Source organism: Rhizobium sp. 16-488-2b (assembly GCF_017741815.1).
GTDB lineage: Bacteria > Pseudomonadota > Alphaproteobacteria > Rhizobiales > Rhizobiaceae > Rhizobium.
Window position 1 is genome coordinate 1 of record NZ_JAGHMF010000016.1, and the last position, 55,771, is coordinate 55,771.

Genomic DNA, 55,771 nt, shown 5'->3' on the forward strand with positions numbered 1-55,771 from the left:
TCGCCGCCCGGTCGACCGCCTGCAGGATAAGCTCGAGATTGAACGACATCTTCAATTCACAGACGACCACGACCGGCGGCTCGCTTTCGCTCAAGCCCACGACATCGCAGGTCGCGACCTCCCCCTTCACGACATACCCCGCCGCCTCCAGAAAGGCCTTCACCGGCAGATAGAGCGAGGTCTCCATCGCAACGCTTACGGATTGAGATCGGCGATCTCGCCGAACTGCGCCAAGAGCCGTGGCGACAGCATGTCGCCGGTCTCTTCGTCGACCGTGATGGCATAGGCCGCGACGCCCGCGAAGCGTTCCGCCATGGCGGACGCGATCTTCTCCGCGCTGATCGGGTTCGACGCCTGCCGCATCTCGCCCGGCACCAGCTTGCCGCGATTGCTGCGGTAGGGGATCACGATAAACTTCTCACCAGTGGACACGCGCAGGATTCCCGATTGATCGTTCCTGAAACGTTCTGATTTGGGGGCGGATGTCAAGTGGCCGGCCCCTCGGCTTCGCCGCCACCCCCGCCGACATTTGCGGCAGAGGCAGCATCGCGCCCGCCACGACACGCGCACCGGCATGCCGAATATGCTATATGCCGCCGATAAGATGAGCCGGCGAACCGGGAGGAGACCACCAGTGACCCACAGCCTCGACCGCCCTGCCTGGAACGCGCTTCTGACCGTGCATGCCGATCTCGCCGAAGGCGGCCCGCTCGCGATGCGCTACCCCACCTCCATCGTCCCCTTCGCCGCCCCGCGCGACGACACGCCGGCGAGTCTGGCAGCGCTGGCCGCCCTTTCCGCGCCCGGTGAGATCATGGCGCTGGTCGAGGCCGGCCCGATCATCGTGCCTGATGGCCACGATGTGCTGATCGAAAGCACGCTCGTCCAGATGATCGGCGACCGTCCCTACGAACGCATCGACGACATGAGTATCGTGCCGCTGACACCTGACGATGCCGAGGAGATGCTGGCGCTAGCGCTGCTGACCAAACCCGGCCCCTTCACGCTCGGCGCCCAGCGCCTCGGCACCTTCTGGGGCGTCAGGATCGACGGCCGTCTGGCGGCCATGGCCGGCCAGCGCATGCGCCATCCCGGCCTCTCCGAATTGAGCGGCCTCTGCACCCACCCCGATTTCCAGAAACGCGGCCTCGGCACCCTCCTCTTCCGCTTCGTCGCCGGCGAGATCACGGCGCGCGGTGAAGAGGTATTTCTGCACGCCTATGCCAGCAATACGGGGGCGATCGCGCTCTACGAGCAGCTGGGTTTCAGGCTGCGTAGCCGGATGAATGTGACGATCGTGCGGCGGCGGGGGTGAGGTTTCTGCGGGTGGAGTTAGGTGATCCGCTGGCGTTAGCGCCAGCATTACCCCCCTCTGCCCTGCCGGGCATCTCCCCCACAAGGGGGGGGAGATCGACTCGTTGTGACGGCATCCCTAGACAATGAGGATGGAGCGAGCGGCCGCTCCCAGCCGATCTCCCCACCTGTGGGCGAGATGGCCGGCAGGCCAGAGGGGGGTATCACACCCACCAACCTCGCAAACAACTAGCGGCCGACCTCAAGCAGCCCGCGTCGCGCGCTTGCGCGACAGATGCGCCACCACGTTCTCGATCATCCGCATGCCGGCATCGCCGCCGAGCGTCATGATCGATTCCGGATGGAACTGCACGGCCGCGATCGGTTCCTTGGCGTGCTCGATGCCCATGATCGTGCCATCCTCGCTCTCCGCGGTGATGATGAAATCGCGCGGCAGGGTCGAGGGGTCGGCGAAGATCGAGTGGTAGCGGCCGACGGTCACTTCCTTGCCGAGGCCGGAGAATACCAGGCCCGGCTCCAGCACGCGGATGCGCGACGGCTTGCCGTGCATCGGCAATGCAAGATGGCGGAGTTCGCCGCCATAAGCCTCGGCGATCGCCTGCAGCCCCAGGCAGACGCCGAAGATCGGCAGGTTGCGGGCCCGCGCCTTCTTGATCGTCGCCTTGCAGTCGAAATCCTTGGGGTTGCCAGGACCGGGCGAAAGTACGACGAGATCGGGATCGAGCCGGTCGAAAATCTCTTCCGGCACCGGCGAGCGCACGGTCGAAACCTCGGCACCCGTCTGGCGGAAATAATTGGCCAGCGTATGCACGAAGCTGTCTTCGTGGTCGACGAGCAGGATCTTGACGCCCTTGCCCACAGTGGCGACGTCGCGGCTGGCCTTGGCCGTATTGCCGGCCTTGGCATCGCGGATGGCGGAGAGCATGGCGGACGCCTTCAGTTCGGTTTCGGCTTCTTCTTCGTGCGGGTCGGAATCGTTGAGCAAGGTCGCCCCTGCCCTGACTTCGGCAATCCCGTCCTTGATGCGCACGGTGCGCAGCGTCAACCCCGTATTCATGTCGCCATTGAACCCGACCATGCCGATCGCCCCGCCATACCAGGCGCGCGGGCTCTTCTCATGGCTCTCGATGAAGCGCATGGCCCACAGCTTCGGCGCGCCGGTGACGGTGACCGCCCAGGCGTGAGACAGGAAGCCGTCGAACGCGTCCATGTCGTCGCGCAGGCGTCCCTCGATATGGTCGACGGTGTGGATGAGGCGCGAATACATCTCGATCTGCCGGCGGCCGATGACCTTGACCGAACCCGGCTCGCAGACGCGGCTCTTGTCGTTGCGGTCGACATCCGAGCACATGGTGAGCTCGCTCTCGTCCTTCTTGGAGTTCAAGAGCTTCAGGATCTGCTCGCTATCGGCGATCGGATCGTCACCGCGCTTGATCGTTCCCGAGATCGGGCATGTCTCGATGCGGCGGCCGGAAACGCGCACGAACATCTCCGGCGAAGCGCCGACCAGATATTCCTGGTTTCCGAGATTGATGAAGAAGGAATAGGGCGATGGATTGATCGCCTTCAGGCGCTTGGAAATATCCGAAGGCTTGCTGTCGCAGCGCTCCATGAACTTCTGCCCGGGCACGACCTCGAACAGGTCGCCCTTGCGGAAGCTCTCCTTCGCCTTGGTCACCAGCTCGGAATATTCGCCGGGGCGGTGATCGCTCTTCGGCGGAATGGTGTCGGTGCGCTGGAACGGCTCGACCGGAATATCGCCGGCCTTGCCCTCGGTCGACAACCCGCCCTTTTCGAAATCGTAGCGGTCGATCCAGGCCTTGGCCGAGTAATTGTCGACGACGAGGATTTCATCAGGGAGATAGAGCACCATGTCGCGCTGGTCGGAGGGACGCGTCAGCTTCAGGTTGATGGCGTCGAACTGGAAGGCGAGATCGTAGCCGAAGGCGCCATAGAGCCCGAGGCTGGCATCGGCCTGCGAATAGAAGAGATCGGTAACGGCGCGCAGCACGGTGAAAACAGTCGGGATCTTCGAGCGCTCTTCCTCGGTAAACGCCCGGTCCGGCGCCTTCACGGTGAGGTCGAGCCGCCGCTTGGTCGAAGCGCCGAGCTCGAGCTCTGAGATCGTCTTCAGCCGCTCGGTGACGAAGCCGAGGATGACCTCGCCGCGCTCGTTATAGGCGTCGATCCAGACCTCGCGGCCGTTGCAGGAGATGCCGAGCGGCGGATCGACCACGGCGGTATCCCAGCGCGTATAGCGGCCCGGATATTCGTAGTTCGACGAGAACACCGCCCCACGGCGCTCGTCGAGCTTGTCGATATAGGAGGAGACCGCATCGGCATAAGGGATCGCCCGGCGCTGCCGCGTGACCGTGATGCCACCCTTGGTCTCGTAAATCTCCGCTCCGTCATCCCTGATGATCGTTACCATTGCTTCACTCCGTTATCGGCCCGGATGACAGGCGGCCTTAAAAACAAAAAAGCCGCCTGGTGTTTTCCGGGCGGCTCATCGTCGTCTTTGGACACGATTGGTCGAGGCCGCCTTAGCGAGCCCACCACCAGATTGCGATGTTCAAGGACATGTTCATGGGCGGAATTGTTAGCGTGAGATGAGAGCCAGCGCAAGAGGCGAATGCGGCCAAGAAAAAGGGCGCCCCGGAGGCCGCCCTTTCGATTGGTTTAGAAGCGCTGGGTCAGCGAGATTTTGAAGGTGCGGCCCGGCTCGGAATAGTATTCGCGAGGCTGCGAGCCGCCGGTGCGGACCGAGGCGTAGTCGTAGTAGGTCTTGTCGAAGACATTGTAGATGCCGGCGTTGATCTTCAGACCCTTGATCTGCTCGGGCTCCCACCATGCCGTCAGGTCGACGATGCCGTAGCCCGGCGTGCTGAAGTAGCTCGTCGAGGTCGCGGTTCCGATTGTCTGGCCGCGCGCATGCTTGACGCCCGTCCAGTCGAGGCCAACACCCCAAGTCTCGGTGTCGTATCCGACGCTGACAACGGCCTTGAGTGGCGTGACCGACTGCAGGAAGGTCTTCGTATCGAGGTTGTTGCCTTCCGCATAGGCCAAGCCGGCCAAAGCGCGGAAGCCGTTCGAGAAGCGCTTGTGAACGGAGATTTCCGTACCGAAGATCTCCGCGTTCGCCACGTTGTTATAGGTGGTGATACCACCCTGCGGATATTGCGACAGTGTATAGCCACGGGCGGCAGCCTGCGCGGCGTTCAGGCTCGTCGTGTCGATGAAGTTGCGGTAGCGGTTGTAGAACAGGTTCACGCGACCACCGAAATCATCGTCACCCAGCTTGGCGCCGACTTCGAAACCGTTGCTGGTTTCAGACTCCAGATTGGGATTGCCGAGGCGCAGGTAAGTGCCAGGCCCGCCGAAGTTTGCGAACAATTCGCCAGCGGTCGGTGCACGGAAGCCCATGGCCCACTGACCATAGAGCAAGACCTGATCGTTGACTTCCTGTTCCAAGCGGAGCTTTGGCGAAACGGCTGTGTCGCTGAAGCTGTTCGGCAGCGACGGGTTGCTGGCGTTACGATCGAAGGCATCGGTCATCTTCGGATCATGGCTGATCCAATCGAAGCGGATACCCGGTGTAGCAGAGAACCCGGTGTCGCCGAACGAAATCTTGTCGTCGAGATAGAGGCCGATACGGCCGGTCTCAACCTTCGGCGTGTCGGCCTGATTGGTGTGCAGGTTGGAGCACGCCGAGAAGCCGGTCGGATAAGCGCCGCTCGGCAGCGGTGCCGGGCAATTGTCGTAACCGGACGAATACTGCTCGGTCGTCGCGTGGGCCAGATCGAAGCCGAAGACGATGTTGTGATCGAGGTAACCGGTATCAACGTTCTTTTCCAGGGCACCGACGAGACCGATCGTGCGTTCGTCATACTCGTTCAAACGACCGATCGGGCCGATAACCGACGTAGACCGATAGCCGTTATATCCTGTACCGCGCGTCTGATCCTGCCAGTAAAGCGACGCCCAAGCAGAATCCACGAGGCTGTCGTCGCTCTCTGACTGGAACTTGTAGTCCAGCGAGACGCGGTCGCGAGCCGACGCGTCGTTGGTGAAGTAGTTCCCGGGCAGATACTGATCGCGCGACGTCAGAACCCTCAGCTGGTTGGTCTTGGCGTCGGTATCACGATCTTTGCGATAGCTTTCCGCCGTCAGGCCGATCGTGTGGCCGCCTTCGAGCTGCTGGCGCAGCTTGAACAGCAGGTTGTGCTGATCATAGTCGGAAGGGTTCGGCGCCGTGCGGGTCGGACCGTATGTATCAACGGTTCCCTGGCTGTCGGTCTGCTTGCCGGTCTTGTAGCCGCCCTGGAACATGATCGAGGTATTTTCGATACGCTTGGCGATGGCGGCGGACGGCGAGGAGCTCTTGTCGGAGCTGTCATAGGTGTACTTGACGATGCCGCCCCAATCGCGACCTTCCTCGATCAGGTCTTCCGGCTCAAGCGTGCGTACGGCCAAGACACCGCCGAGCGCTCCACCGCCGGCGCGGCTCGAATCGGCGCCGCGCAGGACGTCGACGGCCGAGAGCGACGAGAAGTCGAAGGTATCGACACCACCGGTCGCGCTGCGTGTCGCGTCCGAAAGGAAGGTCAGCGGAATGCCGTCCACGGTGGTCAGCACGCGGCTGCCTTCGAGACCGCGAATGTTTACGCCACCCGTGTTGCGGTTGAAATTGACGCCCGGCTCGGCAATGCGGCCAAGATCGCTGATGCTGGTGATCTGCTTGTTTTCGATCTGAGCGGCCGTCGTCTCGGTCGCCAGCGGCGTGTCGGTGGCGCTGCCCGGCGCCGGCGCGGACACCCGCTTGCCCTTCACAACAATCTTCTGCAGCGTCGTTTCGCCGTCGCTCGTGGCAGCCGGCGTCGTCGTCTGCGCGCTCTGCGCCAGCGCCTGCGAGACCGGACCAGCGCAGACAAACGCCGCGCTCACCAAAAGCGCCGAGCGCCAATGTCGGATAACCATAATCAACCCCTCAATGAAAAAAGTACCGGGCTGGCTGGTCGTCGCGCATCCGCGCTTGGAGGGGCTGGCTAGGTGTTGAGGCGAATAATTCCGCCTTCTTCTTGCCGCATAAAAAACATGAGTATAGTTGTCAATATATGTCGCCGAGATATCATGATCTAAATGGTCATGTTTTAACGATGCCGATCAACGTTGCGAAATTGCAACGAAATCCGCCCTCATACGTTGTTATTTCGCTGGGAATAAAACGATGGATGGATGCGTGAAGAAGACAGGCCAGATCGCGACAGCACTCCTCTGCCTCATCATGTTGACCGGCGCCGGCCTGCCCGAGACCGGCCCCAAACCGGAAGTAAAACCCGGCGACAAACACGTCGAACAGCAGGCCGACGACCCCGCGAATGTGGATGTCGCACCCAAGCCGCAGCCCAAACCGGGCTCCAAGCCAGACGTGACGGAACCCGATGCGCCCAGCTCCGATGTTCCAAAGCCGGACACAAAACCCGGCGAGAAGACCACCGAAGGCGACCAACCCACCCCCTCCTCCGACACGTCAGCGAAGGACGCAGCCGCGCCCAAGCGCGAGGTGCAAGGCCCCAACCTCCCCGACAAGAACCCTCCCGATAAGCAGACGCTCGAGGCCCAGCATCTGACGATCGAGCCGGAAAGCGATGCCGACCACTCCGAATGCGTCAAGGAGCTGCAATCACTCGGCGTCGTCTTCACCGATCTTGGCCGTATCGACGACGGCAACGGCTGCGGCATCGACAAGCCGATCAAGGTGACCGAAGCCCTGCCCGGCATCAAGCTCAAGCCGGATGGCGTCTTCCGCTGCCCGGTGGCGCTGGCGCTTGCCCGCTGGATGAAGGGAACGGTCATCCCGGCCGCTGCCATTGCCGCCGCCGATCAGGGCCGCATCACCACCGTCAACCAGGCCTCCTCCTATATCTGCCGCCTGCGCAACAGCGCCGAGACCGGCAAGATCTCCGAACACGCGCGCGGCAATGCGGTCGATATCGCAAGCTTCAGCTTCGAAAAGGGCGAGGATATCGCGGTCAAGCCGAGGCGCGAGGATTCGACCCTGATCGGCGCCTTCCAGCGCACCGTCAGCGCCGCCGGCTGCCTCTATTTCACGACGGTCCTCGATCCCGAAAGCGACGCCGCCCACGAGACCCACTTCCATCTCGACGTCCTGCAGAGGAAGGGCGGATATCGCTATTGCCATTGATTTTCAAAGGCCTGGCGCCGGATCAGGAATCAGGATGCGAAGCCGCTCACTCAATCCGTCAACACGCGCTCCGCCTCGACGAACGCCGAGAACGAACGCTTGAGATCGCCGAGATCGCCATCAGTGATCAACACCAGCACGCTGCCGCTCACCCCTTCCGGCCACGCATCGAGATGGATCGGCTTGTGGATGATATGCTGCACGCCATGAATGACGACGGGCGTCGGATAACCCTCGATGTCGAGAATGCCCTTTACGCGCAGCAGCCGGTTACCGTGCCGGTTGACCAGCATCGACAGCCACGTCGAGAACCGCGGCCATGAGAGCGGCCTGTCGGCGGTGATCGAAACCGAGCGCACCGAGCCATGCGAGTTGACATCACCGGTCGGCGGATGCGCGTGGTCGTGATAGCGCTCGGCGGCGATCCAGCGGCGCACCTCGCCCGACCGCGCGCCGAGATCGTGAATATCCTCGGTGATGAGAAGCGCACTCGGCATCTGGTCAAGTGAGCCGATCTCGGTCCGCGCCGCCGGGTTCATCTCGGTTAGCAACGCCAGCAGGTCGTCCATCGCGCCGGTCTCGGCGATATCGCTTTTGGTCACGACGATCCGGTCGGCGACAGCCACCTGCCGGGCGCTCTCGTTATAGGTCGCAAGGTTGTGGCGCCCGTTCGGCGCGTCCACCACGGCAATGATGTTGCCCATCGAGAAATGGTATTTCAGCATCAGGTCGGCCGTCAGCGTCGCCACGATCGGCGCCGGATCGGCCAGCCCCGTGGTCTCGATCACCAGCCTTTTGAACGGCGCGATACGCCCCTCTTGCCGCTTTTCGAACAGCGACAGGATCGCCTGCTTGAGATCGCCACGGATCGTGCAGCAGATGCAGCCGCTCTGCAGAAGCACCGTCTCGTCGTCGATCGTCTCCACCAGAAGATGGTCGATCCCGACACTGCCGAACTCGTTGATGATGACGGCGACATCGGAAAGATCGGGCTCGCGCAACAGCCGGTTGAGCAGCGTCGTCTTGCCCGCGCCGAGAAAGCCGGTGAGAACGTTGACGGTAATCGGGCCGGCGGGCGAAGAACTCACCGGCCGCTCTCCATCTTGAGCATCACCGAGGCATCGAGCGGATCGATCGCGCGGCCTGCAAGCGTTTCGGCGAGCGGCCAGAGCTCGCCCATATGGCCGACAACAACGCTGCGACCGGTGCGGCCGTGCAGCGTGTAGCGATCGTTCCAGACCTTCAGCCTCAGGCCGTAAAGCCCGAGCGCCCGGTTGGCCGCCTCCGCCTGCCGGTAGCGCTCGGCGGCGGGCGCCAGAAGCGTGGCACTTCCCGCGCCGTTACTCCAGTGATCGCCGGCGCCCAGCGCGCCGCAAAGACCGCACATGACGTGCTCCTTAGGGCTGCGGCCGCGCCGTGCCGCTACGCGGATAGCGCTTGGCGAAATCGGCCGCGATCTCTTCCATGGTCACGAACTTCACGCCATCGAACTTGCGGATATGCTCGAAGATGCGCTCATGCATCTTCAACACATGCGGCTTGCCGGAAACATCAGGATGGATCGTCAGCGGATAGACCGCGTAGTCGTAATTCTCGTAGATCCACTCGAACTGGTCGATCCACATCTGCTCAATGTCGCGCGGGTTGACGAAGCCGTGGCTGTTCGGCGACGCCTTGATGAACATCATCGGCGGCAGGTCGTCGAGATACCAGGAGGCCGGGATCTCGATCAGATCGGTCTCTGGACCCTGCACATAGGGCTTCATCCAGTGCGAGGGATGCTTGGAATAGTCGATCTTCGTCCACTCGTCGCCGACGGTCACGTAGTAGGGATGGTGGTCGTTGTGCATCAGCGAGTGGTCGTAGAGCACGCCCTTCTTCTTCAGAAGCTCGTTGGTCTTGGAGCCGAACTCCCACCATGGCGCGACGTAGCCGCGCGGCGGCTTGCCGGAAAGCTTGGTGATCAGGTCGACGCACTTGTCGAAGATCGCCTCTTCCTGCTCCGGCGTCATGGCGATCGGATTCTCGTGGCTGTAGCCGTGCATGCCGATCTCGTGGCCGGCATCGGCCACCTGCTTCATCTCGTCCCAGAAGGTCTCGATCGAATGGCCGGGAATGAACCAGGTGGTCTTGATGCCCCACTTCTCGAACATCCGCAGCAGGCGCACGCTGCCCACCTTGCCGGCGAACACGCCGCGAGAGATATCGCAAGGGCTGTCTTCCCCGCCGTAGGAGCCGAGCCAGCCAGCCACGGCGTCAACGTCGATCCCGTAAGAAACCAGTATTTCCTTCGCCATTCTCTCTTCCTTCTGTCAGGTCAATGTGCGCAGCAGAGACGCCAACTGAAGACGTGGCATCGCGGCTCTGATCTGCCGCGCAAGCCAAGCAGTTGGAATCCTTGGGCATCAACCTAGACCGAGAATCGCGTGCATCGCAAACGGTTTTGTCGCGATGCAGCAGGCGCTAGAACAACCCCTCGACCGCGCCGTCTTCATTCAGATGAATGCACTCGGCGGCCGGCGATTTCGGCAGGCCGGGCATGGTCATGATCTCGCCGGTGATGACGACGACGAAGCCGGCGCCGGCGGATAGTCGCACCTCGCGCACCGAAACAACATGCCCCTCCGGCGCGCCGCGCAGGTTGGGATCGGTCGAGAAGGAATATTGGGTCTTGGCGATGCAGACGGGCAGATCGCCATAGCCCTGCTCTTCCCAGACCTTCAGCTGGTCGCGCACCGTCTTCGGCACGCTCACCTCGCTGGCGTGGTATATCTGAGCGGCGACTTCCTCGATCTTTTCGATGAGCGGCATGGAGTCGGGATAGATCGGCGCGAAGTTGGCAGCGCCGGATTCCGCCATCTCGACAACCTTCCAGGCCAGCTCCTCGATGCCAGCCGAGCCTTCCGCCCAGTGGCGGCAGACGATGGCTTCTGCGCCGAGGTGCGCGACATACGCCTTCACCGCCTGCACTTCGGCATCCGTGTCGGAAACGAAGTGGTTGATCGCGACCACGACGGGAACGCCGAACTTGCGCACATTGGCCACGTGACGGCCGAGATTGGAGCAGCCGCGCGTCACGGCAGCGACATCCTCGCGCCCGAGATCACCCTTGCCAACGCCGCCATTCATCTTCAGCGCCCGCACGGTCGCGACAATCACCGCCGCATCCGGCTTCAGCCCGGCCTTGCGGCACTTGATGTCGAAGAATTTCTCCGCGCCGAGATCGGCGCCAAAGCCCGCCTCGGTCACCACGTAGTCGGCAAGCTTAAGCGCCGTCTTGGTGGCGATGACGGAATTGCAGCCGTGGGCGATATTGGCGAACGGGCCGCCATGCACCAGCGCCGGATTGTTCTCCAGCGTCTGCACCAGGTTCGGCTGCATCGCATCCTTGAGAAGCACGGCCATGGCGCCATCGGCCTTCAGGTCGCGCGCGAAAACCGGCGTCTTGTCGAAGCGGTAGCCGATAATGATGTTGCCGAGGCGCTCTTCGAGATCCGTAAGATCAGAGGCCAGGCACAGGATCGCCATCACCTCAGAGGCGACCGTGATGTCGAAGCCGCTCTCGCGCGGAAACCCGTTCGAAACCCCGCCGAGCGACGCGACGATCTCGCGCAGCGCCCTGTCGTTCATGTCCATCACGCGCCGCCAGGTAATGCGGCGCACATCGATATCGAGCGCGTTGCCCCAGTAGATGTGATTGTCGATCATCGCCGACAAAAGGTTATGCGCCGCCGTAATCGCGTGGAAATCGCCGGTGAAGTGGAGGTTGATATCCTCCATCGGCACGACCTGCGCATAGCCGCCGCCGGCCGCCCCGCCCTTGACCCCGAAGCAGGGGCCGAGCGACGGCTCGCGCACGCAGATGACGGCATTCTTGCCGATCCGGTTCAGCCCGTCGCCAAGCCCCACCGTCGTGGTCGTCTTGCCCTCGCCCGCCGGCGTCGGGTTGATGGCGGTGACGAGGATGAGCTTGCCATCGGGCTTGCCCGCCTGCGCGGTCGTGAATTCGGCGCTGATCTTCGCCTTGTCGTGGCCATAGGGCGAGAGCTGAGCCGCCGGAATCCCGAGCCTGTCGCCGATCTCGTAGATCGGCTTCTTCACCGCGGCACGCGCGATCTCGATGTCGGTTTTATACTCAGCCATGCCGCCCTCAGATCTATTTCGTCTCGTAGACGTCACGTTTATGCCAACGGAATGGTGAAATATACCGAAAGTTTGAACGCTGCGCCGGTTGCACACACCAGCCCGGACCTTCTATCACCAACGCATTGATTCAGCATTTACGGGGGTAAACCATGAAATCACTCGAGCTCATCGTCGAGCGCATCATTCTGTCCAGCCGCTGGATCCTTGTCGCCTTCTATCTCGGCCTGGCGATGTCGCTGGCCGTCTACGCGATCTCCTTCGCCTACAAGTTCTCCAAGGTGGCGATCAACGTCTTCACATATGACGAAGGCGAGATGATCCTGGCCATGCTCGGCCTCATCGACGCGGCGCTGGTCGCCAGCCTGATCGTCATGGTGATGATCTCGGGTTACGAAAACTTCGTAAGCCGCTTCGATGAAGGCGAAGCCGAATCCGATGTCTCCTTCATCGGCAAGCTGGATTCCGGCAGCTTGAAGATCAAGGTCGCCTCCTCGATCGTCGCCATCTCGTCGATCCACCTGCTGCAGGTCTTCCTGAATTCGAACCAGTTCACCGACAGCAAGATCATGTGGCTTACGGCCATGCATCTCGCATTCGTGGTCTCCGCCGTCATGCTCGGTTTCCTCGAACAGCTTATGAAAAAGGCCAAGGATAGCTCGAAGATTTAGAGCATAGTGATTCGCGGGCGGCTTTGCCGCCTGCGACATATGGCGCAAGGAAAATCCTACTCTTTTGATTTGCGGTTGCGCACAATTCGTGCGTGCAGCGCACCAAAAACGATACCGGGTTGATTCACATGTATCTAAAAACAACCAGACGGGGATTTTTCGTGTTTAAATTATAACACATTAATCTAATCACTGTGCGCCGCACAATTTCTGACTAGCAAATATATCAGATAGTCGATTTTATGGCGGAAGTTGTAGGCGGCAGGAATTTGTTAATGTCTTACGTAACTACCTCTGAGAGGCAGTCAGTATTGACGGCTGAAATCGCGGCCGTGAAGACACGGCCGGCTTTCACCCAAGCTCTGGTACGCATAGCCGAAGCCTTCGGCTTCAAATACGCGACCTTGATGGACGCCCCGACACCAGAGAGCTTCCTGCTTAAGTCGCTGCTGATCGAAAGTAATCTTCCAGCCGCCTACATCAATAGATTCGACCGCGCTCGCTTCATGCAACTGCCCATGTTTTCGACGGGTGTAGCCAGCTCTGCCTTGCCGCGACATTGGAGCATCTCCGACAAGACTACTGTTCTTCCCGTAGAATTTCGCGAGCTGAAGATCGACTTCGACATGCGCGTCGGCATCTCTTTCCCAAGCTACACCGCCGATGGCCAACGGCTGCTTTTCTGGTTCTCCGGCACGCGTGCAGCGCTCGGGCAAGCAGAAGTCAACGAGCTTACCATGATTATCCTGCACGCGATCGACGCCTTCAATCTGGTGAAATCAGCCCAGACCAATGAGCACCCGCCCCTTTCGGCGCGCGAGCGTGAAGTTGTGCGCTGGACATCGCAGGGAAAGACCTCGATCGAGATCGGCCAGATCCTGTCGCTATCGGACCACACGGTCAACGCCTACATGACCAGCGCCATCAGGAAGCTCGATTGCGTCAACCGCACCCAGCTGGTCGCCAAGGCGATCCGCTACAAGCTGATCACCTGACGCCACGCCGTATATAGCGCCGCCAGAGCAGCGCCACCGGCCTCGCCCTTAGCGGCCAAGCACCGCGCGCATCTCCACCAGGTTCGAGCGCACTCTCAGAATATAAAAGCCCATGGTCGCCAGATGGCTCGGCATGATCCAGCCGTCCTCGCGACCGTTGGAAATGATCGCCGGCTGGATGCGCAGCGCCGCCTGGAATTGTGCGTTCGTGGCACCATAGAGCGCGCCAAGATTGCGCTCGGCAATCACCCGCGAAAAGTCCGATTGGGCAGCCGCCAGAATGGCGTAGTAGCCGTAGAGCTGGCCATAGGCGAACCAGAAGCGATCGTCGGCGCGCGTGTCGAACCAGCCGCTCGCATGGTTGGCCGAGCGCTCCGCCAGCATGTCGGCGGTGCCGCCGAGATCGTTGGCGATACGGTCGATGAACTGGATGAGGTTGTCGGCGCGCGTATCGAAGACTGCGTTGCAGTTGGAGAGATCCGTATTGAACTTGCGTAGGCTGTCGATCGCCGAGCGATAATAGCTTGGCGTCGGCGTCTTCGGGCCGAACGGATTGAGCCCGAAATACCAGCTGTACTCATCGAACTGCAGGTTGCCACGCGCGCTCTGCAGGTCGTTGTTGATGCCGGAGGTGCCGCGCACGCGGCCCAGCGTATCGACGAGCTCCGCCGAGGTGCGGCGCAAGGCCTGGTTCACGCCGCGCTGGAACGAGGCCTTGTTGTCAAGAAACGGCGTGTGGTCCCAATCGATCCCGAAGAAGCCGAGACGATAGAGCAGCATGGAAGAAATCCATGAGTTCTGGTTGACGTTGAAGTCAGTGAGATCGGCCGTGACGTCTACGATCGCCGAGCGCTGGCAGGTCTTGGCCGCAGGCGTGGTCGCACCCTCGGCGGGCGGAACTTCCTGGCCAACCTGAACCTTGCGTTCGGCAAGCTTGTACTGATCGACGAAGGACGGGTTGAAGCCGGTCCACATCTGCGTCTGAACGAAGAAATAGCCGTACATCAAGACGAGCAGCGCTAGCACGCCGATGACGGGAAGCCGGACCAGCCAGCTGCGGCGACCATACCAGCCCCGCGCGGCCATGAACGGCCAGAAGGCCCAGGCCACGAAAAGTCGCGCCCAACGACCAATCGCCCGGCCGATCGATCTGAAAAAACCGGAGATTCCGTCAAGCATCGCCCATTCCCCTCTGCATCCAAAAGCGCGTGTTTCACCCGCTCTCAAATATGCATCCGCATCCGAAACGGCAACATCGTGCTGATATTATTGTTTCTTCGGCCTATCCTGGAGGCGCATTGGCTTAGAGGCGCGGCATCCGGAAGCGCAGCCGCGAGGAGATCTTCATCGTGTCGATCAAAGGCGCACCCGGCACATCCTCGTTCTGATGCGCATAGGCCGGAAACTTCTTGCCGAACTGCGCGTCGGCGGTGCGCTTGCGATGCTCGATCTCCTGCGGCAGCAACATGTCGCGCTCGAAGAGAACGATGGCATCGGCAATGCTGGGAAACAGTTCCGAAGAAATCTGCACCTTGGAGCCCGGGATGTCGGTATCGACCTGCGCCTGATAGATCAGCAAGCGCTCTTCCGTATCGATCATCAGCTTGCGCATCAGCGTGTTGCACTGGCCGATCTCGGTGTTCAGCCCATCCACCAGAAGCTGGAATATCCCGATGAAGCGCTCGCGCCGCTGGCTCTCGTCGCGCAGCTCGTGCTCGCGGGTGGAGACCTCATCGGCCTGCGCCTTCAGCGCCTTGCGCTCCTCTTCCATCCGATCCCACTCGGCCTTGCTGCCATAGACGCCGATGCGCCCCTGCGTCGTCAGCGCCTTGGCATTGAGTTCCTTGATGCGGATGCGGGCGATGTCGATCTCGTCGACCAATCTGCGACGGCGCTCGACGATATCGACCAGCCGGCGCTCGGCCTCCTTGTGGGCGGTGAGGACGACCGCGCGGTGGCGCGTGATCAGTCCCGCGACGCTGTCGGACTTCACCATGAGGTCGCGCAGCCGCTCGACCACGGGAGCCGCCCTGACACGGCTGCTGTGACGCCGCCACATGCGCTGGCGCGAGAAATGTCCGATGAACCGCTCGGTCGCCGTCAGCCCGCGAAAACTGTCGAGATCCGACGACACCCTGACGGTCATCGCATCCAGCGTCGCCACCAATTCGGCAAGCAGCTCCGCGAGGTTCCTGGCGTCTGTCGCAAAGCCCTGGAAGCGCTCGTTTTCGACCAGAAAGCGCTCGTCGTCGATCTCGGCAGGATGGCGCGCGAACTCGCCGACGAAATCGGCGCAGGTCTTGACCTTCACCGGCAGTTCGTCGGCAATCGCACTGGCTGCATCAAATGTGGTGTCAAACGAAACAGGCTTGCGCACCTGATATCCCCGGGGAATCGAATGCCGTCAAACTAAAGCCGTTCATTCTCAAATGGAAGAAGCCTATTCGACCGCCTCGGCGACCCATTCGCCGTTCATGGCGTCGTCCCAGTGGCGGCGGCAGAGAGACACGTATTTTTCGTTGCCGCCGACCTCGATCTGCGCCCCTTCCCGCGCCACCGCGCCATTGCCGTCGAGGCGCACGACCATCGTCGCCTTACGGCCGCAATGGCAGATGGTGCGGACTTCGCGCATCTCGTCGGAAATCGCCATCAGCTCCTGCGAGGCGGGAAACAGCTTGCCCTGGAAATCCGTGCGCAGCCCGTAGACCATGACGGGGATATTCAGCCGGTCGACGACGCGCGCCAGCTGCCAGATATGCTCGCGGGTCATGAAATGCGCCTCGTCGACGAAGACGCAGGCGATGGGCTCGCCCGCAGCCCCCTGCTCGGCGATCAGCGCCAGGAGATCGGCATCCTGCTCGAAGGCGACAGCATTGGCCTGCAGCCCGATCCGCGAGCCGATGATGCCCCTGCCCGCCCGCTCGTCGAACGCCGCGATCAGCAGGAGAACGCGCATGCCGCGCTCCTCGTAATTATACGCGGCCTGCAGCAGCATCGTCGATTTGCCGGCATTCATCGTCGAGTAGTTGAAGTAGAGCTTCGCCATTGCATTCTCCGTCTCTCCGCTTCTTGAAAGCTCGATACGATCAAGAAAACCCCCGGCCGTCGTTAATCACAGAAAATTGCCTGAAAACCCCTTCAAAACTGACAAAATTCAAGCGATCCATTAAATACGGCACGTCGCAATCGGATACCGCAATGCGGCGCAAACGCACTGAGGTCGCTTGTAAAACTCGGCTATTGGTGATTGGCTTGGGAACGTAAGACTGGGAGTCTATAAATGAAAACGACAAGCGCATTCAAACTGATCACTGCCACAGCCGTTGCTGCACTCTCTGTCGCAACCGCCGCATATTCCGCTGATCCCGCCAGCTGCTCCACCGTCCATCTGTCGGATGTGGGCTGGACCGATATCACCGCGACAACAGCAACCGCATCCGTGATCCTCAAGGGTCTCGGATACACCCCCGACGTGAAGGTTCTTTCCGTACCGGTCACCTACCAGTCGCTGAAGAACAAGGACATCGACATCTTCCTCGGCAACTGGATGCCGACGCAGGAAAAGGACGTTCGTCCCTTCATCGACGACAAGTCGGTCGAATCCTTCGGCCCGAACCTGACCGGCGCGAAATACACATTGGCGACCAACGCCAAGGGCGCCGAGCTCGGCATCAAGGACTTCAAGGACATCGCCGCCCACAAGGAAGATCTCGAAGGCAAGATCTACGGCATCGAGCCGGGCAATGACGGCAACCGTCTGGTCATGAACATGATCGAGAAGGACACCTTCGGCATGAAGGGCATGGAGGTCGTCGAATCCTCCGAGCAGGGCATGCTGGCGCAGGTTGCCCGCGCCGAGAAGGCCGGCAAGCCGGTCGTCTTCCTCGGCTGGGCACCGCATCCGATGAACGAAAACTTTAAGCTTACCTATCTCACGGGTGGCGACGACGTTTTCGGTCCTGACTTCGGCGGCGCCAAGGTGTTCACCAACGTTCGCGCCAACTATCTGACCGAATGCCCGAACGTCGGCACCATGCTCAAGAACATGGTCTTCTCTCTCCCGATGGAGAACCAGATCATGGGCAAGATCCTGAACGACGGCGACGAGCCGGAAAAGGCCGCGACGGAATGGCTGAAGGCCAATCCGACGGCGATCGAGCCGTGGCTCGCAGGCGTCAAGACGCTTGACGGCAGCGGCGACGGCGTTGCCGCCGTCAAGAAAAGCCTCGGCCTCTGATATCGAGTACGGGGTGGCTCTGACCACCCCGTTTTCGCTATCCTCGCCCCTGTTGTTGTTCTTTCTGGATAGGCACGCCCTTGAACTGGATCACCGACTTTAAAATTCCCATTGGTCCCTGGGCGAAAGCCTTCGTGGATTGGCTCACCTCCAATGCCGACTGGTTCTTCAACCAGCTTGCCTTCGTGCTGTCCCACGTCATCGACGGGATCCTGTTCGTCCTGCAGAAGCCGCACCCGCTGATCGTCGTGCTGGCCATCACCGCCATCGCCTACTGGCTGAGGCGCTCGCTCGTCGTCGCCGTCTTCACCTGTCTTGGGCTGCTGTTCATCATGAACCAGGGCTACTGGAAGGAAACGACGGCTACGCTGGCGCTAGTGCTTGCCTCCACCTTCGTCAGCATGATCGTCGGCATTCCCCTTGGCATCGCGGCTGCCCGCCGCCCCTGGGTGAATTCGCTGCTGCGGCCGATCCTCGACTTGATGCAGACCATTCCGACATTCGTCTATCTTATCCCAGCGCTTATCCTTTTCGGCCTCGGCATGGTGCCCGGCCTGATCGCCACCGTGATCTTCGCCATCCCCGCCCCCATCCGCCTCACGCGCCTCGGCATCATCTCGACGCCCCCCTCGCTGGTGGAAGCCGCCGAATCCTTCGGCGCAACCCCGATGCAGGTGCTGCGCAAGGTCGAGCTTCCCTATGCCACGCCGCAGATCATGGCCGGCCTGACGCAGACGATCATGCTCTCGCTGTCGATGGTCGTCATCGCGGCACTCGTCGGCGCCGACGGCCTCGGCGTTCCCGTCGTGCGCGCGCTCAATACCGTCAACGTCGCCAAGGGCTTCGAGGCAGGTCTCTGCATCGTCATCCTGGCGATCATCCTCGACCGAATGTTCCGCGTGGCGGGTGAAGGAGACGGCGCATGACCGCGGTTCGCTTCGACAATGTCAGCATCGTCTTCGGCGACAAGCCGGAGGCCGCCCTCACCCTTGCCGACAAGGGCAAGACCCGCGACGAAATCGGCGCCGAAACCGGCCTTGTGCTCGGTGTCGCCGATGCCTCGCTGGAAATCCAGGAGGGCGAGATCCTCGTGCTCATGGGTCTGTCCGGCTCCGGCAAATCGACCCTTCTGCGCGCCGTCAACGGGCTTGCTCCCGTCGTGCGCGGCGAGGTCACCGTCAACAGCGCATCAGGCCCGGTCAATCCCTACAAGACCTCGGCCAAGGGCCTGCGCGATCTGCGCATGCACACCGTCTCGATGGTGTTCCAGCAGTTCGCGCTGCTCCCGTGGCGCACGGTCGCCGACAATGTCGGATTCGGCCTCGAACTCGCCGGCATGGCCGAGGGCGAGCGCAAGAAGCGCGTCGCCGAACAACTCGAGCTGGTCAACCTGACCAAGTGGGCCGATCGCAAGGTCAACGAGCTCTCCGGCGGCATGCAGCAGCGCGTCGGCCTTGCCCGCGCCTTTGCGACCGGCGCGCCGATCCTCTTGATGGACGAGCCGTTCTCCGCGCTCGATCCTCTGATTCGCACCCGCCTGCAGGATGAACTGCTCGAGTTCCAGCGCCGCCTGAAGAAGACCATCCTCTTCGTCAGCCACGATCTCGACGAGGCCTTCCGCATCGGCAACCGCATCGCCATCATGGAGGGCGGACGCATCATCCAGTGCGGCACGCCGCAGGATATCGTCAAGAACCCGGCCGACCAGTATGTCGCCGATTTCGTCCAGCACATGAACCCGATCAGCATGCTGACCGCCCGCGACGTCATGCATTCGGGCCTCGGCGATGCCGCAGCAGGTGCCAGCGTCAGCGGCACGGCCAAGGCCGAGACCCCGCTGATCGACATTCTCGACGCGCTTTCCCGCCAGCCGGGCAGCATCGGCGTGGTCGAAAACGGCGCCATCATCGGCACGATCTCCGCCCAGGACGTCGTCGCCGGCCTGACGCAGCACAGGAAGAAAGAACAGGCTTGATCCCACTGTCCGCTTCCGCCAAAAAGTGGACATGAAAGATCAGGCTTCTGTCATCAGGGAAACGGACGAAGAGGCGCGCAAGCTGGCGCGCACTCTTCTCCGTTCCGCCCGCTATGCCGCCATTGCGGTCCTCGACCCAAAGACCGGCTTCCCCTTCGCCAGCCGCGTGCTTCTCGGCACCGATTTCGATGGCGTTCCCGTCATCCTCGTCTCCGGCCTCTCGACGCACACGCGTGCGCTCGATGCCGATCCACGTACCTCGCTCTTGACCGGCGAGCCCGGCAAGGGCGACCCGCTGGCCCATGCACGCCTGACGACTCAGTGCCGCGCGGCAGCCGTCGAGCGCGAAAGCACGGCCCACACACGCATTCGTGATCGTTTTCTGGCTCGCCATTCAAAGGCAAAACTCTACGTCGATTTCCCGGATTTCAGGTTTTTCCGGCTGATTCCCGAGAGCGCCAGCCTCAATGGCGGCTTCGGCCGCGCCTACATTTTGGGCGGAGAAGAGCTGATCATCCGCTCCGCGGCCAACGAGGAGCTCGCGGAAAGCGCTGCCGAGGTAGTGCAAGATTTGCTAGCCCTGGAGCCGGATTTGGCAAGGAAAACAGCGATCGCGCATAAAGCCCGTACGGGCACCAAATGGGCTATTTGTGGAGTCGATTGCGCCGGTTTTGATGTGATTTCGGGCGATTTGCTGGTGCGACACGAGTTTGACACACCTGTCAGCAGCCGCGTTGAACTTTATTCACATATATCTAACATGAAATACTCAATACCTGAAATTTAGCTATATACAATCTTGAACCCCTCTTGCTAGTTTTCAGCGTCGGCAATTTCAGGCAGACGTTTTTTTGAATTCCGTTTCCATGGGAAGATGATTATGGACACAATTGATTTGACCGCTCACGCGAATGTTGCCGCCGCACTGTTGTCCGCAATGGCAAATCCCAAGCGACTTCTGATCCTCTGTAATCTCGTCAAGGGTGAGATCCCCGTTGGCGCGCTGGCCACCGAAGTCGGCCTCAGCCAGTCGGCGCTGTCGCAGCACCTCTCCAAGCTGCGCGCCCAGAAGCTGGTCAAGACCCGCCGCGACGCACAGACGATCTACTATTCCAGCACTTCCGATCAGGTCATTCGCATTCTCGAAACCCTGACGCAGATCTACGCCGAACCCGTCCGCGCCAAGTCCGCGGCCTGATTTCCCACATCACGTTGTTTCTGGTCGCTTCTCAGTGGAGCGGCTGACTGTTTTTAGCACCATTTGATATTGATGGATCGGCGACCTTTGGTCTGCCGATCCTTTTTTTGTGCGCTCAGGCAGCACCAAGCAAACGACGCATCGCTCATCCCAAAAATCGCAAAAACTTGATCCAACTTCGCCGAAACCGGCGCGATTTTTGCCGATCCTGGCAAAAACCGGCCGCGTTTCTTTATCTTCTTGCGCATCCAGCCCGAAATTCCTAATAAACTTGCCATGCGTCCTTCGAGCCAAACATGGCCGATTGGCGCGTTTGCCGCGCGCAATCCGTCGTCTTTGGCGCATCCGGAAATGGATGTTTGTACGGCCTGGATTGATCGCAGCGGCAGGACAGTCGCGGGTCGAAGACCCATCCAAGGAGAGACAAAATGACCCTGAAGACCCTGACGGCGGCGCTGGTTGCCTCCATCTCTTTCGCGCCGCTGGCGCATGCCGACATCACCATCGGCCTGATTGCACCGCTGACCGGCCCGGTTGCCGCTTACGGCGACCAGGTGAAGAACGGCGCCCAGACCGCCGTTGACGAAATCAACAAGGCCGGCGGCATCCTCGGCGAGAAGGTCGTGCTGAAGACCGCTGACGACGCCGGCGAGCCCAAGCAGGGCGTTTCGGCCGCCAACCAGCTCGTCGGCGACGGCATCCGCTTCGTCGTCGGCCCGGTCACCTCGGGCGTCGCCATTCCGGCATCCGACGTCTTCGCTGAAAACGGCGTGCTGATGGTCACCCCGACCGCGACCGCTCCTGACCTGACGAAGCGTGGCCTCGCCAACGTTCTGCGCACCTGCGGCCGCGACGACCAGCAGGCCGAAGTCGCCGCCAACTACGTCCTGAAGAACTTCAAGGACAAGCGCATCGCCATCATCAACGACAAGGGCGCTTACGGTAAGGGTCTCGCCGACAACTTCAAGGCGACGATCAACGCCGGCGGCATCAAGGAAGTTCTCGACGACGCGCTCTCGCCCGGCGACAAGGATTTCAGCGCGCTGACCACGCGTCTCAAGGCCGAGAAGGTCGACGTCGTCTATTTCGGCGGCTACCACCCGGAAGGCGGCCTGCTGGCCCGCCAGCTGCATGACCTGCAGGTCAATGCTGTCATCATCGGCGGCGACGGCCTGTCGAACACCGAGTTCTGGAACATCGGCACGGATGCTGCCGCCGGCACCATCTTCACCAACGCCGTCGACGCCACCAAGAGCCCCGACTCCAAGGCCGCCGCCGACGCGCTGAAGGCCAAGGGCATCCCTGCCGAAGCCTTCACGCTGAACGCCTACGCCGCCGTCGAAGTCATCAAGGCCGGCATCGAAAAGGCGAAAAGTGCTGAAGATTCCGAAGCCGTCGCAACGGCGCTGAAGGCCGGCGAGCCGATCGCAACCGCCATCGGCAAGCTCACCTACGGCGAAACCGGTGACCTGACCTCGCAGAGCTTCTCCCTCTACAAGTGGGAAGACGGCAAGATCGTCTCCGCCGAGTAATTCGGCTCGCCTCTGCGATCAAATACAGACCGGGCGCCCTCGCGGGCGCCCGGTTTTCGTTTACGGATCTTTCGAAATGGCTTTCGCCGCAGCCGTCCTCGCTCAGGCCTGGAAGAACTTCAGGAGATCGGCGTTGATGATGTCGGCATGCGTGGTTGCCATGCCGTGCGGCAGGCCGTCATAGGTCTTCAGCGTGCCGTTCTTCAAAAGCTTGGCGGCAAGCAGGGCCGAGTCGGCGATCGGCACGATCTGATCGTCCGTGCCATGCATGACCAGAACCGGAACCTTGATCTTCTTGAGGTCTTCGGTGAAATCGGTCTCGGAAAACACCTCGACACAATCATACTGATCCTTGGCGCTGCCCATCATCCCCTGCCTCCACCAATTGTCGATCACGCCCTGCGAGACCTTGGCGCCCGGCCGGTTGAAGCCGTAGAACGGGCCTTCGGGGATGTCGCGATAGAATTGCGCGCGGTTGGCGGCAATTGACGTGCGGAAGCCATCGAACACTTCAAGCGGCAGGCCGCCCGGGTTCTTGTCGGACTTCAGCATGACAGGCGGGATCGCGCCGATCAGCACCGCCTTGGCAATCCGGCCCCGGCTTTCATAATTGCCGACATAACGCGTGACTTCGCCGCCACCCGTCGAGTGGCCCACATGGATGGCATTCTTTAGATCGAGATGTTCAGCGAGTTCGGCGACATCGGCCGCGTAGGTGTCCATGTCGTTGCCGTGGCCCGGCTGGCTGGAGCGGCCGTGGCCGCGGCGATCATGCGCGATCACCCGGTAGCCCTTGCCGAGGAAGTAGAGCATCTGCGCATCCCAGTCGTCGGCGCTGAGCGGCCAGCCGTGATGGAACACGATCGGCTGACCGGTGCCCCAATCCTTGTAGAAGATCTGCGTGCCGTCCTTGGTGGTGATGTAGCTGCTGGTCATGGCGTTCTTGTCCTTACCTGTCGAGTGAGCGGTCTTCTGGTTGGCGGCTGCGGAATGCTTGTGGCTCGCGGCTTCAGCCGAATTGGTGAAGGAGGCGGCAGCGGCCGTCGCGACGAGGCCGAGCCCTGCGACCATAACATGCCGTCTTGAGGCATTTTGGATGTCGTCAGTCATGTTCATCTCCATTTGTTTTCGCGATAATCGATATCGCGATAAACATATTCATAGCACTTCAGATTTTCCTGTCTACGAAAAAGATTATCGCGATATCATTTTTATGGTAGTGGTAACCTTACAGACAGATGGAGCCTCGGCATGACCGACCAGATACACGCCTCCCATAAGCCCGCGCCCGGCGCCACCACGCCGCCGCTGGACGACCAGCTGTGCTTTTCGCTCTATGCGGCAAGCCTCGCCATCAACCGCACCTACAAGCCGATGCTGGACGAGATGGGCATCACCTATCCGCAATATCTGGTGTTGAATGTGCTGGGCGAGCAGGATGGCGCCACGATCGGCGCCATCGCCGACCGGCTTTCGCTGGAATCGAGCACCATCACCCCGCCGGTCAAGCGCCTGGAGCAGGCAGGCCTCCTCGAACGTCGCCGCTCGACACTCGACGAGCGCCAGGTGAACGTCTTCCTGACATCAGCCGGCCGCGAAATGCTGGCCCGCAGCAAATGTCTCGGCGACACGCTGCTCAGCCGGTCCGGCATGACCTTGACCGAGATCGAAGCCTTGAACCAGCAGATCCACACGCTGATCGGCGCCCTCGGCAAGACCGAATAGACGCAACCCTGACCGACCCCGCAACGGGATGAGCCCTGCGACGGCATGGACGAGGACAAGACCGATCCGCGCCTTCCCATCGAGCGCCCGCCTCTCTAGAGTGGCCACCCAACGACACCGAACCAGAGAGCCCCATGACCGAAAGACTAGAACGCCTCATCGACCAGGGAACCGGCCGCGAACCGGCCGATATCGTGCTCAAGGGCGGGCGGTTCTTCGATCTGGTGACGGGCGAACTGGTGCAGTCCGATATCGCCATCTCCGGCGACACCATCGTCGGCACCTGCGGCGGTTACAACGGGAAGACCGAAATCGACATATCCGGCCGCATCGTCGTGCCCGGCTTCATCGACACGCATCTGCATATCGAAAGCTCGCTCGTCACCCCGCACGAGTTCGACCGCTGCGTGCTCCCCTATGGCGTCACCACCGTGATCTGCGACCCGCACGAGATCGCCAACGTCCTCGGCGCCGAAGGCATCCGCTACTTCCTGGAGTCTGCCGAACAGACCATCATGGACATCCGCGTCCAACTCTCCTCCTGCGTGCCCGCCACGCATCTGGAAACATCAGGCGCCGACCTGCCGATCGAAAAGCTCCTGCCCTTCCGCGACCATAAGAAGGTCATCGGGCTTGCCGAATTCATGAATTTCCCCGGCGTGATCCACAAGGATCCCGTCTGCATGGCCAAGCTCGCGGCATTTCAAGGAGAGCACATCGACGGCCACGCCCCGCTTCTCTCGGGCAACGACCTCAACGGCTATCTCTCAGCCGGCATCCGCACCGAGCATGAATGCACGAGCGCCGAGGAAGCGCTGGAAAAGATCCGCAAGGGCATGCACATCCTCGTGCGCGAAGGCTCCGTCTCCAAGGATCTGATGGCGCTCATATCAATCATCACCGAGCGCCTGTCGCCGCATCTGGCGCTCTGCACCGACGACCGCAACCCGCTCGATATCGCCGAACAGGGCCATCTCGACTACATGATCCGCACCGCGATCAAGAACGGCGTCGAGCCGCTCGCCATCTACCGCGCCGCCTCGATCTCCGCCGCCCGTGCCTTTGGCCTTAGAGACCGCGGCCTCATCGCCCCCGGCTGGCGCGCCGACCTCGCCATCGTCGACAGCCTGGAGAACTGCAAGGCCGAAATGGTCTTTTCCGCCGGCCGCAAGGTCACCTCGGCGCTCTTCGAAACCCGCAAGCCCGTCGCCCCCGTCGGCCTCGACAGCGTCAAGGCGCGAACGGTCAACGCCGCCCACTTCGGCGTGCCGGTTGCCGATGGCGAGACACCCGTCATCGGCGTCATGCCGGGCAAGATCATCACCGAGCACCGCCGCTACCGCCTGCCAGTCAAGGGCAACCAGACCGCGGTCGATCTCGACAACGACATCATCAAGGTCGCCGTCATCGAGCGCCACGGCAAGAACGGCAACCATGCCAACGGCTTCGTCCAGGGCTTCGGCCTGAAGAAGGGCGCGATCGCCTCCACCGTCGGCCATGACAGCCACAACATCTGCGTCGTCGGCGTCTCGGAAGACGACATGGCCATGGCCGCCAACCGGCTCGGCGAAATCAAGGGCGGCTTCGTCGTCGTCGAGGACGGCAAGGTCACCGGCGAGATCCCGCTGCCCATCGCCGGCCTGATGAGCCTGGAGCCCTACGAGACCGTCCGCGACACGCTGCACGACCTCAGAAAAGCCGCCTACGCCCTCGGCACGACCCTAGAAGAACCCTTCCTCCAGGTCGCCTTCCTGCCGCTGCCCGTCATCCCGCATCTGAAGATATCGGATATGGGCATGGTGGATGTCGACCAGTTCAGATTGATCGAGTGAGGTCGGCTTGGCAAACGACAACAGAGCGCCTAGCTTCGACAGCGATAGGAGCTCGCGATGACCAAGCTTGAGCAGATCGAAAAATTCGTAAGCGAACTGGACCCGCCGGACCTCGAAGCGTTCTCGGCCTGGTTCGAGGCGTTTCAGGCGGAAAAGTGGGACCGCCGCATCGAGAACGACGTCGCCACCGGCAAGCTCGACGCCCTTGCCGACAAGGCGCTCGGTGATTTTCGAGCCGGCAAGACCCGACGGCTTTGAACCATCACGCCACTCCCGAGGGAGTGACGTCATCTCCGCAGTCACTTGACAGGCAATTCATCTCCATCAGTCGGAGAGACGTCGCGCACCTTCTCCAACATATCCGCTAGGCCATCCCCACTCGCCCCGCCCGCCCGGCGCTCAAGGAATGTCTTCGCCGTTTCGACGGCGCCGACCTTCTGCGCGACAGCCGAAGCGATCCATTGGTTGAGCGACACGCCGTCAGCCTTCGCCAGACGTGCAGCGGCTTCCTTGACCGATGCCGGCAGCTTGAGTGGATAGGTATTCGTACTCATGATCCAATCTCCTGAAGCAACTGCACTGGCCGCAAGACACGAAGCGCAAATCGATCTCTTAGAGCGTCAAAATCCTTGAGATTATGTGTCACCAAGGCATCCGCGTTGGCGTTGACCGCAGCCTCTAAAACAAACTCGTCCTTCGGGTCACTCAACTGAGGACGCCATCGAAAGTGAACTTCGACCCCTTCGGCAAGCGCCGCGAACTCGGCCAACACAGCGTCGATATCTCGCGTCGAAAACCCATGAGCGGCACGCTGTTCCGGACGCTTCAGAACAGATTCGTATTCCAGAAACAGGGCCGTCGTCACCAGAGGCACGAGGGCTCGACGAGCCACCATCTGCAAAACGGCGAACGACGCTCCGTTTCGGCTCCGAAGCGCGGCTGTCAGTACATTCGTATCGAGCACCACACGCTTCATGAAGCGACTATAATACATCCCATGGGATGTTTCAAACGAACGATTCCTCAAGCAACCCGCGCGCAAAACCCATCCAGCGCCCCAAGCACCACCTTGCCGCCGTCAACCGTTCCACCCGCCCCCGGCATCGCCAGTCGCTCGCCAAGCACCATCCCCGCAGGCAAGCCAAACGACGCCGGCTCCCGTGTCAGGTTGAACACAAACAGCAGCGTCTCGCCCTCTTTCTTCCGGGTAAACACCAGCAAATCCTGGTTCGTTTCGAGGAAGGTCATCGCCCCATCGATGAGCGCCGGATGCTGTTTGCGGAAGGCCAGCGTGTCGCGGTAGTGGGTGAGCACCGAATGCGCGTCGCCCTCCTGCACATCGACGGAAAGGGCTGCCTGCTCATAGGGCACCGGTAGCCAGGATTTTTCGGCCGCCGTGAAGCCGGCATGCGCCTTGGACGCTTCCCAGGGCATTGGCGTGCGGCATCCGTCGCGGCCCTTGAAGGCCGGCCAGAAGCGGATGCCGTAGGGGTCGCGCAGGTCCTCGAAGGAGAGATCGGCTTCCGGCAGCCCGAGTTCCTCGCCCTGGTAGAGGCAGATCGAGCCGCGCAGCGCCGCAAGCACCGAGATCGCCAGCTTGGCAACCACCGGCCGCTCCTCAACCGTCTTGGCGAAACGGCTGAGATGGCGGTTGACGTCGTGGTTGGAGAAGGCCCAGCAGACCCAGCCGTCGGCCACGGATGTCTGGAAGGCATCGACGCAGTTGCGGATATGGGCTGCGGTGAATTCCGGTCCCAGCAGGTCGAACGTATAGCACATGTGCAGCTTGTCGCCGCCGGTGGTGTAGGCCGCCACCGTTTTCAGCGAGCGCGCCCCGTCGCCCACCTCGCCGACAGTCGTGCGCCCCTCGTAACGGTCGAGCAGGGCGCGAAAACGCTGCAGAAAGCCGATATTTTCCGGCTGCGTCTTGTCGTAAAGATGGTTCTGCATGCCATAGGGGTTGGTATCCGGCGCATCTAGTCCGCCATCGCTGGTATCGGGCTCGTGCGGAGGGTTGTCGCGCAGGAGCTTGTCGCAGAAGTAATAGTTGACCGTATCCAGCCGGAAGCCATCGACCCCACGGTCGAGCCAGAATTTCACCGTCTTCAGAAGCGCGTCCTGAACGTCGGCGTTGTGGAAGTTCAGATCCGGCTGCGAGGTGAGGAAATTGTGCTGGTAATACTGCCGGCGCACGCCGTCCCATTCCCAGCCCGGCCCACCGAAGATCGACAGCCAGTTGTTAGGCGCCGTCCCATCCGGCTTCGGATCGGCCCAGACGTACCAGTCCGCCTTGTCGTTGGTGCGGCTGGAGCGGCTTTCGACGAACCACGGATGCACATCGGCGGTATGCGAGATCACCTGGTCGATGATCACCTTCAGCCCCAGCGCATGCGCGGCCACCATCATCTCGTCGAAATCGGCGATCGTGCCGAAGATCGGGTCCACGTCGCAGTAGTCGGAAACGTCGTAGCCCATGTCGGCCATCGGCGACTTGAAGAAGGGCGAAAGCCAGATCGCGTCGACGCCGAGGCTGGCTATATAGGGCAGACGCCGGGTGATCCCCTTGAGGTCGCCGAGCCCGTCGCCATTCGTATCCTGAAACGACCTCGGATAGACCTGGTAGACAACAGCACCCCGCCACCAGTCCGCATTCCCGCCCGTCTGCACCGCCATCTGTCGCCGATCCTCGCCATGTTCGTGTCCATGCCGAGACTAAAGCGCAGAAAGCAAAAGACAACCGCGCTCACGTCTTTTTGCGATGGCGTTGCGAGAACACCGGGCAGCCCACCGGCGCCTGGCAAGCCGCATATCGCGATATCGAGCCAATCCGCGCTTGTCAGGGCCACGCGCGGCGCGTATCAGCGAAGACGGAGCATCAGGGAGGCAAGCAGTGGGCGGACGTTTTCTATCGATCGGTGAGTGCATGGTGGAGCTGTCGCAGGCTGGCGCCGGGCTGCTGCGCAAGGGCTTTGCCGGCGATACGCTGAACACCGCCTGGTATGCCCGCGCCTGCCTTGATCAGAATTGGTCGGTCGATTACTGCACCGCGCTCGGCGACGACGCCATGTCCGACGAGATGGTCGCCTTCTTCAAAGAAGCCGGCATCGGCACGGAGAGCATTCGCCGCATCAAGGGCAAGGCGCCCGGCCTCTACATGATCAGCCTGAAGGACGGCGAGCGCTCCTTCAGCTACTGGCGCGACAACTCCGCCGCCCGCCAGCTCGCCGCCGATCCAGACTTCCTGCGCCAGGCGATCGAAGGCGCCGACGTCGTCTATTTCTCCGGCATCACGCTCGCGATCCTGACGCGCGACGACGCCGACACGCTGCTTTCCGAAGCACGACGCGCCAAGGCCTCGGGCAAGCTCGTCGCCTTCGACCCCAACATCCGCCCGCGGCTGTGGTCCGGCTATGACGAGATGCACGCGACCATCAGCGAAGGCGCGCGCGCCGCATCGATGGTGCTGCCGAGCTTCGAGGACGAGGCCCTGCACTTCGGCGACGTCTCGATCGAGGCGACCATCCACCGCTACCGCGCGCTTGGCGTCCGCGACGTCGTCGTCAAGAACGGCGCCGACGGCATAACGCTCGATTTCGACGGCGAAGAGACCTTCGTGGCCTCTGAGAGGGTCGAGCAGGTCGTCGACACGACCAGCGCCGGCGACAGCTTCAACGGCGCCTTCATCGCCCACTACCTGGAAACCCGGGACGCCCCCGCATCCGCCCGCTTCGCCGCCAAGGTCGCGGCGCGGGTTGTGAGCGAGCATGGGGCGCTGGTGGCGAAGGATAAGCTTGGGGTTTGAATGGTGTTAGACGCCCGCCAGCAGCGTAGCAATTTGCGCTAGCAGCGCCGCCGCTTTGCTTGCCGCTTCGATCGCGTCAGCAGTCTCCTTAATCGCTTTTCTGATGGCACCGAGTTTCCCGATAAGCGCTCGATATTTCTCTGCGTCTTTATCAAGCTCAGCAAGGATTCGATTCTTCTTCAGTGCAGTCAGCTCATTCCTGATCGCGACCAGTTCGGACCTGGCATCAGGATCTTTTGTCTGTTTGATTCGCTTGCGCACCGCTTCAAGGCAGTTATCCAATGGGGTCATCACCATCATTGTCTCCTATTTGCCAGCAAGCTGCTTGAATGCCTGAGCCATTTCTTTAACCGACGCGACAAATTGTTCGACAATAGCGGGGTCAGCATTCGGTCGTCGAAGCGCGGCATGAGCAGCAACCATTTGGGATAGGAGCTCCTCGTAACGCGGAGCCTTTCGAGGTCGAAACAGCGCAAGAGTCTGCTCCATGGCCTGCGAGTCTCTGGAGAACTGTGCATATATCGCATAGCGGTCAGCCTTACTGCCCTTGGCGTCTCTCCTGACATCATCCAGCATTGTCTCTTTATCGTTCAACCAGTTCTGATAATCAGCGTCGATGTAGCCGCTAGTCTGTGCGAAGCTATCGGATAGAAGAGCAGCGCTCTGCACGATCAGTGGGTGCGCCTCACTTATGTACTGCCGCAGTCGGGCATCCGAAACGTGAAGGAACAGTTTCGTCGCAGCGCCTTCCGCGATCGAGGCTGCGCCTTGAAACCGGGTATTCGCCGCTAGCGCTGGAACGGTGTTCAACGCCTTCTTCAAATTTCCAAGCGCGGTTTCCAAACTCTCGCCGTTTTTGCCGCTTGCGGCCGCTGCAAGCGCCGCGCCGTAACCCGCGATTGCATTCAGTAGATCGGTGCGTACCGCCCACGCCTTCCTGAATTTGAGGTCAGACGTTGGAACATTGGGAGGGAACGATGGTGCACGTCCTCGGCTTTCGAACGCCATCGCCTGATCTTCAAATGCGGCCTGAGCAGCGACCTTGTCAGCCACCTCGGGGACGTCGGCAACGATTTGCGCAACCGAGGTTGTCGCCTCTCCAAATTTCGCAATCTTCTTGGCATCGACACTGGCGCAGCCGGCCAAAGCCGTGGCCGCCAGCAACGCCAGCACCCGCAATCGTTTCAACATGGATTGTTCCCCTAACTGCAGCTAGGGATAGCACATTTCCGATTGCAAACAACAAACCGAACACAACCCACGATCACAGCTGCGGTTGCATCAGGCTGTACCGCCCGCCTGTAATATTTCCATCATCGACAGCAGCGAGAATAAGAGCGCGGGAATCGATTATCCGGCGCCCGCCCGGAGCTGTGCGCCGATGGCGCGGATGGAAGTCGGATCATGTTGCAACGCCTGCAAAATGCCAGCGATGGCGAAACCGTCGCCGCCTTGCCGATGGGCAAGCCGGAGCGGCTGGTCATCGTCACGGATGCCTGGCATCCGCAGGTGAACGGCGTCGTCCGCTCGATCGAAAACACCAACCGCGAACTCGCCAAGATCGGCGTCGAGGTGGCGATGGTGACGCCGCAGGGTTTCCGCAATATCCCCTGCCCGACCTATCCCGAAATCCGCCTGTCGATCGCCCGCTACCGCAGCGTCGCCCGCGAAATCGCCAAGCACAAACCGTCCTACGTCCATATCGCCACCGAGGGCCCGCTGGGGCTGACGGCGCGGCGCTGGTGCCTGAAGAACCGCATGCCGTTCTCCACCAGCTACCACACCCGCTTCCCCGAATATGTGGCAGCCCGGCTCCCCATTCCGAAGAGCTGGCTCTACGCCTTCGTCAAGTGGTTCCACAATTCCGGCGCCGGCTGCATGGTGGCGACGCCCTCTTTGGCGCGCGAGCTTTCCGAAAAGGGCATCCGCAACCTCATGCCCTGGAGCCGCGGCATCGACGCCAACCAGTTCCACCCGGCCGAGCTCGAGGAAAAGCCCTTCGGCCTCTCCCGCCCGATCTTCATGACGGTCGGCCGCGTGGCGCTGGAAAAGAACCTGCCGGCCTTTCTCGATCTCGATCTTCCCGGCTCCAAGGTCGTCGTCGGCGATGGCCCGGCGCGTGCCGAGCTCGAGAAGCGCTATCCGGATGTGCATTTCACCGGCCTCAAGGTCGGTCCGGAACTGGCTGCGATCTACGCCCAGGCCGATGTCTTCGTCTTCCCATCGCTGACCGATACCTTCGGCAACACCATCCTCGAGGCGCTGGCCTCAGGCGTCCCCGTCGCCGCCTACCCGGTCACCGGCCCGCTCGACATCATCGGCGAGGATAGCGAGGTCGGCGCGCTCGACGACGACCTGCGTATCGCCTGCCTTGCGGCCCTTTCCGCCTCGCGCGAAAGGGCCCGCGAGCTCGCCGTCCAATATTCCTGGGAAGCGGCAACGCTGCAGTTCATCACCAACATCCGCGCCGCCAACGGGGTCATCACCCCGAAGTGGAAGAAAGCTTGGCAATACGCCGCCAAGTCCCTGCCGCGCAACAAGCGCCTCGGCGATGGCGATGCGGCGACGATGGTGTAGAGCGCCTACTCCGCAGCCCCCACCACCTGTCTCCCCCGCTCACCCGGCAGCGGCGGGAACGCCAGCGCGATCGCGGCCGCGCCCAGCCCCACCAGCGCCGAACCGATGAACAGCCAGGAATAGTTGGCGAAGTGATCGAAGATCCAGCCGCCGATCAGCGGGCCGAAGGCCATGCCGAGGCTGGAGAGCATGGTGGCGGCGCCGAAGACGGTGCCGATGATCTTCTGCCCGAAATATTCGCGCGCCAGCACCGCGTAGAGCGGCATGACGCCGCCATAGGCGCTGCCGAAGATCACCGCCAGCGCGTAGAATTCGCCGAGCCGGCTGACGAAGAGATAGCCCATCAGCGCAATCGCCTGGATCAGCAGCCCGCCGACGATCACGGGCTTGACGCCGACGCGATCGGCAAGCGAACCGTAGATCAGCCGACCGCCCAGCCCCGCCAGCCCCTCGACGCTGTAGATGCTGACGGCTGCCATTGGCGCCACGCCGCAGATCGTCGCGTAGCTCACCATATGGAAGATCGGCCCCGAATGCGCCGCGCAGCAGGCGAAGAAGGTCAGCCCGAGCACGATGAACTGCGGCGAGCGGAACACGTCGGAGAGCCGCGCATTCCCCCGCTCCGCCGGCGTTGAGCCCATGGCCGTCGCGCCATTCGGCGATGCCGCACCAACATCATCCTCGGCGCTCTCTGGCGCGCGCCGCACCAGCAGCGCTGCCGGCAGGAGCAGCACCCAGGCGCCGATGCCGATGATCAGCATCGCGGTGCGCCAGTCATAGGCCGAGATCAGGAAGCGGGCGAAGGGCGAGATGGTCATCGGCGCCACGCCCATGCCGGCCGAGACCAGCGAGACGGCAAGGCCGCGATGTTCGTCGAACCAAGCGGTGGTCGCCGCGATCATCGGCGCGAAGAAGGTGCTGGCGGCGATGCCGACAAGGATGCCGTAGGTCAGCTGGAATTGCAGGAGCGTCACCGCCCGGCTGGAAAGCACCAGCGCCAGCCCGAGCAGCGCGGCGCCGACAAGCACCACGGCGCGCGGCCCGAACCGGTCGCTCGCAGCACCCCAGACGAAGCCGCCGATCCCCATGACGATGAAATTGAGCGTCATCGCGCTGGCGATGCCGATATGCGACCAGCCCGTGTCGAGCGCGATCGGCTCCTGGAAGATCGCCAGCGAAAACATCGCCCCGAGCGCGACGCAGGTCATCAGCGCCCCCGCCGCCACGATCACCCACCGATAGGACCCCTGATGCGAATGGCTCATCATCGTGCACCTCCCTGTGCGAACCGATCCGGCGCGGATGCCCTATAAACGGCGATCCACGCCCTCCCAATCAAGACGTCCGACATCAGCCGCATCCGACAGCCTGTCACATAATTTTCAAGAATTGCGCTTTGGGCGGGCAGCCCCGGCGCCCTTTATACCAAAAATAGTCATACATATTAAATCAGGATTATTAGCCAAACACAGGTCGGCGTGAGATTCTTTCCGAGTAGAATCAGGGCGCAACATGGCTGACGAACGTTATCTATATGATTCGAAGTCGCACAAGGCGGTCATGTACCAGGCCGGCGAACACCTGTTTTCGCTATCTGGAAGTAAAGCCGAGCACTGGATATCGGGAGACTACATTTTTTCCATGGAGACCCAGGCGATAAGCTTCTGGATTCTTGGAAACGACGTCTACGGCCACGTCGGCAACGGCGAACTGACCCGCGAGCCGGTTTATTACTTCGACGGCTGAAACAGCCCATCTTCATCGCTAAGGAAGCGGGCGCCGCGCTTCAGGCGGCACCCGATATCTCACTTGGCCAAGCCGCTACTTTGCAGGCTGCGGCTTGCGTCGTCCGCCGCTCTTGGATTCGTACGGATTGTCCTTCTCGCGGTACATGATCCGGATCGGCACGCCGGGCATGTTGAAATCCGTACGCAGGCTGTTGACGAGATAGCGCGTGTAGGATTCCGGCAGCGCGTCGGCGCGGGTGCAGGAGATCATGAAGGCCGGCGGGCGGGCCTTGACCTGGGTCATGTACTTCAGCTTCAGGCGGCGACCGGAGACGGCCGGTGGCGGATGCTGCGTCGTGATCGAATCCAGCCAGCGGTTCAGCTTGGCGGTCGAGATACGACGGTTCCACGTCATGTCCGTATCGATGATCGACTGCATCAGCTTGTCGAGGCCACGACCGGTCTGGCCGGAGATCGGCACGGCGCGAATGCCACGCGCCTGCGGCAACAGCCGCTCGGTCTTTTCGCGCAGGTCCGCCAGAAGCGCCTGCGGCTCGTCGATCAGGTCCCACTTGTTGAAGGCGAGAACGGCGGCGCGTCCCTCGCGAACCACGAGGTCGACCAGCTGCAGGTCCTGCTTCTCGAAGGGAATGGTCGCGTCGAAGACGATGACCACGGTTTCGGCGAAGCGGATGGAGCGCAAGGAATCGGCGACCGACAGCTTCTCGAGCTTCTCGGTGACGCGCGCCTTGCGGCGCATGCCCGCCGTGTCGAACATCTTGATGGTGCGGCCGTTCCAGTCCCACTCGACGGAAATGCTGTCGCGGGTAATGCCGGCCTCGGGGCCGGTCAGCAACCGGTCCTCGCCGAGGAAGCGGTTGATCAGTGTCGACTTGCCGGCATTCGGGCGACCGATGATCGCCACGCGCAGCGGCTTGGTGTCGTCATATTCGGGCTCGTAGTCCTCGTCCTCTTCCATCTCGTGAGGAAGATTGACGTTGGTCTCGGCGATATCTTCCTTCGGCGGATAGGCGCGATCTTCACCGACCGCCTCCACGATCGCGTCGCGCAGGTCGAGCATGCCCTGCCCGTGTTCGGCGGAAATCGGCACCGGCTCGCCGAGCCCGAGCGTATAGGCGTCGTAAAAGCCGCCGTCCGAGCCCTTGGCTTCCGACTTGTTGGCGACCAGCACAACCGGCTTGCCGCGACGGCGCAGCATCTCGGCCAGTTCCTTGTCGACGGGCGTCAGGCCGAACTTGGCGTCGACCACGAAGAGCGAGATATCGGCCTCGTCGATCGCCGCTTCCGTCTGGGCGCGCATGCGGCCCTGCAGGCTCTCGGCCTCGGCCTTTTCGAGACCGGCGGTATCGATGATGGTGAAGGTCAGCCCCATCAGGCGCGCGTCGCCGGGGCGGCGGTCGCGGGTGACGCCGGGCGTGTCGTCGACAAGCGCCAGCTTCTTTCCGACCAGCCGGTTGAAAAGCGTCGACTTGCCGACATTCGGGCGACCGACGATCGCGACCGTAAAGCTCATTGAAATACCCTAAACTCAGCCCTGTGCGGCGGGCGCCTTGCCGGATGCGGTGATGTTATCAAGCATCATCTGGGCGCGATTGGCAACATTGCGCGGTGACTGCGCATCGTCGGCGATCGCCTGGTACCACTGGCGGGCCTGAGCCATGTTGCCGGCCTTGTAGGCGGCAAGGCCGAGCGCTTCGCGAGCGGAGTGGCGGAATGCGTTGGTCGGAACGGCCATTTCCTCGACCTGGGCCGAGACCTGCTCGTAGGTGCCGTTTTCGATCAGGAGCCATGCGGCGCGCATCTTGGCGGCATCGCGGATCGGCGCCGGCGCCTTGGCGTCCTTGCCGATCACGTCGAAGGCGGCGATGGCGCCCGTGGCGTCACCCTTCTGGGCAAGCACGGAGGCGGCGCGCAAACGGGCCAGGATCGGATAGTCGCCGTGGCCTTCCTTCTCGAGCTTCTCGAGCGCGGTCAGCGCCTCGTCGCTCTTGTTCTCGTCGGCAAGCTTCATGGCGGCGATGAACTGGTCGCCGGTGCCGGACGACTGGTTGTTGTCCCAATACTGGAACACCTTGTAGCCGACAGTGCCGAGAACGATGAGGACGGCCAGCACGATCAGGTAGCGGCCGAAACGCTGCCACGCACCCTTCATCTGGTCCGAACGCAGTTCCTCATTGACCTCACGAATGAAGCTATCGTCGTTGAATGCCATTCTCGTCTCCGGCAGCGGATATGCAAAATCATGCGGGTTGCACGCACATTGTCGGGCCTTCTACCCCATTTTGCATCCGTTGTAAGGGGGATGTGAAAGAATCGTTACATCACAAGCGGAGAAACGCCGATCACCAGTTCGTGCAGCTTGAACAGGATGACCGCCCACAGCACCGCGCCGATGATGACAGCATAGAGATCATACTTGGCCGAGACGAACACCGGCAGCGTGATTTCCCCATTGCGCAGCCGCTGCTTCATCGAGATCCGGAGCAGCACCGCCCAGGCGAGGAAAGCAACGAACAGCACGATCGCTTCCGGCTCGCCATTGGCCAGAAGATGCGACAGCGCCCAGATCTTGATCGCCACCAGAAGCGGGAACTTCAGCTTGGCGCGGATATGCCCGGCGGGCAGGAAGCCCGCCACCAGACAGATCATCGCGATCAGCATCAGGGTCAGCGTGATATGCGCCATCCAGATCGGCGGATTGTAGAGCGTGCCATACATGCCGCGCGCCTGATCGAAGGCATAGGCGAGGAACAGCAACGTCACGATGCTGAGGATGCCGTGGACGGCGCCCCAGACCGGCTTGCCGAGCTTGTCGATCATCGACCGGCGGAAATCCGGAACGATGACGCGGATCAGGTGAAGGCCGATAAAGAGGATGAGGCTCAAGATGAGAAGCTGCATCGCTAAATTCCTGTTTTGACTATGAGACAGGCTTATCGTCGTGAGCAGGAAAATGCCAGCGGCACCGCAGCTTCGCCTCAATTCTGTAACAGAAAAGCCCGAAACAAATTGTCGCGGTGCCCATGTCTGGTTTTATGTCTCGTTCCTGTCTTTCCCTTTCGCTTGCCCTCTCGCTACTGGCGCCGGCCATTGCCCCTGCGCTCGCCCAGACCGATGACGGCACCACAGACGCCACCCCGGCGGCAAAGCCGAAGCAGCTGGTGATGATCTCCTTCGACGGCGCCCACGACAACGCGCTGTGGCAGAAGAGCCGCGAGATGGCCGCCAGGAACGGCGCGCATTTCACCTATTTCCTCTCCTGCACCTTCCTGATGAACAAGGAGGCGAAGAAGGCCTATCAGGCGCCGCACCAGAAGCCCGGCCGCTCCAACATCGGCTTTGCCCAGAGCGACGACGAGATCCGCGAGCGCCTCGGCAACATCTGGCACGCCCATCTCGAGGGCCACGACATCTCCAGCCACGCCTGCGGCCATTTCGACGGCCGCCAATGGAGCGAGGCCGACTGGTCGGACGAATACGCCACCTTCCACCGGACGCTGAAGAACGCCTGGACGGGCGTCGGCCTCGATGAACCGAAGGGCTGGCAGGATCTGGTCGACCACGGCATCCACGGTTTTCGCGCCCCTTATCTGTCTGCCACCGCAGGCTCGGACATGATCGCCGCCGAAAAGAAGGCCGGCTTCACCTATGACGCCAGCCTCGTCACCAAGGGTCCGGCCATGCCGGTCGAGGAAGGCGGCATCATCCGCTTCGGCCTGCCCTTGATCCCCGAGGGCCCGCGCGACCGCCCGATCGTCGGCATGGACTACAACCTCTTCGTCCGCCACTCCAAGGGCGAGGAAGACAAGGCCGACAGCAAGGAATTCGAAGACCGCGCCTACGCCGCCTTTTCCCGCGCCTTCGACAAGCAATATGCCGGCGACCGCATTCCGCTGCAGCTCGGCTTCCACTTCGTCGAGATGAACGGTGGCGCCTACTGGCGGGCGCTCGACCGGCTGGTGAGCGATGTCTGCCGTAGGGCTGATGTGGCTTGCGTGAGCTATTCCGAGGCGATCCCTGTGATCAAGGCGCGCGGCAAGCTGCAGGGGACGCCGGCTTCGGGGTTGTGATTTTTTTTGAGGGAGGCCGTCAGGCGTTCTGCCGTGTGCCCCCTCATCTGCCTGCCATTGAACGTTTTACCGTGTGATACCCCCCTCTGCCCTGCCGGGCATCTCCCCCACAAGTGGGGAGATTGGCTAGGGGCGACCGCTCCACGCTCATTGTTTGGCTGAGAGCAAGCCACGAGTCGATCTCCCCCCTTGTGGGGGAGATGTCCGGCAGGACAGAGGGGGGTATGGCTCGGCACTGACATCAGCGACATCGCCATCGAACCCTCCCCATACCACCACCCCGCCTCACGGGCACAACCATCCACCCCACAAAACAAATCCCTCAACCCGCTCAACACTCTAACCCCGTCACCACACATTTCTCATCCCCACCCCGCACCGCCCCGCCATACTCCCCTCGTCACCGCACTGGGAGCCGGGTCGCGAACCGGATGCTCAGCCGCTCGAAATCCGGCGTGGGGTGATGGTTGCCAAGGGGATATGACGCCGTCAGGGCCGATGATCCACCGGCAAGACCGATCCGAGAGACGCTCCTGTCGGGTCGGGCGAACCGGAAACCGCGGTGATCGGGCAGGCGGACAGCCTGACAACCAATACCATCGATACCAAACCGCCTGCCCTTCCCGTTTCATGACGTCGACCGTCGCGAGGTTTTGCTTCGCGCGCGGTTTTGGTGTGCGTGCTGGGGTGGATGATGGGTGGCGTTCTGCCGTGTGATACCCCCCTCTGCCCTGCCGGGCATCTCCCCCACAAGTGGGGAGATTGGCTGGGCTCATCCGCTCTCTCCTACCTCAACGTTTGTTGTGCAGTTGGGGAGCAAGCCACGAGTCGATCTCCCCCCTTGTGGGGGAGATGTCCGGCAGGACAGAGGGGGGTATCCCGGGCGCAAAGTAGGCTGCAAACGCACCCCCGCAAACAAAAAACGCCGCGCATCCAAGAACACGCGGCGTCTCCCAAACCCAACCTCACCCCAACTAGCCGTCGGCGTGAATGATCCCCTGCTCGCGCTCCAGATAGCGCTGGTCGATATCCGGCAGCGGCTCGCCGTCGATGGCGGACTCGAAGGTGCGCAGGCGCTTGTAGATCGAGAGCAACTCGACGATCGTCGTCCACGAATTGACGAGATACTGGAACGAGCCGCGCACCTGGTCGAAGACGTTGTTGATCTGCGTGAGCAGGCCAAGCGTCAGCTTGCCGGCGACGATCGACGGGACCAGCACGATCAGGCTGAACAGGTTGTCGGCCTGCAGGTAGAAGATGCGGGCGACGTTGAAATACATGTAGTGGAAATAGAGCCGGAAATAGTTGCGGCGCACATTGGCGAAGAGCTCGGCCACCGTCGGCGGCGTGGCGCGGTCGGCATGGTCTTCGCCGTAGACGAGTTCCTTGCGGTAGGACGCTTCGACGCGCTGGTTGCGGAATTCGAGGCCCGGCAGCTTGATGCCGACGAGGCCGAGGAACACCGTGCCGAACACCGACCAGAAGATCGCCGCCCAGACAAGCGCATGCGGCACGTCGCCGATCAGCGGCAGTTCGGTGATGCTGGCGCCGATCTTGAAGAGAACCGGCAGGAAGGCGATCAGCGTCATGACGGAGCTGACCAGGCTGACGCCGAGGCTTTCGACCGTCGACGAGAAGCGCATCGTATCTTCCTGCACACGCTGCGAGGCGCCTTCGATGTGGCGCAGCTTCGGCCAGTGGGCCATGTAGTATTCGTTCATCGCCGTGCGCCAGCGGAAGATCCAGTGGCTGACGAAGAACAGGTTGAGCACACCGACGGTGATCGCCACGAAGGCGATGCCGGCAAAGCCGAGCATGCCGAGATAGAGCTGCGAGGCGGTGACGGGCGCGGTCTTGGCCAGCGCCTGCTGGATCAGGTCGTAGAACGGACCGTACCAGGCATTGATGGCGACGCTGACCTGCACCGAGAAATAGGTGTTGAAGATGATCAGCGCCGAGCCGAGCACCGACCACATCTGCCAGCGATGCGGGCTGTAGGTGAACCAGAAGCCCGCGAAGATGGCGACGAAGACGATGTAGTAGATGTAGAACCACAGGAACGGCGTCGACCAGAACACGGAGACGCCAATCGGCGCTTCCTGCCCGGCAGCCAGCGGCGGCAGGCCGATCGCGGCGCCGAGGCTCGAGCCTCCGAAATACCAAAGGAGGACGCCGATGAGCGCCCAGACGACGGCCGATGTGAAGAAGAGTTTCGGCTTCGGGAAGTAGGATAGAAACACGGGTGGGATTGCTTTCCTGAACGAGTGTCTTCGCAAGCTCTATACGAGCGATTGCGCCGGAAATTAAGGCAGTTCGCGGAAAGCGGCAATGGCCTGACGCCATTGTTACGCAATTGTAACCGCTTAGGAGAGCTTCTTGATCACAGGCATGACCATGGCGGCGCAGACGACAAGCGCTACGGCCGCCACGTAGGTGGGCGCGACGAAGCTTCCCGTGCGCTCGGCAAGCGCGCCGGCGACGATCGGCCCGACGATCTGGCCGAAGCCGAAGGCGGCCGTCATCATCGCAAACGCCCGGCGAGGACTTGCGGGCACCAGCCTGCGGCCGATCTGCAGACCGTAGGCGGTGATGGCAAGGAAGGTCGCGCCGAACAGCGCGCCGCCAATCAGCGGCGCGACGGATGGCGGCAGCATCACGGTCGCGAGCACACCGAGCGCCTCGACCAGAAGGGCCGCGACATAGATCCAGCCGAGCCCGAGCGGCCGCACAAACGGCTTCCACGCAAACAGCGCGACGGCAGAGGTCAATCCGGCGATGAACCAGCAGAGGAATTCGACGACAGCGCCTGATGCCGCCATCCGGGCGATGGTGACAAGGAACGTGGCGGTGATGACATAGCCGAAGCCGAAAAGGCCATAGGAGATCGTGACCAGGAGCATCGGCCGGCTCCATGTGATCGGCGGCTCCTTGCCGGCTTGCCCACTAGCAACGGGGCCCGCAGGCAAAAGCAGCCAGACGAGCACGAGGCTGATTGCCGAATAGATCGCCCCGCCGATCCAGTCGATCCGCCAGGCATCCGGGCCGCCATGCGCGATGAGCCCGATGACGAAGACCATCACCGACGACAGCGCGATCCCCGCCCCCGGCCCACCGAAATGCGCCGATTGAACATGGTCGTTGCCGGCCGCAGCGCCGTGGCTGAGCACGATCGATGAGGTAAAGATCATCGCGAATGCGCTGGCGAGGCCGGCGAGAAAGCGGATGACGGCAAAGAGCATGACGGAATGGGTCATCGCCATCGCGGCGAGCAGGATGGCATTGGCGAGAAGTGCCGACAGCGCCACCTTGCGCTCCCGCCCCGCCGCCCAGCCATAGGCGGCGAGAACCGCGCCCACGAGATAGCCGACGAAATTGGCCGAGGCGATGAAGCCGGCATCGGCGGCAGACAGCGGCACACCGCTCATCATGCCGGGCAGGATCGGCGTATACGAAAACCGCCCGAAGCCCATGGCCGCCGCCATGGCGATCATTCCGGCCAATGCCGTGCGAAACAGGGGTGCATGGGAAGGTGTGGGGGGAAGTTCATTGCGAGCCAACATGGCTCGCTTATCGCGCCGCACACCGCGAGCCGCAATCAAGATTTTCTGATGAACCCATCAATTCCGGAAATTTTCGGCCTTCCCTTGAAACGCCATATCTTACGATATATGTTTTACGACATAATCAACGATACATCATAAGGAGTGATCGATGAGAGGTTTTAGAGGTGGAATGATGGGTGGCGGCGGCTTTCGCATGGGGCGGAAGTTCGCGGCGGGCGACCTGCAGCTGGTGATCCTGGCGCTCTTGGCCGAACAGCCGCGCCATGGCTACGAGCTGATCAAGCTTCTGGAAGAGCGCTCCGGCGGCTTCTATGTCCCGAGCCCCGGCGTCATCTATCCGGCGCTGACCTATCTGGAAGAAACCGGCCTCGCCGAGGTCGAGGCGGAGGGCACGAAGAAGCTCTACCGCATCACCGAGAGCGGCCGCAAACAGGTCGAGGAGAACAGTTCCATGATCGAAATGACGCTTGGAAAGCTGGAACGCATCGGCGAGAAGATGGCGCATGTGCGCCGTATCTTCGATCCGGAGAGCCGTGGCCCTGAAAGCTATGGCCGGGAACGCGAGGAAGAAGCCTTCCCCGAGGACAAGAGCGAAGTGGTCGCCGCCCGCATGCTTTTGAAATCGGCGCTGAAGCTGCGCTATCCCTGGTCGAAGGACGAAGCCAAGCGCATCGCCGGCATCCTCGAACGCGCCGCCGCAGAGATCTTGCAGCAGCCCAAGCAGCAGGACTGAAAAGCGAAAAACGCCGCCCGTCGAACAGGACGAGCGGCGTTTTCGGATACTAAGCGTCAATCAACGCGCGATCAGAAGTTTTCCCAGTTGTCCGCCTTGAGAGCGGCGTTGCCTGAGAAGGCATTGGCGAGCTTCTGGCCGAGGTTTCGAACCGGCGATGCAACGGGGGCTTCCCTGCCCGGCGCCGCACGCAGCTGACCCGCCTGCGGCCGGTTCGCATTGGACAGCTTGAAGAGCGCCAGGAGCTCGTTCAGCGACGCGACTTCGCTCGACAGTCCGTGCGTGGTTGCGGTCGTCTGCTCGACCATGGCGGCGTTCTTCTGCGTGTCCTGGTCCATCTGGTTCACAGCGGTGTTGATCTGCTGCAGGCCGGACGACTGCTCATGCGCGGACTCGACGATCGCATTAACGTGGCGATTGATCTCCTGGACCTCTGCGACGATCGACTTCAACGCGCGCCCGGTCTCGCCGACCAGCTGAACGCCTTCGGTCACCTGCTGATTCGAGGTTGTGATCAGGTCCTTGATCTGCTTGGCGGCACTCGCCGAGCGCTGCGCAAGTTCACGCACCTCCTGCGCCACCACGGCGAAACCCTTGCCCGCCTCGCCGGCTCTTGCAGCCTCCACGCCCGCGTTGAGCGCGAGAAGGTTGGTCTGGAACGCGATCTCGTCGATGACGCCGATAATGCTGCCGATCTCGCCGGCCGACTTCTCGATCTGCTCCATGGATCGGACGGCCTGCACCACGACTTCGCCAGACCGTTCCGCGTCCGTACGGGCCTTCGCAACCAGATCGCCGGCCTCCTGCGCGCGCTTCGTCGCGTCCTTCACCGTCGTCGTGATCTGTTCCAGCGCTGCCGCTGTTTCCTCGACGGCTGCCGCCTGCTGCTCCGTGCGGCGCGCCAGGTCGTCGGCGGCCGATTTGATCTCGCGGGCGCCGGCATCGATACCGCGCGCATTGTCCGACACACGTGTCAGCGCGCTCTTCAGCTTCTCCGCCGAGTTGTTGAAATCGCCACGCACTCCATCCAGTTCCGAGGTGAACGGCTGCTCGATGCGATAGGATACGTCGCCATCGGAGAGCTTCGACAGGCCGAGGGCCAGATTGTCGACCGCGAACTTCACGGCCTCCGCCTCCCGCGCCTTGCGAGCCTCCTGCTCGATGCGCTCACGCTCCGAAAGGCTGCGGTTTGCATCCGCTTCCTCTTCGAGGCGCACACGCTCCAGCGCGCCGTCGCGGAAGACGGCAACGGCCTGCGCCATCTGGCCGACTTCATCCTTGCGTGTCAGGCCGTCTATGTCCGATTTGGTCTCGCCATCGGCAAGAGACAGCATGCGGTTGCGAAGCCGATCGATCGGCTTGGTGACCCCGCGCGCAACGATGAAAAGGGCGGTCATGATGCCGAGGAAAAAGATCGATCCGAGGGCTACGAGAGAGGTCAGGATCGTGTTGTTGGTACGCGCGGCCAGCCGATCGGTTTGCGCGATGATGTCAGTCACCCCGGCATCGTTCCAGCCGCCGATGCCTTTGCGCCATTGAGCGATCTGCTCGCGAAGTGCATCCATGGCCTGCAGTGCGGCTGTCGTATTCCCCTGCCCGTCGAGCGCGATCGCCTTGTCCATCTGCTCGAAGATCACCAGTTCCGACTGCTGGTACGTCCTGATCGCATCTGTCTTGGCGGGAATGAGCTTGAACAGTGTATCAAACTGCGCAGCCGAACTCGTTTTGGCGGCCTCGTAAGCCTTATGTGCGTCCGCCTTGCTGGCCGACGCCGGAGGCGCCGAGAGGACCTGATAGACTGAATAGGCTGCTGTTACCATCTGCGAGGGCAGCCGAGTCGCCACGACCGCGCTCATATTGTCGTGGCTGATGAAATCCGAATAGGTCGTGCCGATCTTTTTGAATTCATACGACATGACGGCGGGGCCAACGACGCCGATCGCGCATAAGGGAAGCAGCACGGACAGGAATTTGGTACGAATTTTTGCGTTCTGCAGAAATGACATGCTTAGTCCCGATATTGGGTGCGCCCTTGTGTTCCCCGCGTTGGAAGGACGTACCATTAAACCTGAACATTCACGGATGGCGCCCAGTCATTGGTCGTTTAGATCGATCTAATCGATCGCACGATCTTGCTTAACGAGATCTTATTGCGGCGCACAAGACGAGCCTTCAGCCTGCGGCAAACGCGCGCAGCAAGGCGGCGCGACGATCGAGTGCGATCTGCGCGGCATCGAGAGACAGCAAGAAATCGGGCACATGCTCGCTTCGGCGCATCGACCTAAACGACGCGCATCGAAGAAAATTCAGGATGAGACGAGAACGGATCTACGCCTGCCCATCCGGCAGCGTCAGGATCATCGGCCCGTTGCGGGTCGCGACCACGGTGTGTTCGTATTGCACCGTCGGCGCCTGCGGATCGGCATAGAGCGTCCAGGCGTCGTCGCCGCCCTCGGCCCATGTGGCGCCGAGCGACAGGAAGGGCTCGACGGTGAAGACCAGCCCGTCCGTCATGATCCGCTTCTCGGACGGGTCCGGCCATGTCGAAAGTTCGCCCGGCTCCTCGTGCAGCGAGCGGCCGACACCGTGGCTAGCGAGGTTCGCCACCAGCGTATAGCGGTTCTTGGCCGCGAACGCGCCGATCGCCTGGCCGATCTTGGCCAGTGGCTCGCCCGATTTCACCTGGTTGAGACCGACCCAAAGCGCCCGCTTGCCGTCGCGGCAGAGCTTGTCGAGCTTCGATTTCGACGGCGGCACGACGAAGGAAGCGCCGGTATCGGAGAAGAAACCGTCCTTTTCGGCCGAGACGTCGATATTGACGAGATCACCCGGGCGGATGACGCGCGAACCGGGAATGCCGTGCGCGATCTCCTCGTTGACGCTGATGCAGGTCGCACCCGGAAACTGGTAGCAGAACTCCGGCGCCGAGCGCGCACCGGCACTTTCCAACACCTTGCGGCCGATATCGTCGAGCTCCTGCGTGGTGATCCCGGGCTCCATGGACGACGCCATGATCTGGATCGCGTTGGCGCAGATGCGACCGATCTCTTTGAGCTTCAGGAGTTCGTCTTCAGTCTCGATAATCATGAAATTCCGTTTCCGGCCCTAAGGTTACGGCCGGTCGGCCGGCTCTCGAATCTGGAACAGAACACGACGCCGGGGGAAATCCAATTCATCCTTTACGCCATGAAGCTCCTGCTTTAGGCGCTGGCTTTCGCCCCTTCGCCGCTCTCAGTCAATGCCTTTCTGACGATCGGCGCGACTTTCGTGCCGTAGAGCTCGATCCCGCGCATGATCTGGTCGTGCGGCATCAGGCCGATCGCCATCTGCAGCAGGAAGCGGTCGTTCTTGAACAGCTTGTGATGCGCGATAATCTTTTCGGCCACCACTTCAGGATCGCCGACGAAGAGCGCGCCCTTCGGCCCGCGCGAGGCGTCGAAATGCGGGCGGCTCGTCGGCCCCCAGCCGCGCTCGCGGCCGATCCTGTTCATCACTTCCGCCTGCGGCCCGTAGAACTGATCGGCCGCCGCATCCGTCGTGTCGGCGACGAAACCGTGCACGTTGATCGATGTCTTGAGCTTGGCCTGATCCTGCCCTGCGCGCCGTGCCGCCTCGCGGTAGAGATCGAATAGCGGCGCGAAACGATGCGGCTCGCCGCCGATGATGGCCAGCGCCACCGGCAGCCCGAGCGCACCCGCGCGCGCCACCGACTGCGGCGTCCCGCCAACCGCGATCCAGACCGGCAGTGGGTCCTGGAACGGCCTTGGATAAACGCCGCGCCCGTTGATCGCAGGCCGCATCTCGCCCGACCACGTCACCGCCTCGCTGTCGCGAAGCGCCAAAAGCAGGTCGAGCTTTTCCTCGAACAGCTGGTCGTAATCCTCGAGATTATAGCCGAACAGCGGGAAGGATTCGATGAACGACCCCCGCCCCGCCATGATCTCGGCGCGGCCGTTGGAGAGAAGGTCGAGCGTCGAGAACTGCTGGAACACCCGCACCGGATCGTCGGAGGACAGCACGGTGACGGCGCTCGTCAGCCGGATGTTTTTGGTCTTCACCGCAGCAGCAGCCAGCGCCACTGCTGGCGCAGACGCCGCGTAATCCGGCCGGTGATGCTCGCCCAACCCAAAGACGTCGAGCCCCACCTGATCGGCAAGCTCGATCTCCTCAATCAGATGCTTCAACCTCTCGGCCCCTTCCGCCCCCTTGCTCCTCGAAGGATTGGGGTTGACGTCTGCGAAGGTATAAAGGCCGAGTTCCATAGCGTGCATCCCGTTGAAATCTTTAGATTGCAGATAAGGATGGCCGAGGTGGGGCGCAATGACAAATTCTAGAACGGATCGTTCGATAAAGTTGATGGGGAGCTAGGCGGAACGACAGCTAGCGTCGTAGAAACGGCGATCCCAACCTCCGCTCAGCATCGAGGCACATCACCAATGAAGCTGGACACCCGTCATAAGATCTATGGCCATACGATTGCCGAACATATCGAAACGGTGTCAGGCGAACTCGATGTCGATGCCGTCGGTTTATGGCAAATCGTTCCGGCCGGGCGGGAAGGCTTTCAGCTGGAGAACGCGGAGCTCACCGAGTTTATAAGACAATGCATCCTGGCGCTGCTTGCCTCGGGCGCCAAGCCTGTGAAAGGCGGCGGGGGAACGAGGTTCGACTGGATTCTACAAACACATTACGGCGAGTCTGACCTGGAAATCGCCAATTCGATTGTAAGCGAGTGGCTGGAAACCGGAGCCCGAGATGTCAGTCCCGGAGGAGTGTGGTTCGCATTGCCGTCGCCGTCGGTCGGCTTTTCTTAGGGCACGGGCCGAGACCGCCTCCGATAACCGTACCCGCCCCAACCGCCAAATCCGACTCTCATTTCAAGCACTTCAGAGCCTGAACGGAATCATCCTGCGAACCGCCTCGTGGCGCAGATAGAGCCCGCCCCAGGCCATCAGCCCGAGATAGACGCCGAAGAGCAGGTGCGAAAACACCGGGCTCCCGACCCTCAAATGCGTGGCGATCGCGCCGCCGAGCAGGCCGGTGAGCAGGATCGCCCCGAGCACCGAGGTGCGCGGGATGGCGTATAGCAGGGCGCAGGCAAGCGTGATGATGCCGAGGCTGCGGGCCAGCATCGGGTCGGCAGAGTAGCCGAGCGCCGTCAGCGTCTCGGTCACGGGCGCGATCGGCACCAGCTTGATTGCGCCGTCGAAGACGAGGAAGGCGACGATGAGGCCGCTCAGCACGAGGCCTGTGATTGTCTGCCAGCGCGGCTGCGCCGGATTTGAATCAATGACTGCGGACATCGTCCCATCCCCTTGTTCGGTTTGTCCAAATCACATCCGCGCCAAAAGCTCGGCGAGCTGATCGGCGCATTTGCCCCAGCCCTCGTGGAAACCCATTTCCTCGTGGGTCTTCTTGTCCTCGGCGGTCCAGTGGACGGCCGTTGCCGTGTATTTGGTGCGGCCGTTGCCGAGATCCTCGAGCAGCACGGTCGCCGTCATGAACGGCTTCTCGGATGGCACCCAGGCGCTGGTATAGGCGTCCGTGAAGACCAGCTTCTCGTTCTCGATCACTTCGAGATAAACCCCGCGATTGGGAAACTCCTGCCCCTCGGGGCTGCGCATGACGATGAGGTTGGCGCCGCCGGCGCGCACGTCGAGCTTGGCGTCCGATATCGTCCAGGGACGCGGCACGAACCATTCCTTCATCAGCTCGGGATCGGTCCAGGCTTTGAAGATCTTTTCGCGCGGCGCATCGAATTCGCGGACGAGAATAAGCTCGTGCATGGCGGTCATGTGTCGTCTCCTGTTTCGTGAAACCTGTTCTTGATCAGTCTGTTACAAGAACGTGTGAGATGTCGCCGATCCGACAAGGCGCAAGGTTATTTCTGGAATTATTTCACCGCCGGCAGCGCCGGCTCCGTCTTCAGGCTGTCGATCTGCCGGCGGATATGCGCAGCCTCGGGTGCGGAATGCGCCAGCGCGATCGCCCGATCGAAAGCCTCGCGCGCCTCCCGCGGACGGCCGATCTGCTTCAACAGCCCGCCGCGCAGGCCGTGATAATAGAAATAGCCGTCGAGCTTTTCACCGAGCGTCTCCACCAGCGTCAGCGCCTCGCCCGGCCCTCTGAGCTTCGAGACGGCGACCGCCCGGTTGAGCGTGATAACAGGCGACGGCTGCATGCGCTCCAGCGCACGATAGAGCAGCTCGATCTCCTCCCAGTCGGTATCCTCAGCCCTCTTGGCGCGCGAATGCAGCGCCGCGATCGCCGCCTGAAACTGGTAGGTCCCGGGCTGCCGGTGGCGGATCGCCTTGTCGAGCAGTGCCAGCGCTTCGTTGATCAGCTCGCGGTTCCAGAGCGACCGATCCTGATCTTCCAGCAGCACGATCTCGTTGTCGGCGCTGAAGCGCGCCGGGCGGCGTGAGATCTGCAAGAGCATCAGCGCGAGCAACCCCATCAGCTCCGGCTCGCCGGGGAAGATGCGCAGCAAAAGCCGCGCCAGCCGGATCGCCTCGTCGGAAAAAGCGCAGGCCTCGGCTTTGGGATCCGCCTGGCTGTAGCCCTCGTTGAAGACGAGGTAGATCATCGTCGAAACGATCGACAGCCGCTCGGCCCGCTCCGCCGCATCCGGCGTCTCGAAGGGAACGCCGGCCTTGGCGACACGCGCCTTGGCCCGCGTGATCCGCTGCTCCATGGCGCTCTCGCCGACCAGGAAGGCGCGGGCAATCTGCTGCACGGAAAGGCCGGATACGATCCGGAGCGCCAGCGCGATCTGCTGCGTCGCCGGCAGGTCGGGATGGCAGCAGATGAACAAGAGCCTCAGAATGTCGTCGCGGTAGTTGGACGTATCCAGCCGCTCGGCGATATCGCTCTCGGCATCGGAAATCAGCTCCTCGTCGGGCAGCGCCTGTGTCTTCGAGCGCTTGCGCACCGCGTCGATACCGCTGTTGCGACCGACGAAGATCAGCCAAGCCGTCGGATCGCGTGGCGGCCCCTTGTCCGGCCAGGTTCTGACAGCGCGCAGGCAGGCCTCCTGGAAGGCCTCTTCCGCGATATCGAGATCGCGGAAGTATCGGAGCAGCGCGCCGAGCGCCTTCGGCCGGGCGGAAGCGAGCGTCACGTCGATCCAGGCAATGTCTGTCATGTCGCACTCTCTCCCGGCCGGAACACGTAGAACGGCCTGATTTCATAGGATGTGGAGCCGGGATTGACTGATGAAAGCTCCTTGGAAAAGGCGACGGCCTCCTCCAGCGTGTCGAAATCGACCACGTAGAAACCGAGCAGCGCCTCCTTGGTCTCGGCAAACGGCCCGTCGAGCACCAGCGGCTCTTCCTTGCCCTTGCGCACGGTGGTGGCCGCCGTCGTCGGCATCAGCCGCCCGACCGGCCCGAGCTTGCCGCTTTCGGCCAAGGGTGCCTGAACCGCATAAAGCTTCGCCATCACAGCGTCCTCTTCCTCCTTGGTCCAGGAGAAAACCCGCTCTTCATCGGCATAGCAAAGGATCGCATACAGCATCTCATACTCCTCTTCCTCAATGACGAAGGAGTAACCCGCCCGCCGACAGGACGCAGCAAAAAATTGCGGAGGTGAGGGCTCGCGGTCCGGCGAGGCCCGAACGCAGCACCGTTGCATTTACGGTAACGTACTTCCGCACCGCCGCTACCCCATGGTCTGCTGCCATCGATCTTGACCGGCAGGGAGACCCCGCATGAGCGCCGTCGATATTTTCGCGTGGATCGTGCTGATCGTGCTGGCGGCCAGCACGCTTGCGGTCGTCCTCTTCCTGGCGATACTGCCCGGCATGATCGCTCGCAGGCGCAATCATCCCTGGGCGAAGGCCGTCAGCGTCGGCGGCTGGGTGACGCTGCTGCTCGGCTTCGCCTTCTGGCCGCTGGTCGTGATCTGGGCCTATGTCGACATCCCACGCGCGCCGGATGCGGAGAAGAACCGATGATCGTCGTTCTCCTCAACGTCTATCTGGTCATCCTCTTCCTGCTGGTAAAGTTGAAGATCGTGCCCTTCAACCTCTTCTGGAAGGTATCGCCGGCGCTGGTCTTCCTGCTGCTCCTGATCGGCCTGTTCATCCCCATGGGCTGGGGCGCGCCACAGGGCGCGGCATTGGTCGTGCGCAATTCCGTGGCGATCGTCCCCAATGTCGCCGGCGAGGTCATCGATGTCCCTGTTATCGCCAACGCGCCGCTGAAGGCGGGCGACGTGCTTTTCCGCATCGACCCCGTGCCCTACCAGGCAAAGCTCGACGCGCTCAAGGCGCAGCTCGAACTCGCCACACTGAGGCTCTCCGAGACGACGCGGCTGCAAACCACAGGCGCCGGGCGCGGCTTCGACGTCGAGCAGGCGCAGGCGCAAACCGACCAGCTGAAGGCCGAGATCGCCGAGGCGCGGTGGAACCTCGACAAGACGGTGGTCCGGGCGCCCGCCGACGGCTACGTCACCAATCTCGCGCTTCGCAAGGGCGCCCGCGTCAGCAGCCTGCCGCTGGCACCCGTCATGGCCTTCATCGATACGTCGGACACCATCATCGGCATCGAGATCGCGCAGATCAACGCGCGCTACATAACCCCCGGCCAGCCCGTCGAGATCACCTTCAAATACGCGCCGGGCAAGGTCTATACCGGCAAGGTGGAAAGCGTGCTGCAGGCGGTGGCGAGCGGCCAGACGCAGACCTCGGGCCTGGCCGTGGCGCCGAAGGAGATCGCCTCGCTGCCGCTGGCCGTCCGCATCAGGCTCGACGACAAGCACTTCGCCGACGTGTTGCCGGCAGGCAGCACCGGAGATGCGGCGATCTACACCGATCACGTCACGCCGACGCACATCATCCGCAAGGTGCTGCTGCGCCAGATCGCCATCACCAACTACGTCAATCCGTTCTGAGCGCCCTCCCACAGAAGACAACTGCGGATAGCGGCCATAAATTTCTGCTATCCCACGTTTTCGCCACAATGCCCCCTTCAGTTTGCTGCAATGCAAAATGGAGGACGGCGCTTGGAGCAGCGGCAGGAGAAGACCCGTATCGAATGGCTCGATATCGCCAAGGGCATGTCGATCATCCTGGTGGTGATCTATCACACCCTTCTCTACCACCAGTTCCACGCCATAGCGCCTGATCTCTACGCCCGCTTCAGCGCCATCATGACGCCGATCCGCATGCCGCTGTTTTTCACCGTCTCCGGCTTCCTGGCGGCATCGGCCATGCGCGCGCCGTGGAGCGATTTCCTGCGCCGCAAGATCTGGCTGCTGGTCTACCTCTTCGCCATCTGGAGCACCGCCCGCTGGCTGTTCTTCCGCTACGTGCAGCAGAACGCGCTCGTCCCCACTGAGGGCAGCGATCCCTATCAGCTGCTGGAAATGTGGTGGGCGCCGAACACCGGCATCTGGTTCATCTGGGCGCTCGCCATCTTCATGGTCGCCACCAAACTGCTGCAATCGACGCCGCATGTGATCACCATCGCAATCGCCGCCATCGTCTCGGTCCTCACCTTCGGAGACCATCTGGCGATCGATCTCTTCACCCATCGCAACGTGCTGCAGTATTTCGTCTTCTTCCTCTTCGGCTGCTGGTATGGGCGATCGGTCGTCCACCTCATCACCGCCCGCCCGTTCCTGACGGCGCTCGGCGGCTTCCTGCTGTTCTCGGCGCTATACGTGCTGCGCTGGCGGCTGCAGGCCGTCGACAAGGGCAGTTGGGCGCTCGCCTCCTCCATCGCCGGCCTTGCCTGGCTCTGCGGCACGGCGGTGCTTTTGTCGCGGTGGGAGAGCGTGCGCAATGCCTTCGCCTATTTCGGCCGCAACACGCTGCCCGTCTACGTCCCCATGTGATGATCGTTTCTCTGCTGGTCGCCACCATCGCCGCCGCGATCGGTGAGAGGGCAATGCTCGGCTATCTCACCGCGCCGCTGGTGGTGATCATTGCCATCGGCCTGTCTCTGGCGATCCGCGCCGTGGCGGACCGCGGCGGCGCCGGCTGGCTCTATGCCCCGCCGGCAAGACGCCAGCGGCAGGTGGTTGCGACGTAAAACCTAGCGCACCGCCTCGATCGAGACGGCAACGCCGCGCTGAAGTGAATTGCTGACCATGCAGCTAGCCCTTGCCTTCTCGATCACCGCGTCGGCGCTGGAGCCGTCGGCCATCTCGCAGGCGACCTGCATATGCGCGGCGGTCGTCACCAGCGGGCTGCCATCGAGCTCCACGGTGACAGACACCGCGATGCTGCCGAGCTCGCACCCCATCTCTTCGGCGACATAGCGCAGGTCGTTGCAGAAGCAGCCGCCGAGCGCCAGCGCCAGCAGCTGCGCACCGTTGAAGCCGAGCCCCTGCCCGCCCGCCTTGCCCTGCGGCCTGTCGACGACGATGGTATGGCCACCGGCCCATCCCATCGCCGCCTGGGTTCCCGCGACATTGCGCAGCTCGACCGTCATCGACACCATGCCTGCTCCTCCACATGTCAAGATTGGCAGGCATTGTAGAACGATCGGCGAAGGCGTCAAAGACACCGCCCCTCGCCCGCATCACCCCTCGCTCAACGTCCGCTTCACCGCGCTCCGCCAGCCCTTGAGCTTGGCCGCCCGGGTCTTCTCGTCCATATCGGGCTCGAAGCGGTTGTTGCGCTTCCAGTTCTTGGCGAACGCCACCTTGTCGGGCCATACGCCCGCGCGGCTGCCGGCAAGCCAGGCGGCGCCCAGTGCCGTGGTCTCCAGGATCACGGGGCGGTCGACCGGCGCGTCGAGAATGTCGGCCAGCCGCTGCATTGTCCAGTCGGAGGCCACCATGCCGCCGTCGACGCGCAGCACGGTCTCGTCGACGCCGCCCTTCCAGTCCTTGTGCATGGCGTCGAGCAGGTCGCGCGACTGGTAGCAGACGGCCTCGAGCGCCGCGCGCGCGAATTCCTTGGGGCCGCTGTTGCGTGTCAGGCCGAAGATCGCACCGCGCGCGTTCGCATCCCAGTGCGGCGCGCCGAGCCCGGTGAAGGCAGGCACCAGATAGACCTCCTGCGAGGGATCGGCGGCATCGGCCAGTTCGCCGGTCTTCGAGGCGCTGTCGATGATCCCGAGCCCGTCGCGCAGCCATTGCACGGCCGCACCCGCGATGAAGATCGAACCCTCGAGCGCATAGGTCGTCTCGCCGTCCAGCCGGTAGGCGATGGTCGTCAAGAGCCGGTTTTTCGAGCGCACCATGTCGGCGCCGGTGTTGAGCACGGCGAAGCAGCCGGTGCCGTATGTGGATTTCATCATGCCCGGCTCGAAGCAGGCCTGGCCGATCGTTGCCGCATGCTGGTCGCCGGCAACGCCTAAAATCGGGATCGCCGCGCCGAAGATGTGAGGCTCGGTAACGCCGAAATCGGCCGCGCAATCCTTCACCTCGGGCAGCATCGCCGAGGGAACGCGCAGGATCTCCAAGAGGTCTTTGTCCCATTCGTTGCTGGCGATGTTGTACATCAGCGTCCGCGACGCATTGGTGGCGTCGGTGACGAAGCTCTTGCCGCCGGTGAGCCGCCAGATCAGAAACGTGTCGATCGTGCCGAAGCAGAGCTCGCCCTTGGCAGCGCGCGCCCTCGCCCCCTTCACATTGGCGAGCATCCAGGAAAGCTTGGTGCCGGAGAAATAGGGGTCGAGCAGCAGCCCCGTCTTCTTCGTGAAGGTCTTTTCCAGATCCTGCTTCTTCAGCTTGTCGCAATAGCTCGCGGTGCGCCGGTCCTGCCAGACGATGGCGTTATGAATAGGCTTGCCGCTCTCGCGCTCCCAGACGATGACCGTCTCGCGCTGGTTGGTGATCCCGAGTGCTGCGATATCCTTGGCGCTGATCTTCGCCTCACGGATCGCCATCTTGATGGTCGAGACGACGCTGTCCCAGATCTCTTCCGGATCGTGCTCGACCCAGCCGGATTGCGGATAGATCTGCTTGAATTCCTTCTGGCCCGCGCCGGCGATCTTCATCTCGCCATCGAACACGATCGCCCGCGTCGACGTCGTCCCCTGATCGATCGCCAGTACATACCCCGCCATTGTCATCCTCCCATGAACTGCTTCGAATTGAATGAATAATGCAGGCAAACGAATGTGAAAAGAAATTAAAGTGAAATTTGTTGGGCCGTTGGTTTTGGGTGTTGCGGCCCTCAGGGTGCCATCACCGTTGCATTCCGGGCGGCGTGCTTAGACCCTCGGGACGAGCCCGAGGATGACGTTTCGGATGGGATTTCGCTTATTTTTCAATTGGCTACCACACTCTCGGCGTCATCCTCGGCCTTGTGCCGAGGATCTAAGCACGTCCCATCCGCACGACGGGAATGGCTCTCCCGACCACGATGCCTCCGCACAACGCCCGCCCCCAATTGCCAGCCCAACCGATTCCGGACTACGCTCCACACAACCGCGTCGCAGGACAAATCGGAGAACCTCATGGCCAGAACAGTCGTCGTCACCGGATCCACCAGCGGCATCGGCCTGGCGATCGCCACCGCATTCGCCGGCAAGGGTGACAACATCGTCCTCAACGGCTTTGGAAAGCCCGAGGAAATCAAGGGCATAACCGAACGGCTTGAATCACTCTCGAAATCAGGCGTCATCCATCACCCGGCCGACATGACCAAGCCGGACGAGATCGCCGACCTGATCGCCACCGCCGCGAAAACCTTCGGCAGCGTCGACGTGCTGGTCAACAATGCCGGCATCCAGCATGTCGAGAAGATCGAGGATTTCCCCATCGACAAGTGGGATCAGATCATCGCGATCAATCTCTCCAGCGCGTTTCACACGATGCGCGCGGCAATCCCGCTGATGAAGGAGAAGAGGCACGGCCGCATCATCAATATCGCCTCGGCGCATGCCCTCGTCGCCTCGCCGTTCAAATCCGCCTATGTCGCGGCAAAGCATGGTATACTCGGCCTGACGAAGACGGCCGCACTCGAGCTTGCCGAAACGGGCGTGACCGTCAACGCCATTTGCCCGGGATACGTGCTGACCCCGCTGGTGGAAAAGCAGATCCCGGATACCGCCAAGGCACGCGGGATGACCGAGGAACAGGTCAAGACCGAGGTGATCCTGAAGGCGCAGCCGACGCATGAATTCGTCAAGGCGGAGGAGATCGGCGCGTTGGCGCTTTATCTCGCCAGCGACGAGGCCCGCCAGGTGACAGGCACCCACATCTCGATTGACGGGGGCTGGACGGCGGCATAACCATTTCAAATAAAGACAAAAACCGGGAACGACATGAACGACAGCATCCGCTTTATCCTGAACGGCGAAGACCTCACGCTGAAAGACGTCAAGCCTACCGAGACGCTGCTCGATTTCCTGCGGCTGAAGCGCCGGCTGACGGGCACGAAGGAAGGATGCGCCGAGGGCGACTGCGGCGCCTGCACGGTTCTGGTCGGCCGGCTGATCGACGGCAAGTTGCACTATGAATCCGTCAATGCCTGCATCCGCTTCATCGGCTCG

At 62.1% G+C, this 55,771-nt stretch carries 57 protein-coding genes and 2 pseudogenes (1 of these 59 cut by a window edge); 25 read left to right on the plus strand and 34 right to left on the minus strand.

Translation table 11 applies throughout. The features are described 5' to 3' along the window. Both J5286_RS15735 and J5286_RS15740 read right to left on the minus strand, forming a co-directional pair. Positions 1–187, minus strand: a pseudogene (locus tag J5286_RS15735) (hypothetical protein); the annotation flags it as partial. An 8-nt stretch (positions 188–195) separates the two neighbouring features. Continuing rightward, a complete protein-coding gene (locus J5286_RS15740; RefSeq protein WP_183899375.1) occupies positions 196–432 on the minus strand; it encodes a hypothetical protein in 237 nt (78 codons plus the stop codon). A 202-nt stretch (positions 433–634) separates the two neighbouring features. Here J5286_RS15740 and J5286_RS15745 point away from each other — a divergent pair, with 202 nt between their 5' ends. Next, positions 635–1,315, plus strand: coding sequence for a GNAT family N-acetyltransferase (locus tag J5286_RS15745; protein ID WP_209191219.1), 681 nt, complete (start codon positions 635–637; stop codon positions 1,313–1,315). Positions 1,316–1,555: 240 nt separating this feature from the next. Here J5286_RS15745 and J5286_RS15750 read toward each other — a convergent pair whose 3' ends face one another. Together J5286_RS15750 and J5286_RS15755 are read right to left on the minus strand one after the other, a co-directional pair. Beyond that, positions 1,556–3,745 carry an anthranilate synthase gene (locus tag J5286_RS15750; protein WP_209191220.1) on the minus strand — a complete coding sequence of 730 codons (2,190 nt, stop codon included), beginning with the start codon at positions 3,743–3,745 and terminating at the stop codon, positions 1,556–1,558. Between the two features lie 248 nt (positions 3,746–3,993). Beyond that, positions 3,994–6,291, minus strand: coding sequence for a TonB-dependent hemoglobin/transferrin/lactoferrin family receptor (locus tag J5286_RS15755; RefSeq protein ID WP_209191221.1), 2,298 nt, complete (start codon positions 6,289–6,291; stop codon positions 3,994–3,996). A 250-nt stretch (positions 6,292–6,541) separates the two neighbouring features. On the opposite strand from J5286_RS15755, the gene J5286_RS15760 reads away from it, so the two are divergent. Beyond that, on the plus strand, positions 6,542–7,519 hold the full coding sequence (locus J5286_RS15760; protein ID WP_209191222.1) for an extensin-like domain-containing protein: 978 nt from the start codon (positions 6,542–6,544) through the stop codon (positions 7,517–7,519). 50 nt (positions 7,520–7,569) lie between these two features. Here J5286_RS15760 and J5286_RS15765 read toward each other — a convergent pair whose 3' ends face one another. From J5286_RS15765 to J5286_RS15780, 4 genes are all read right to left on the minus strand, one after another. Continuing rightward, positions 7,570–8,607, minus strand: coding sequence for a CobW family GTP-binding protein (locus J5286_RS15765; RefSeq protein ID WP_209191223.1), 1,038 nt, complete (start codon positions 8,605–8,607; stop codon positions 7,570–7,572). Continuing rightward, the gene (locus J5286_RS15770) at positions 8,604–8,906 is read right to left on the minus strand and encodes a hypothetical protein (protein WP_209191224.1); all 303 of its coding nucleotides are present in this window, start codon (positions 8,904–8,906) and stop codon (positions 8,604–8,606) included. Before J5286_RS15770 ends, J5286_RS15765 begins: the two co-directional genes overlap by 4 nt. A gap of 10 nt (positions 8,907–8,916) precedes the next feature. Next, positions 8,917–9,816: a polysaccharide deacetylase family protein gene (locus J5286_RS15775; protein WP_113237280.1), complete on the minus strand. Its 900-nt coding sequence runs from the start codon at positions 9,814–9,816 to the stop codon at positions 8,917–8,919. A gap of 166 nt (positions 9,817–9,982) precedes the next feature. Continuing rightward, the gene (locus J5286_RS15780; protein WP_209191225.1) at positions 9,983–11,662 is read right to left on the minus strand and encodes a formate--tetrahydrofolate ligase; all 1,680 of its coding nucleotides are present in this window, start codon (positions 11,660–11,662) and stop codon (positions 9,983–9,985) included. 152 nt (positions 11,663–11,814) lie between these two features. Here J5286_RS15780 and J5286_RS15785 point away from each other — a divergent pair, with 152 nt between their 5' ends. Next, entirely contained in the window at positions 11,815–12,333 is a 519-nt protein-coding gene (locus J5286_RS15785; RefSeq protein ID WP_209191226.1) for a TIGR00645 family protein, read from the plus strand. A gap of 275 nt (positions 12,334–12,608) precedes the next feature. After that, complete coding sequence (locus J5286_RS15790) at positions 12,609–13,328, plus strand: helix-turn-helix transcriptional regulator (RefSeq protein WP_209191227.1); 720 nt, start codon at positions 12,609–12,611, stop codon at positions 13,326–13,328. Positions 13,329–13,376: 48 nt separating this feature from the next. Here the strand turns inward: J5286_RS15790 and J5286_RS15795 are convergent, their stop codons facing one another. The 3 genes from J5286_RS15795 to J5286_RS15805 form a co-directional block, all read right to left on the minus strand. After that, entirely contained in the window at positions 13,377–14,507 is a 1,131-nt protein-coding gene (locus tag J5286_RS15795; protein ID WP_209191228.1) for a DUF2333 family protein, read from the minus strand. 124 nt (positions 14,508–14,631) lie between these two features. Next, entirely contained in the window at positions 14,632–15,705 is a 1,074-nt protein-coding gene (locus J5286_RS15800) for a hypothetical protein (protein WP_209191229.1), read from the minus strand. Positions 15,706–15,768: 63 nt separating this feature from the next. Next, positions 15,769–16,374: a thymidine kinase gene (locus J5286_RS15805; RefSeq protein WP_112942960.1), complete on the minus strand. Its 606-nt coding sequence runs from the start codon at positions 16,372–16,374 to the stop codon at positions 15,769–15,771. 234 nt (positions 16,375–16,608) lie between these two features. Between J5286_RS15805 and J5286_RS15810 the strand changes: the two genes are divergently transcribed. From J5286_RS15810 to J5286_RS15830, 5 genes are all read left to right on the plus strand, one after another. Beyond that, a complete protein-coding gene (locus tag J5286_RS15810) occupies positions 16,609–17,565 on the plus strand; it encodes a choline ABC transporter substrate-binding protein (RefSeq protein ID WP_018897314.1) in 957 nt (318 codons plus the stop codon). Between the two features lie 80 nt (positions 17,566–17,645). Then, the gene (gene choW / locus J5286_RS15815) at positions 17,646–18,491 is read left to right on the plus strand and encodes a choline ABC transporter permease subunit (RefSeq protein WP_209191230.1); all 846 of its coding nucleotides are present in this window, start codon (positions 17,646–17,648) and stop codon (positions 18,489–18,491) included. After that, on the plus strand, positions 18,488–19,540 hold the full coding sequence (gene choV, locus J5286_RS15820; protein ID WP_113237273.1) for a choline ABC transporter ATP-binding protein: 1,053 nt from the start codon (positions 18,488–18,490) through the stop codon (positions 19,538–19,540). The genes choW and choV overlap by 4 nt, the downstream gene beginning before the upstream one ends. 31 nt (positions 19,541–19,571) lie before the next feature. Then, a complete protein-coding gene (locus J5286_RS15825; protein ID WP_209191231.1) occupies positions 19,572–20,327 on the plus strand; it encodes a HugZ family pyridoxamine 5'-phosphate oxidase in 756 nt (251 codons plus the stop codon). A 93-nt stretch (positions 20,328–20,420) separates the two neighbouring features. After that, on the plus strand, positions 20,421–20,738 hold the full coding sequence (locus tag J5286_RS15830; RefSeq protein ID WP_018897310.1) for an ArsR/SmtB family transcription factor: 318 nt from the start codon (positions 20,421–20,423) through the stop codon (positions 20,736–20,738). A gap of 53 nt (positions 20,739–20,791) precedes the next feature. Here J5286_RS15830 and J5286_RS15835 read toward each other — a convergent pair whose 3' ends face one another. Further along, entirely contained in the window at positions 20,792–21,064 is a 273-nt protein-coding gene (locus J5286_RS15835) for a hypothetical protein (protein WP_209191232.1), read from the minus strand. Between the two features lie 102 nt (positions 21,065–21,166). Here J5286_RS15835 and J5286_RS15840 point away from each other — a divergent pair, with 102 nt between their 5' ends. Next, positions 21,167–22,270 (plus strand): branched-chain amino acid ABC transporter substrate-binding protein, encoded by a 1,104-nt coding sequence (locus J5286_RS15840; RefSeq protein ID WP_018897309.1) that lies wholly within the window; start codon positions 21,167–21,169, stop codon positions 22,268–22,270. 102 nt (positions 22,271–22,372) lie between these two features. On the opposite strand, the gene J5286_RS15845 is transcribed toward J5286_RS15840, so the two are convergent. Continuing rightward, complete coding sequence (locus tag J5286_RS15845) at positions 22,373–23,206, minus strand: alpha/beta fold hydrolase (RefSeq protein WP_111563013.1); 834 nt, start codon at positions 23,204–23,206, stop codon at positions 22,373–22,375. A gap of 315 nt (positions 23,207–23,521) precedes the next feature. On the opposite strand from J5286_RS15845, the gene J5286_RS15850 reads away from it, so the two are divergent. The 3 genes from J5286_RS15850 to J5286_RS15860 all read left to right on the plus strand — a co-directional run bounded on the left by J5286_RS15850 (position 23,522) and on the right by J5286_RS15860 (position 26,085). Next, the gene (locus tag J5286_RS15850) at positions 23,522–23,995 is read left to right on the plus strand and encodes a MarR family winged helix-turn-helix transcriptional regulator (protein ID WP_209191233.1); all 474 of its coding nucleotides are present in this window, start codon (positions 23,522–23,524) and stop codon (positions 23,993–23,995) included. 134 nt (positions 23,996–24,129) lie between these two features. Then, on the plus strand, positions 24,130–25,827 hold the full coding sequence (gene ade, locus J5286_RS15855) for an adenine deaminase (protein WP_209191234.1): 1,698 nt from the start codon (positions 24,130–24,132) through the stop codon (positions 25,825–25,827). Positions 25,828–25,884: 57 nt separating this feature from the next. Beyond that, entirely contained in the window at positions 25,885–26,085 is a 201-nt protein-coding gene (locus tag J5286_RS15860) for a hypothetical protein (RefSeq protein ID WP_209191235.1), read from the plus strand. 41 nt (positions 26,086–26,126) lie between these two features. Here the strand turns inward: J5286_RS15860 and J5286_RS15865 are convergent, their stop codons facing one another. Genes J5286_RS15865 through bglA form a run of 3 tightly spaced genes read right to left on the minus strand, consistent with a single transcriptional unit; the run spans position 26,127 to position 28,500 of the window. Further along, positions 26,127–26,381 carry a toxin-antitoxin system HicB family antitoxin gene (locus J5286_RS15865; protein WP_209191236.1) on the minus strand — a complete coding sequence of 85 codons (255 nt, stop codon included), beginning with the start codon at positions 26,379–26,381 and terminating at the stop codon, positions 26,127–26,129. Next, on the minus strand, positions 26,378–26,791 hold the full coding sequence (locus tag J5286_RS15870; RefSeq protein WP_348529898.1) for a putative toxin-antitoxin system toxin component, PIN family: 414 nt from the start codon (positions 26,789–26,791) through the stop codon (positions 26,378–26,380). Before J5286_RS15870 ends, J5286_RS15865 begins: the two co-directional genes overlap by 4 nt. Positions 26,792–26,850: 59 nt before the next feature. Beyond that, positions 26,851–28,500, minus strand: coding sequence for a beta-galactosidase BglA (gene bglA, locus J5286_RS15875; RefSeq protein ID WP_209191238.1), 1,650 nt, complete (start codon positions 28,498–28,500; stop codon positions 26,851–26,853). Positions 28,501–28,717: 217 nt separating this feature from the next. Here bglA and J5286_RS15880 point away from each other — a divergent pair, with 217 nt between their 5' ends. Further along, positions 28,718–29,629, plus strand: coding sequence for a sugar kinase (locus J5286_RS15880; protein WP_209191239.1), 912 nt, complete (start codon positions 28,718–28,720; stop codon positions 29,627–29,629). 6 nt (positions 29,630–29,635) lie between these two features. On the opposite strand, the gene J5286_RS15885 is transcribed toward J5286_RS15880, so the two are convergent. Both J5286_RS15885 and J5286_RS15890 read right to left on the minus strand, forming a co-directional pair. Further along, positions 29,636–29,926, minus strand: coding sequence for a hypothetical protein (locus J5286_RS15885; protein WP_209191240.1), 291 nt, complete (start codon positions 29,924–29,926; stop codon positions 29,636–29,638). Between the two features lie 9 nt (positions 29,927–29,935). Further along, complete coding sequence (locus J5286_RS15890; RefSeq protein WP_209191241.1) at positions 29,936–30,820, minus strand: hypothetical protein; 885 nt, start codon at positions 30,818–30,820, stop codon at positions 29,936–29,938. 213 nt (positions 30,821–31,033) lie between these two features. Between J5286_RS15890 and J5286_RS15895 the strand changes: the two genes are divergently transcribed. Beyond that, complete coding sequence (locus J5286_RS15895; protein WP_449090018.1) at positions 31,034–32,206, plus strand: glycosyltransferase family 4 protein; 1,173 nt, start codon at positions 31,034–31,036, stop codon at positions 32,204–32,206. A 5-nt stretch (positions 32,207–32,211) separates the two neighbouring features. On the opposite strand, the gene J5286_RS15900 is transcribed toward J5286_RS15895, so the two are convergent. Beyond that, positions 32,212–33,474 (minus strand): MFS transporter, encoded by a 1,263-nt coding sequence (locus J5286_RS15900; protein ID WP_209191242.1) that lies wholly within the window; start codon positions 33,472–33,474, stop codon positions 32,212–32,214. Between the two features lie 244 nt (positions 33,475–33,718). Between J5286_RS15900 and J5286_RS15905 the strand changes: the two genes are divergently transcribed. Continuing rightward, a complete protein-coding gene (locus J5286_RS15905; protein WP_209191243.1) occupies positions 33,719–33,952 on the plus strand; it encodes a hypothetical protein in 234 nt (77 codons plus the stop codon). A gap of 75 nt (positions 33,953–34,027) precedes the next feature. Here the strand turns inward: J5286_RS15905 and der are convergent, their stop codons facing one another. The 3 genes from der to J5286_RS15920 form a co-directional block, all read right to left on the minus strand. Next, complete coding sequence (der, locus tag J5286_RS15910) at positions 34,028–35,467, minus strand: ribosome biogenesis GTPase Der (RefSeq protein WP_047506246.1); 1,440 nt, start codon at positions 35,465–35,467, stop codon at positions 34,028–34,030. Between the two features lie 15 nt (positions 35,468–35,482). After that, positions 35,483–36,166, minus strand: a complete 684-nt coding sequence (locus tag J5286_RS15915; protein ID WP_018897296.1) for a tetratricopeptide repeat protein — start codon at positions 36,164–36,166, stop codon at positions 35,483–35,485. 104 nt (positions 36,167–36,270) lie between these two features. Beyond that, positions 36,271–36,855, minus strand: coding sequence for an NnrU family protein (locus tag J5286_RS15920; protein WP_112983212.1), 585 nt, complete (start codon positions 36,853–36,855; stop codon positions 36,271–36,273). Positions 36,856–36,989: 134 nt separating this feature from the next. Here J5286_RS15920 and J5286_RS15925 point away from each other — a divergent pair, with 134 nt between their 5' ends. Further along, positions 36,990–38,024, plus strand: coding sequence for a polysaccharide deacetylase family protein (locus tag J5286_RS15925; RefSeq protein ID WP_209191316.1), 1,035 nt, complete (start codon positions 36,990–36,992; stop codon positions 38,022–38,024). Between the two features lie 78 nt (positions 38,025–38,102). Here J5286_RS15925 and J5286_RS31740 read toward each other — a convergent pair. The 3 genes and pseudogenes from J5286_RS31740 to J5286_RS15935 all read right to left on the minus strand — a co-directional run. Further along, positions 38,103–38,256, minus strand: a pseudogene (locus J5286_RS31740) (bifunctional diaminohydroxyphosphoribosylaminopyrimidine deaminase/5-amino-6-(5-phosphoribosylamino)uracil reductase RibD); the annotation flags it as partial. A gap of 742 nt (positions 38,257–38,998) precedes the next feature. After that, a complete protein-coding gene (bacA, locus tag J5286_RS15930) occupies positions 38,999–40,264 on the minus strand; it encodes a bacteroid development protein BacA (RefSeq protein ID WP_018897293.1) in 1,266 nt (421 codons plus the stop codon). Positions 40,265–40,387: 123 nt separating this feature from the next. Beyond that, positions 40,388–41,584: a YbfB/YjiJ family MFS transporter gene (locus J5286_RS15935; RefSeq protein ID WP_209191244.1), complete on the minus strand. Its 1,197-nt coding sequence runs from the start codon at positions 41,582–41,584 to the stop codon at positions 40,388–40,390. A 151-nt stretch (positions 41,585–41,735) separates the two neighbouring features. Between J5286_RS15935 and J5286_RS15940 the strand changes: the two genes are divergently transcribed. Further along, the gene (locus J5286_RS15940; RefSeq protein WP_209191245.1) at positions 41,736–42,320 is read left to right on the plus strand and encodes a PadR family transcriptional regulator; all 585 of its coding nucleotides are present in this window, start codon (positions 41,736–41,738) and stop codon (positions 42,318–42,320) included. Between the two features lie 71 nt (positions 42,321–42,391). Here the strand turns inward: J5286_RS15940 and J5286_RS15945 are convergent, their stop codons facing one another. The 3 genes from J5286_RS15945 to J5286_RS15955 all read right to left on the minus strand — a co-directional run bounded on the left by J5286_RS15945 (position 42,392) and on the right by J5286_RS15955 (position 46,582). Beyond that, entirely contained in the window at positions 42,392–44,326 is a 1,935-nt protein-coding gene (locus tag J5286_RS15945; RefSeq protein ID WP_209191246.1) for a methyl-accepting chemotaxis protein, read from the minus strand. 322 nt (positions 44,327–44,648) lie between these two features. Then, complete coding sequence (gene map, locus J5286_RS15950) at positions 44,649–45,407, minus strand: type I methionyl aminopeptidase (RefSeq protein ID WP_047506259.1); 759 nt, start codon at positions 45,405–45,407, stop codon at positions 44,649–44,651. Positions 45,408–45,520: 113 nt separating this feature from the next. Continuing rightward, complete coding sequence (locus tag J5286_RS15955; protein ID WP_018897289.1) at positions 45,521–46,582, minus strand: LLM class flavin-dependent oxidoreductase; 1,062 nt, start codon at positions 46,580–46,582, stop codon at positions 45,521–45,523. Between the two features lie 174 nt (positions 46,583–46,756). Between J5286_RS15955 and J5286_RS15960 the strand changes: the two genes are divergently transcribed. Next, entirely contained in the window at positions 46,757–47,134 is a 378-nt protein-coding gene (locus J5286_RS15960; protein ID WP_209191247.1) for a hypothetical protein, read from the plus strand. Between the two features lie 72 nt (positions 47,135–47,206). On the opposite strand, the gene J5286_RS15965 is transcribed toward J5286_RS15960, so the two are convergent. The 4 genes from J5286_RS15965 to J5286_RS15980 all read right to left on the minus strand — a co-directional run bounded on the left by J5286_RS15965 (position 47,207) and on the right by J5286_RS15980 (position 49,835). Then, a complete protein-coding gene (locus J5286_RS15965; protein WP_209191248.1) occupies positions 47,207–47,623 on the minus strand; it encodes a DoxX family protein in 417 nt (138 codons plus the stop codon). A 30-nt stretch (positions 47,624–47,653) separates the two neighbouring features. Beyond that, positions 47,654–48,115 (minus strand): SRPBCC family protein, encoded by a 462-nt coding sequence (locus J5286_RS15970; protein WP_112536870.1) that lies wholly within the window; start codon positions 48,113–48,115, stop codon positions 47,654–47,656. 98 nt (positions 48,116–48,213) lie between these two features. After that, the gene (locus tag J5286_RS15975; protein WP_209191249.1) at positions 48,214–49,464 is read right to left on the minus strand and encodes an RNA polymerase sigma factor; all 1,251 of its coding nucleotides are present in this window, start codon (positions 49,462–49,464) and stop codon (positions 48,214–48,216) included. Further along, positions 49,461–49,835 (minus strand): YciI family protein, encoded by a 375-nt coding sequence (locus J5286_RS15980; protein ID WP_018897284.1) that lies wholly within the window; start codon positions 49,833–49,835, stop codon positions 49,461–49,463. Before J5286_RS15980 ends, J5286_RS15975 begins: the two co-directional genes overlap by 4 nt. A 193-nt stretch (positions 49,836–50,028) precedes the next feature. Between J5286_RS15980 and J5286_RS15985 the strand changes: the two genes are divergently transcribed. From J5286_RS15985 to J5286_RS16000, 4 genes are all read left to right on the plus strand, one after another. Further along, positions 50,029–50,274: a DUF3302 domain-containing protein gene (locus tag J5286_RS15985; protein WP_209191250.1), complete on the plus strand. Its 246-nt coding sequence runs from the start codon at positions 50,029–50,031 to the stop codon at positions 50,272–50,274. After that, positions 50,271–51,212 carry an HlyD family secretion protein gene (locus J5286_RS15990; RefSeq protein ID WP_209191251.1) on the plus strand — a complete coding sequence of 314 codons (942 nt, stop codon included), beginning with the start codon at positions 50,271–50,273 and terminating at the stop codon, positions 51,210–51,212. The genes J5286_RS15985 and J5286_RS15990 overlap by 4 nt, the downstream gene beginning before the upstream one ends. Before the next feature lie 111 nt (positions 51,213–51,323). Further along, positions 51,324–52,157: an acyltransferase family protein gene (locus J5286_RS15995; protein ID WP_209191252.1), complete on the plus strand. Its 834-nt coding sequence runs from the start codon at positions 51,324–51,326 to the stop codon at positions 52,155–52,157. After that, the gene (locus J5286_RS16000; RefSeq protein ID WP_209191253.1) at positions 52,157–52,354 is read left to right on the plus strand and encodes a hypothetical protein; all 198 of its coding nucleotides are present in this window, start codon (positions 52,157–52,159) and stop codon (positions 52,352–52,354) included. Before J5286_RS15995 ends, J5286_RS16000 begins: the two co-directional genes overlap by 1 nt. Positions 52,355–52,357: 3 nt before the next feature. Here J5286_RS16000 and J5286_RS16005 read toward each other — a convergent pair whose 3' ends face one another. After that, a complete protein-coding gene (locus tag J5286_RS16005; RefSeq protein WP_111562943.1) occupies positions 52,358–52,765 on the minus strand; it encodes an OsmC family protein in 408 nt (135 codons plus the stop codon). An 81-nt stretch (positions 52,766–52,846) separates the two neighbouring features. Continuing rightward, a complete protein-coding gene (gene glpK / locus J5286_RS16010; RefSeq protein WP_209191254.1) occupies positions 52,847–54,340 on the minus strand; it encodes a glycerol kinase GlpK in 1,494 nt (497 codons plus the stop codon). Between the two features lie 393 nt (positions 54,341–54,733). Between glpK and J5286_RS16015 the strand changes: the two genes are divergently transcribed. Both J5286_RS16015 and xdhA read left to right on the plus strand, forming a co-directional pair. Continuing rightward, a complete protein-coding gene (locus tag J5286_RS16015) occupies positions 54,734–55,510 on the plus strand; it encodes a 3-hydroxybutyrate dehydrogenase (RefSeq protein ID WP_209191255.1) in 777 nt (258 codons plus the stop codon). A 33-nt stretch (positions 55,511–55,543) separates the two neighbouring features. Then, positions 55,544–55,771, plus strand: partial view of a xanthine dehydrogenase small subunit gene (gene xdhA / locus J5286_RS16020; protein WP_209191256.1) — the start only. It continues 1,239 nt past the right edge of the window; only the first 228 of its 1,467 coding nucleotides appear in the window; its start codon is at positions 55,544–55,546; its stop codon lies off the right edge, out of view.

What these genes read in the sequence shown, in the direction of transcription:
- J5286_RS15975 (WP_209191249.1), bottom strand. Translation starts at nt 49,464, where the DNA reads ATGACAGACATTGCCTGGATCGACGTGACGCTCGCTTCCGCCCGGCCG.
- J5286_RS15805 (WP_112942960.1), bottom strand. Translation starts at nt 16,374, where the DNA reads ATGGCGAAGCTCTACTTCAACTACTCGACGATGAATGCCGGCAAATCG.
- J5286_RS15895 (WP_449090018.1), top strand. Translation starts at nt 31,034, where the DNA reads ATGTTGCAACGCCTGCAAAATGCCAGCGATGGCGAAACCGTCGCCGCC.
- J5286_RS15770 (WP_209191224.1), bottom strand. Translation starts at nt 8,906, where the DNA reads ATGTGCGGTCTTTGCGGCGCGCTGGGCGCCGGCGATCACTGGAGTAAC.
- J5286_RS16000 (WP_209191253.1), top strand. Translation starts at nt 52,157, where the DNA reads ATGATCGTTTCTCTGCTGGTCGCCACCATCGCCGCCGCGATCGGTGAG.
- J5286_RS15845 (WP_111563013.1), bottom strand. Translation starts at nt 23,206, where the DNA reads ATGACCAGCAGCTACATCACCACCAAGGACGGCACGCAGATCTTCTAC.
- J5286_RS16015 (WP_209191255.1), top strand. Translation starts at nt 54,734, where the DNA reads ATGGCCAGAACAGTCGTCGTCACCGGATCCACCAGCGGCATCGGCCTG.
- J5286_RS15955 (WP_018897289.1), bottom strand. Translation starts at nt 46,582, where the DNA reads ATGGAACTCGGCCTTTATACCTTCGCAGACGTCAACCCCAATCCTTCG.
- J5286_RS15760 (WP_209191222.1), top strand. Translation starts at nt 6,542, where the DNA reads ATGGATGGATGCGTGAAGAAGACAGGCCAGATCGCGACAGCACTCCTC.
- J5286_RS15890 (WP_209191241.1), bottom strand. Translation starts at nt 30,820, where the DNA reads ATGTTGAAACGATTGCGGGTGCTGGCGTTGCTGGCGGCCACGGCTTTG.
- bglA (WP_209191238.1), bottom strand. Translation starts at nt 28,500, where the DNA reads ATGGCGGTGCAGACGGGCGGGAATGCGGACTGGTGGCGGGGTGCTGTT.
- J5286_RS15865 (WP_209191236.1), bottom strand. Translation starts at nt 26,381, where the DNA reads ATGAGTACGAATACCTATCCACTCAAGCTGCCGGCATCGGTCAAGGAA.
- J5286_RS15785 (WP_209191226.1), top strand. Translation starts at nt 11,815, where the DNA reads ATGAAATCACTCGAGCTCATCGTCGAGCGCATCATTCTGTCCAGCCGC.
- J5286_RS15925 (WP_209191316.1), top strand. Translation starts at nt 36,990, where the DNA reads ATGTCTCGTTCCTGTCTTTCCCTTTCGCTTGCCCTCTCGCTACTGGCG.
- J5286_RS15985 (WP_209191250.1), top strand. Translation starts at nt 50,029, where the DNA reads ATGAGCGCCGTCGATATTTTCGCGTGGATCGTGCTGATCGTGCTGGCG.
- J5286_RS15850 (WP_209191233.1), top strand. Translation starts at nt 23,522, where the DNA reads ATGACCGACCAGATACACGCCTCCCATAAGCCCGCGCCCGGCGCCACC.
- der (WP_047506246.1), bottom strand. Translation starts at nt 35,467, where the DNA reads ATGAGCTTTACGGTCGCGATCGTCGGTCGCCCGAATGTCGGCAAGTCG.
- J5286_RS15885 (WP_209191240.1), bottom strand. Translation starts at nt 29,926, where the DNA reads ATGGTGATGACCCCATTGGATAACTGCCTTGAAGCGGTGCGCAAGCGA.
- J5286_RS15970 (WP_112536870.1), bottom strand. Translation starts at nt 48,115, where the DNA reads ATGACCGCCATGCACGAGCTTATTCTCGTCCGCGAATTCGATGCGCCG.
- J5286_RS15935 (WP_209191244.1), bottom strand. Translation starts at nt 41,584, where the DNA reads ATGTTGGCTCGCAATGAACTTCCCCCCACACCTTCCCATGCACCCCTG.
- J5286_RS15920 (WP_112983212.1), bottom strand. Translation starts at nt 36,855, where the DNA reads ATGCAGCTTCTCATCTTGAGCCTCATCCTCTTTATCGGCCTTCACCTG.
- J5286_RS15825 (WP_209191231.1), top strand. Translation starts at nt 19,572, where the DNA reads ATGAAAGATCAGGCTTCTGTCATCAGGGAAACGGACGAAGAGGCGCGC.
- J5286_RS15840 (WP_018897309.1), top strand. Translation starts at nt 21,167, where the DNA reads ATGACCCTGAAGACCCTGACGGCGGCGCTGGTTGCCTCCATCTCTTTC.
- J5286_RS15780 (WP_209191225.1), bottom strand. Translation starts at nt 11,662, where the DNA reads ATGGCTGAGTATAAAACCGACATCGAGATCGCGCGTGCCGCGGTGAAG.
- J5286_RS15775 (WP_113237280.1), bottom strand. Translation starts at nt 9,816, where the DNA reads ATGGCGAAGGAAATACTGGTTTCTTACGGGATCGACGTTGACGCCGTG.
- J5286_RS15790 (WP_209191227.1), top strand. Translation starts at nt 12,609, where the DNA reads ATGTCTTACGTAACTACCTCTGAGAGGCAGTCAGTATTGACGGCTGAA.
- ade (WP_209191234.1), top strand. Translation starts at nt 24,130, where the DNA reads ATGACCGAAAGACTAGAACGCCTCATCGACCAGGGAACCGGCCGCGAA.
- J5286_RS15915 (WP_018897296.1), bottom strand. Translation starts at nt 36,166, where the DNA reads ATGGCATTCAACGACGATAGCTTCATTCGTGAGGTCAATGAGGAACTG.
- J5286_RS15795 (WP_209191228.1), bottom strand. Translation starts at nt 14,507, where the DNA reads ATGCTTGACGGAATCTCCGGTTTTTTCAGATCGATCGGCCGGGCGATT.
- J5286_RS15960 (WP_209191247.1), top strand. Translation starts at nt 46,757, where the DNA reads ATGAAGCTGGACACCCGTCATAAGATCTATGGCCATACGATTGCCGAA.
- J5286_RS15860 (WP_209191235.1), top strand. Translation starts at nt 25,885, where the DNA reads ATGACCAAGCTTGAGCAGATCGAAAAATTCGTAAGCGAACTGGACCCG.
- J5286_RS16005 (WP_111562943.1), bottom strand. Translation starts at nt 52,765, where the DNA reads ATGGTGTCGATGACGGTCGAGCTGCGCAATGTCGCGGGAACCCAGGCG.
- J5286_RS15900 (WP_209191242.1), bottom strand. Translation starts at nt 33,474, where the DNA reads ATGATGAGCCATTCGCATCAGGGGTCCTATCGGTGGGTGATCGTGGCG.
- J5286_RS15810 (WP_018897314.1), top strand. Translation starts at nt 16,609, where the DNA reads ATGAAAACGACAAGCGCATTCAAACTGATCACTGCCACAGCCGTTGCT.
- J5286_RS15990 (WP_209191251.1), top strand. Translation starts at nt 50,271, where the DNA reads ATGATCGTCGTTCTCCTCAACGTCTATCTGGTCATCCTCTTCCTGCTG.
- J5286_RS15755 (WP_209191221.1), bottom strand. Translation starts at nt 6,291, where the DNA reads ATGGTTATCCGACATTGGCGCTCGGCGCTTTTGGTGAGCGCGGCGTTT.
- J5286_RS15965 (WP_209191248.1), bottom strand. Translation starts at nt 47,623, where the DNA reads ATGTCCGCAGTCATTGATTCAAATCCGGCGCAGCCGCGCTGGCAGACA.
- J5286_RS15940 (WP_209191245.1), top strand. Translation starts at nt 41,736, where the DNA reads ATGAGAGGTTTTAGAGGTGGAATGATGGGTGGCGGCGGCTTTCGCATG.
- J5286_RS15980 (WP_018897284.1), bottom strand. Translation starts at nt 49,835, where the DNA reads ATGCTGTATGCGATCCTTTGCTATGCCGATGAAGAGCGGGTTTTCTCC.
- map (WP_047506259.1), bottom strand. Translation starts at nt 45,407, where the DNA reads ATGATTATCGAGACTGAAGACGAACTCCTGAAGCTCAAAGAGATCGGT.
- J5286_RS15905 (WP_209191243.1), top strand. Translation starts at nt 33,719, where the DNA reads ATGGCTGACGAACGTTATCTATATGATTCGAAGTCGCACAAGGCGGTC.
- J5286_RS15750 (WP_209191220.1), bottom strand. Translation starts at nt 3,745, where the DNA reads ATGGTAACGATCATCAGGGATGACGGAGCGGAGATTTACGAGACCAAG.
- choV (WP_113237273.1), top strand. Translation starts at nt 18,488, where the DNA reads ATGACCGCGGTTCGCTTCGACAATGTCAGCATCGTCTTCGGCGACAAG.
- glpK (WP_209191254.1), bottom strand. Translation starts at nt 54,340, where the DNA reads ATGGCGGGGTATGTACTGGCGATCGATCAGGGGACGACGTCGACGCGG.
- J5286_RS15945 (WP_209191246.1), bottom strand. Translation starts at nt 44,326, where the DNA reads ATGTCATTTCTGCAGAACGCAAAAATTCGTACCAAATTCCTGTCCGTG.
- J5286_RS15830 (WP_018897310.1), top strand. Translation starts at nt 20,421, where the DNA reads ATGGACACAATTGATTTGACCGCTCACGCGAATGTTGCCGCCGCACTG.